The organism is Methylobacterium indicum (assembly GCF_001043895.1).
GTDB classification, from domain to species: domain Bacteria; phylum Pseudomonadota; class Alphaproteobacteria; order Rhizobiales; family Beijerinckiaceae; genus Methylobacterium; species Methylobacterium indicum.
Window position 1 is genome coordinate 1 of the sequence record NZ_JTHF01000046.1, and the last position, 55,750, is coordinate 55,750.

General features: G+C 72.0%; 53 protein-coding genes and 4 tRNA genes. 25 read left to right on the forward strand and 32 right to left on the reverse strand.

Annotation, left to right across the window (positions count from 1 at the left end):
• A partial coding sequence (locus tag QR78_RS05695; protein WP_048426543.1) for a methyl-accepting chemotaxis protein occupies positions 1-483 on the forward strand: 483 nt, incomplete at its 5' end.
• 97 nt (positions 484-580) lie between these two features.
• On the opposite strand, the gene QR78_RS05700 is transcribed toward QR78_RS05695, so the two are convergent.
• The 13 genes from QR78_RS05700 to QR78_RS05765 all read right to left on the reverse strand — a co-directional run bounded on the left by QR78_RS05700 (position 581) and on the right by QR78_RS05765 (position 12,506).
• Entirely contained in the window at positions 581-2,056 is a 1,476-nt protein-coding gene (locus QR78_RS05700) for a carbohydrate porin (protein WP_082171618.1), read from the reverse strand.
• A 7-nt stretch (positions 2,057-2,063) separates the two neighbouring features.
• On the reverse strand, positions 2,064-2,984 hold the full coding sequence (gene ppk2 / locus QR78_RS05705) for a polyphosphate kinase 2 (protein ID WP_048426544.1): 921 nt from the start codon (positions 2,982-2,984) through the stop codon (positions 2,064-2,066).
• Between the two features lie 121 nt (positions 2,985-3,105).
• Positions 3,106-3,190: transfer RNA gene (locus QR78_RS05710), tRNA-Tyr, on the reverse strand.
• A gap of 149 nt (positions 3,191-3,339) precedes the next feature.
• Positions 3,340-3,424, reverse strand: a tRNA-Tyr gene (locus QR78_RS05715).
• Between the two features lie 105 nt (positions 3,425-3,529).
• Positions 3,530-5,323 (reverse strand): single-stranded-DNA-specific exonuclease RecJ, encoded by a 1,794-nt coding sequence (gene recJ, locus QR78_RS05720; protein WP_048426545.1) that lies wholly within the window; start codon positions 5,321-5,323, stop codon positions 3,530-3,532.
• Between the two features lie 359 nt (positions 5,324-5,682).
• The gene (locus tag QR78_RS05725; protein ID WP_048426546.1) at positions 5,683-7,083 is read right to left on the reverse strand and encodes an NAD(P)(+) transhydrogenase (Re/Si-specific) subunit beta; all 1,401 of its coding nucleotides are present in this window, start codon (positions 7,081-7,083) and stop codon (positions 5,683-5,685) included.
• A gap of 4 nt (positions 7,084-7,087) precedes the next feature.
• On the reverse strand, positions 7,088-7,537 hold the full coding sequence (locus QR78_RS05730; protein ID WP_048426547.1) for a proton-translocating transhydrogenase family protein: 450 nt from the start codon (positions 7,535-7,537) through the stop codon (positions 7,088-7,090).
• A gap of 28 nt (positions 7,538-7,565) precedes the next feature.
• Positions 7,566-8,708, reverse strand: coding sequence for a Re/Si-specific NAD(P)(+) transhydrogenase subunit alpha (locus QR78_RS05735; protein ID WP_048426548.1), 1,143 nt, complete (start codon positions 8,706-8,708; stop codon positions 7,566-7,568).
• A gap of 203 nt (positions 8,709-8,911) precedes the next feature.
• Positions 8,912-9,205 carry an aa3-type cytochrome c oxidase subunit IV gene (locus QR78_RS05740; protein ID WP_048426549.1) on the reverse strand — a complete coding sequence of 98 codons (294 nt, stop codon included), beginning with the start codon at positions 9,203-9,205 and terminating at the stop codon, positions 8,912-8,914.
• A gap of 252 nt (positions 9,206-9,457) precedes the next feature.
• Positions 9,458-10,819, reverse strand: coding sequence for an ABC1 kinase family protein (locus tag QR78_RS05745; protein ID WP_048426550.1), 1,362 nt, complete (start codon positions 10,817-10,819; stop codon positions 9,458-9,460).
• A 163-nt stretch (positions 10,820-10,982) separates the two neighbouring features.
• Positions 10,983-11,294: a metal-sensitive transcriptional regulator gene (locus QR78_RS05750; RefSeq protein ID WP_048426551.1), complete on the reverse strand. Its 312-nt coding sequence runs from the start codon at positions 11,292-11,294 to the stop codon at positions 10,983-10,985.
• A gap of 948 nt (positions 11,295-12,242) precedes the next feature.
• Positions 12,243-12,318: transfer RNA gene (locus QR78_RS05760), tRNA-Ala, on the reverse strand.
• A 112-nt stretch (positions 12,319-12,430) separates the two neighbouring features.
• A tRNA-Ala gene (locus QR78_RS05765) sits at positions 12,431-12,506 on the reverse strand.
• Positions 12,507-12,615: 109 nt separating this feature from the next.
• On the opposite strand from QR78_RS05765, the gene QR78_RS05770 reads away from it, so the two are divergent.
• The 4 genes from QR78_RS05770 to QR78_RS36585 all read left to right on the forward strand — a co-directional run bounded on the left by QR78_RS05770 (position 12,616) and on the right by QR78_RS36585 (position 15,986).
• Positions 12,616-12,903, forward strand: a complete 288-nt coding sequence (locus QR78_RS05770) for a YggT family protein (protein WP_048426552.1) — start codon at positions 12,616-12,618, stop codon at positions 12,901-12,903.
• A 21-nt stretch (positions 12,904-12,924) separates the two neighbouring features.
• Positions 12,925-13,251: a DUF167 family protein gene (locus QR78_RS05775; protein ID WP_048426553.1), complete on the forward strand. Its 327-nt coding sequence runs from the start codon at positions 12,925-12,927 to the stop codon at positions 13,249-13,251.
• A gap of 189 nt (positions 13,252-13,440) precedes the next feature.
• Positions 13,441-14,487 (forward strand): MaoC family dehydratase, encoded by a 1,047-nt coding sequence (locus QR78_RS05780; RefSeq protein ID WP_048426554.1) that lies wholly within the window; start codon positions 13,441-13,443, stop codon positions 14,485-14,487.
• Between the two features lie 212 nt (positions 14,488-14,699).
• Positions 14,700-15,986 (forward strand): methyl-accepting chemotaxis protein, encoded by a 1,287-nt coding sequence (locus QR78_RS36585; protein WP_048426555.1) that lies wholly within the window; start codon positions 14,700-14,702, stop codon positions 15,984-15,986.
• 60 nt (positions 15,987-16,046) lie between these two features.
• Here the strand turns inward: QR78_RS36585 and mntR are convergent, their stop codons facing one another.
• Together mntR and QR78_RS05795 are read right to left on the reverse strand one after the other, a co-directional pair.
• Positions 16,047-16,505 (reverse strand): manganese-binding transcriptional regulator MntR, encoded by a 459-nt coding sequence (gene mntR, locus QR78_RS05790; RefSeq protein ID WP_048426556.1) that lies wholly within the window; start codon positions 16,503-16,505, stop codon positions 16,047-16,049.
• A 102-nt stretch (positions 16,506-16,607) separates the two neighbouring features.
• Positions 16,608-17,498 carry a LysR family transcriptional regulator gene (locus QR78_RS05795; protein WP_048426557.1) on the reverse strand — a complete coding sequence of 297 codons (891 nt, stop codon included), beginning with the start codon at positions 17,496-17,498 and terminating at the stop codon, positions 16,608-16,610.
• A gap of 308 nt (positions 17,499-17,806) precedes the next feature.
• Here QR78_RS05795 and sdhC point away from each other — a divergent pair, with 308 nt between their 5' ends.
• The 7 genes from sdhC to QR78_RS05830 all read left to right on the forward strand — a co-directional run bounded on the left by sdhC (position 17,807) and on the right by QR78_RS05830 (position 22,701).
• A complete protein-coding gene (sdhC, locus tag QR78_RS05800; RefSeq protein ID WP_048426558.1) occupies positions 17,807-18,217 on the forward strand; it encodes a succinate dehydrogenase, cytochrome b556 subunit in 411 nt (136 codons plus the stop codon).
• A 16-nt stretch (positions 18,218-18,233) separates the two neighbouring features.
• The gene (sdhD, locus tag QR78_RS05805) at positions 18,234-18,635 is read left to right on the forward strand and encodes a succinate dehydrogenase, hydrophobic membrane anchor protein (protein ID WP_048426559.1); all 402 of its coding nucleotides are present in this window, start codon (positions 18,234-18,236) and stop codon (positions 18,633-18,635) included.
• A gap of 22 nt (positions 18,636-18,657) precedes the next feature.
• Positions 18,658-20,484, forward strand: coding sequence for a succinate dehydrogenase flavoprotein subunit (gene sdhA, locus QR78_RS05810; protein ID WP_048426560.1), 1,827 nt, complete (start codon positions 18,658-18,660; stop codon positions 20,482-20,484).
• 32 nt (positions 20,485-20,516) lie between these two features.
• Positions 20,517-20,750, forward strand: coding sequence for a DUF433 domain-containing protein (locus QR78_RS05815; protein WP_048426561.1), 234 nt, complete (start codon positions 20,517-20,519; stop codon positions 20,748-20,750).
• Complete coding sequence (locus QR78_RS05820; protein WP_048426562.1) at positions 20,747-21,127, forward strand: DUF5615 family PIN-like protein; 381 nt, start codon at positions 20,747-20,749, stop codon at positions 21,125-21,127. The genes QR78_RS05815 and QR78_RS05820 overlap by 4 nt, the downstream gene beginning before the upstream one ends.
• A 4-nt stretch (positions 21,128-21,131) precedes the next feature.
• Complete coding sequence (locus QR78_RS05825) at positions 21,132-21,914, forward strand: succinate dehydrogenase iron-sulfur subunit (RefSeq protein ID WP_048426563.1); 783 nt, start codon at positions 21,132-21,134, stop codon at positions 21,912-21,914.
• A 172-nt stretch (positions 21,915-22,086) separates the two neighbouring features.
• Positions 22,087-22,701, forward strand: coding sequence for an AprI/Inh family metalloprotease inhibitor (locus QR78_RS05830; protein WP_048426590.1), 615 nt, complete (start codon positions 22,087-22,089; stop codon positions 22,699-22,701).
• 1 nt (position 22,702) lies between these two features.
• On the opposite strand, the gene QR78_RS05835 is transcribed toward QR78_RS05830, so the two are convergent.
• The 3 genes from QR78_RS05835 to QR78_RS05845 form a co-directional block, all read right to left on the reverse strand.
• The gene (locus tag QR78_RS05835; RefSeq protein WP_048426564.1) at positions 22,703-24,091 is read right to left on the reverse strand and encodes a TAXI family TRAP transporter solute-binding subunit; all 1,389 of its coding nucleotides are present in this window, start codon (positions 24,089-24,091) and stop codon (positions 22,703-22,705) included.
• Between the two features lie 100 nt (positions 24,092-24,191).
• Complete coding sequence (locus QR78_RS05840; RefSeq protein WP_244276329.1) at positions 24,192-25,778, reverse strand: outer membrane beta-barrel protein; 1,587 nt, start codon at positions 25,776-25,778, stop codon at positions 24,192-24,194.
• Positions 25,779-25,855: 77 nt separating this feature from the next.
• Entirely contained in the window at positions 25,856-26,419 is a 564-nt protein-coding gene (locus QR78_RS05845; RefSeq protein ID WP_048426592.1) for a GNAT family N-acetyltransferase, read from the reverse strand.
• A 74-nt stretch (positions 26,420-26,493) separates the two neighbouring features.
• Between QR78_RS05845 and mutL the strand changes: the two genes are divergently transcribed.
• Complete coding sequence (gene mutL, locus QR78_RS05850) at positions 26,494-28,509, forward strand: DNA mismatch repair endonuclease MutL (RefSeq protein WP_048426565.1); 2,016 nt, start codon at positions 26,494-26,496, stop codon at positions 28,507-28,509.
• A gap of 366 nt (positions 28,510-28,875) precedes the next feature.
• On the opposite strand, the gene QR78_RS05855 is transcribed toward mutL, so the two are convergent.
• Positions 28,876-30,180, reverse strand: a complete 1,305-nt coding sequence (locus QR78_RS05855) for a chloride channel protein (protein WP_048426566.1) — start codon at positions 30,178-30,180, stop codon at positions 28,876-28,878.
• 117 nt (positions 30,181-30,297) lie between these two features.
• Here QR78_RS05855 and panE point away from each other — a divergent pair, with 117 nt between their 5' ends.
• Positions 30,298-31,236 (forward strand): 2-dehydropantoate 2-reductase, encoded by a 939-nt coding sequence (panE, locus tag QR78_RS05860; protein ID WP_048426567.1) that lies wholly within the window; start codon positions 30,298-30,300, stop codon positions 31,234-31,236.
• 90 nt (positions 31,237-31,326) lie between these two features.
• On the opposite strand, the gene QR78_RS34835 is transcribed toward panE, so the two are convergent.
• Together QR78_RS34835 and QR78_RS05870 are read right to left on the reverse strand one after the other, a co-directional pair.
• Positions 31,327-34,044, reverse strand: a complete 2,718-nt coding sequence (locus QR78_RS34835; protein ID WP_053220814.1) for an AbfB domain-containing protein — start codon at positions 34,042-34,044, stop codon at positions 31,327-31,329.
• Positions 34,045-34,089: 45 nt separating this feature from the next.
• On the reverse strand, positions 34,090-34,710 hold the full coding sequence (locus QR78_RS05870) for an SCO family protein (protein WP_053220815.1): 621 nt from the start codon (positions 34,708-34,710) through the stop codon (positions 34,090-34,092).
• Between the two features lie 1,197 nt (positions 34,711-35,907).
• On the opposite strand from QR78_RS05870, the gene QR78_RS05875 reads away from it, so the two are divergent.
• Entirely contained in the window at positions 35,908-36,189 is a 282-nt protein-coding gene (locus QR78_RS05875; protein WP_048426568.1) for a BrnA antitoxin family protein, read from the forward strand.
• 149 nt (positions 36,190-36,338) lie between these two features.
• Here QR78_RS05875 and QR78_RS05880 read toward each other — a convergent pair whose 3' ends face one another.
• The 7 genes from QR78_RS05880 to QR78_RS05910 are packed head-to-tail and all read right to left on the reverse strand — an operon-like array spanning position 36,339 to position 41,714.
• Positions 36,339-37,265 carry a YVTN family beta-propeller repeat protein gene (locus tag QR78_RS05880; RefSeq protein ID WP_048426595.1) on the reverse strand — a complete coding sequence of 309 codons (927 nt, stop codon included), beginning with the start codon at positions 37,263-37,265 and terminating at the stop codon, positions 36,339-36,341.
• A gap of 41 nt (positions 37,266-37,306) precedes the next feature.
• Entirely contained in the window at positions 37,307-37,846 is a 540-nt protein-coding gene (locus QR78_RS05885) for an SRPBCC family protein (protein WP_048426569.1), read from the reverse strand.
• A gap of 25 nt (positions 37,847-37,871) precedes the next feature.
• Positions 37,872-38,465, reverse strand: coding sequence for a DUF447 domain-containing protein (locus tag QR78_RS05890; RefSeq protein ID WP_048426570.1), 594 nt, complete (start codon positions 38,463-38,465; stop codon positions 37,872-37,874).
• 5 nt (positions 38,466-38,470) lie between these two features.
• A complete protein-coding gene (locus QR78_RS05895; protein WP_048426571.1) occupies positions 38,471-39,862 on the reverse strand; it encodes a DUF6513 domain-containing protein in 1,392 nt (463 codons plus the stop codon).
• Complete coding sequence (locus tag QR78_RS05900; RefSeq protein ID WP_048426572.1) at positions 39,859-40,473, reverse strand: amino acid kinase family protein; 615 nt, start codon at positions 40,471-40,473, stop codon at positions 39,859-39,861. Before QR78_RS05900 ends, QR78_RS05895 begins: the two co-directional genes overlap by 4 nt.
• A 4-nt stretch (positions 40,474-40,477) precedes the next feature.
• Entirely contained in the window at positions 40,478-41,170 is a 693-nt protein-coding gene (locus tag QR78_RS05905) for a (5-formylfuran-3-yl)methyl phosphate synthase (protein ID WP_048426573.1), read from the reverse strand.
• 4 nt (positions 41,171-41,174) lie between these two features.
• A complete protein-coding gene (locus QR78_RS05910; RefSeq protein WP_048426574.1) occupies positions 41,175-41,714 on the reverse strand; it encodes a DUF3280 domain-containing protein in 540 nt (179 codons plus the stop codon).
• Between the two features lie 144 nt (positions 41,715-41,858).
• On the opposite strand from QR78_RS05910, the gene QR78_RS05915 reads away from it, so the two are divergent.
• From QR78_RS05915 to QR78_RS05945, 7 genes are all read left to right on the forward strand, one after another.
• The gene (locus QR78_RS05915; protein WP_048426575.1) at positions 41,859-43,145 is read left to right on the forward strand and encodes an ABC transporter substrate-binding protein; all 1,287 of its coding nucleotides are present in this window, start codon (positions 41,859-41,861) and stop codon (positions 43,143-43,145) included.
• Positions 43,146-43,289: 144 nt separating this feature from the next.
• Positions 43,290-44,282 (forward strand): YVTN family beta-propeller repeat protein, encoded by a 993-nt coding sequence (locus QR78_RS05920; RefSeq protein ID WP_048426576.1) that lies wholly within the window; start codon positions 43,290-43,292, stop codon positions 44,280-44,282.
• 62 nt (positions 44,283-44,344) lie between these two features.
• Complete coding sequence (locus QR78_RS05925) at positions 44,345-44,767, forward strand: cupredoxin domain-containing protein (RefSeq protein WP_048426577.1); 423 nt, start codon at positions 44,345-44,347, stop codon at positions 44,765-44,767.
• A gap of 65 nt (positions 44,768-44,832) precedes the next feature.
• The gene (locus QR78_RS05930) at positions 44,833-45,072 is read left to right on the forward strand and encodes a hypothetical protein (RefSeq protein ID WP_048426578.1); all 240 of its coding nucleotides are present in this window, start codon (positions 44,833-44,835) and stop codon (positions 45,070-45,072) included.
• Positions 45,069-45,821, forward strand: coding sequence for an ABC transporter ATP-binding protein (locus QR78_RS05935; protein ID WP_048426579.1), 753 nt, complete (start codon positions 45,069-45,071; stop codon positions 45,819-45,821). Before QR78_RS05930 ends, QR78_RS05935 begins: the two co-directional genes overlap by 4 nt.
• Positions 45,822-45,831: 10 nt before the next feature.
• Positions 45,832-46,689 (forward strand): ABC transporter permease, encoded by an 858-nt coding sequence (locus QR78_RS05940; RefSeq protein WP_048426580.1) that lies wholly within the window; start codon positions 45,832-45,834, stop codon positions 46,687-46,689.
• Between the two features lie 26 nt (positions 46,690-46,715).
• A complete protein-coding gene (locus tag QR78_RS05945) occupies positions 46,716-47,324 on the forward strand; it encodes a hypothetical protein (RefSeq protein ID WP_048426596.1) in 609 nt (202 codons plus the stop codon).
• Between the two features lie 235 nt (positions 47,325-47,559).
• Here QR78_RS05945 and QR78_RS05950 read toward each other — a convergent pair whose 3' ends face one another.
• The 4 genes from QR78_RS05950 to QR78_RS05965 are packed head-to-tail and all read right to left on the reverse strand — an operon-like array spanning position 47,560 to position 52,011.
• A complete protein-coding gene (locus QR78_RS05950) occupies positions 47,560-48,357 on the reverse strand; it encodes a formylmethanofuran dehydrogenase subunit C (protein ID WP_048426581.1) in 798 nt (265 codons plus the stop codon).
• Complete coding sequence (gene fhcD, locus QR78_RS05955) at positions 48,354-49,286, reverse strand: formylmethanofuran--tetrahydromethanopterin N-formyltransferase (RefSeq protein WP_048426582.1); 933 nt, start codon at positions 49,284-49,286, stop codon at positions 48,354-48,356. Before fhcD ends, QR78_RS05950 begins: the two co-directional genes overlap by 4 nt.
• The gene (locus tag QR78_RS05960; protein ID WP_048426583.1) at positions 49,274-50,914 is read right to left on the reverse strand and encodes a formylmethanofuran dehydrogenase subunit A; all 1,641 of its coding nucleotides are present in this window, start codon (positions 50,912-50,914) and stop codon (positions 49,274-49,276) included. Before QR78_RS05960 ends, fhcD begins: the two co-directional genes overlap by 13 nt.
• Complete coding sequence (locus QR78_RS05965; protein WP_048426584.1) at positions 50,908-52,011, reverse strand: molybdopterin-binding domain-containing protein; 1,104 nt, start codon at positions 52,009-52,011, stop codon at positions 50,908-50,910. Before QR78_RS05965 ends, QR78_RS05960 begins: the two co-directional genes overlap by 7 nt.
• 282 nt (positions 52,012-52,293) lie before the next feature.
• Here QR78_RS05965 and QR78_RS05970 point away from each other — a divergent pair, with 282 nt between their 5' ends.
• From QR78_RS05970 to QR78_RS05980, 3 genes are all read left to right on the forward strand, one after another.
• Complete coding sequence (locus tag QR78_RS05970) at positions 52,294-53,262, forward strand: beta-ribofuranosylaminobenzene 5'-phosphate synthase family protein (protein ID WP_048426585.1); 969 nt, start codon at positions 52,294-52,296, stop codon at positions 53,260-53,262.
• Between the two features lie 181 nt (positions 53,263-53,443).
• Positions 53,444-54,352 carry an NAD(P)-dependent methylenetetrahydromethanopterin dehydrogenase gene (locus tag QR78_RS05975; RefSeq protein ID WP_048426586.1) on the forward strand — a complete coding sequence of 303 codons (909 nt, stop codon included), beginning with the start codon at positions 53,444-53,446 and terminating at the stop codon, positions 54,350-54,352.
• Between the two features lie 40 nt (positions 54,353-54,392).
• A complete protein-coding gene (locus tag QR78_RS05980; RefSeq protein ID WP_082171614.1) occupies positions 54,393-55,607 on the forward strand; it encodes an ATP-grasp domain-containing protein in 1,215 nt (404 codons plus the stop codon).
• The last annotated feature ends 143 nt before the right edge of the window (positions 55,608-55,750 follow it).

Sequence of the window (55,750 nt, forward strand, 5' to 3'; positions counted from 1 at the left end):
TCGATCGCCGCGCAGACCAACTTGCTGGCGCTCAATGCCACGATCGAGGCGGCCCGGGCCGGCGAGGCGGGGAGGGGCTTCGCGGTGGTGGCGGCCGAGGTCAAGGAACTGGCTGGACAGACCGCCAAGGCGACCGAGGAGATCGGCGGCCAGATCACGGCGATCCAGGCCGCGACCGGGCGTGCCGGCGAGGCGATCCTGCAGATCGGTCGGACGATCGCGTCGATCAACGAGATCTCGGGGATGATCGCCGCCACCGTGGTGCAGCAGACGGAGGCGACGACGGAGATTTCGCGCAACGCCGCGGAAGCGGCGCACGGCACCCAGGACGTGTCGGCCAACGTGGCGCGGGTGCTGACCTCGGCCGGCGAGACCGGCAGCGCGGCGACGCAGGTGCTGGGGGCGGCGGCCGAGCTGGCGACGCAATCGCTCAGCGTGAAGCAGGAGGTCGACACCTTCCTGCGCGACATCCAGGCCGCCTGACCGGAGCGGGGGGGAAGAATTCGGGGCGATCGTCCGGGTGCTGACGGTGTCCTGAGCGGACCGGAGATCCGTGCGCGGCGGCCGTTCGGCCTGAGCGTCAATAGTTGATCGTCGCCCGCAGGCCCATCACGGTGGCGTTCTTCAGGCGACGGCCATCCTCGCCGGCGAGCCCGCCGCCGGGCCGCATCACGAGCTGCAAGTCGGGCTGCACCGTGAAACCGGGCACCACTTCGGCCTGGTAGGTCGCTTCGATCACCACCTCGCTCGACCGGATCGGTCCTGTGCCCTGGCCGAACAGGATCGTGTCCCGGTCGAAGGCCCGGGCCGCCGGGCCGATGCGGGAATAGATCACCCCGAGCGCCACGGTGTCGTTGGGGCGGCCCGGCAGCAGGCCTTTGTAGGCGAGGCCGCCATCGAGATAGAAATCGATCAGGTTGCGGTCGCCCGGAACCTTCGACAGTCGCAGGAAGGCGCTGGCGCCCTCGTCCTCGGTGCCGGGCTCGCGGTAGAGCGTCTGGTCGATGATGCCGTAGACGCCGCGGTCGCCACGGAAGCGCCGGGCGACGCCGCTCGCTTCCGGGTCGGCGAGCAGCCGGCCGGACACGCTGTCGAGGCGCGGGCTGTCGAACCCCCCGAAATGCTGCCATCCGCCGAGCGTCGCGGTGCCGTGCAGGGCCTCGCCCCAGAGATCGAGCGTGTAGGCGTACGCGACCTCGCCGATCAGCAGGGGCGGGTCGCTGGTTCGGAAGCTGGTCCCGCTGCGGTCGATGCGCTGCGGGTCGGTGTCGTCGCCCCGGCGCAGGCCCGCGGGATCGCCGTTGAACAGCGCCGCCTGGATCGACAGGTGCGGGTCGGGGACGTACTTGACCCGTATGGCCGGGGTGGCGAGCGGATAGATCGGCCCGCCGCTCGGCAGTACCACGGCGCCGATATTCGGCCAGCCGAATCCGGCATTGAAGAACACCACCGCCGACTGGGCGATGGCGAACTCGGTATCGGCCGAGACCTGGCCGACCTTGATCGAGAGCGTGTCGTCGAACAGGCTCTGCTCGAGCCACACTTCGAACAGCCGGGTTGCCGGCAGCGCCTCGATGCCGCTCACCGTCGTCAGGTTGTTGACGTAGGAGCGGGACATCCCGTGGCCGTGGATCTGGAAGAAGTCGGTGTGGAACTTCGCTCCGGTCCATCCGGCGAGCCTGTCGAGATCGACGTCGAGGGAGGTGTCGAGGCGCCCGCCATAGGTGACGCCGCGCCGCAAGCCCCCGCGCAGGTTGGCCAGCCCCTCGCCGATATAGGTGATGGTGGTGGTGATGCCGCGCTCGGCGAGGAAGGCGCGGGTGCCGAACGGGTCGCCATAGGGGCCCAGCGACGACTGGATCGAGCCGCCGATCGTCAGCGACACCTGATCGGAGGTGCGCGCCTGGGCGATGGCGGTCTGCGGGTCGCCGCCGGCGCCCGTGAGGGGAAAGCGGGCGAGGATCGGCAGGACCGGGGCCGGCGCGGCCTGCTGGGCTGCGGCCTCGCCCGCGGCGAGACCGACGAGACCCAGAATCGCCGCGCGCCAGTCCGCCATGCCGCGCTCAGTACCGCGCCGGCACGTACATTTCGGCCGGAACCGGGCCGCGGACGTAATCGGGGTTGCGCACCCGCTCGGGCAGGTGGACGGGCGCCCGCTCGACGGTGCCGTAGGGCACCTGCTCCAGCAGGTGGCTGATGCAGTTGAGGCGGGCGCGCTGCTTGTCGACGGCGTCGACCACCCACCAGGGCGCCTCGGGGATGTGGGTGCGGGCCAGCATGTCCTCCTTGGCCCGGGTGTAGCTCTCCCAGCGCCGGCGCGATTCGACGTCCATCGGGCTGAGCTTCCACTGCTTGAGCGGATCCTGGATCCGCATCTCGAAGCGGTGGGCCTGCTCGGCATCGGTGATCGAGAACCAGTACTTCACCAGGACGATGCCGGAGCGCACCAGCATGCGCTCGAACTCGGGCACCGAGCGGAAGAACTCCTCCACGTCGGCCTCGGAGCAGAAGCCCATCACCCGCTCGACGCCGGCCCGGTTGTACCAGGAGCGGTCGAACAGCACCATCTCGCCGCCGGTCGGCAGGTGGCTGACGTAGCGCTGGAAGTACCACTGGCCGCGCTCGCGCTCGCTCGGGGCGGGGAGGGCGGCGACACGGCAGACCCGGGGGTTCAGGCGCTGGGTGATGCGCTTGATGACGCCGCCCTTGCCGGCGGAGTCCCGCCCCTCGAACAGCACCACGACCTTGAGCTTGTGGGTCTGGACCCAGTCCTGGAGCCGCACCAGCTCGTGCTGGAGCCGCAGCAGCTCGCGGAAGTAGAAGCGCCGGTCGAGCTCCGGCCCGGTGCCCTCGCGCGGCGGCACGAGGCCGGCGAGGCGCTCCTCCTCCATCTCGAGTTCCAGCTCCTCGTCGTAGGCCTCGGCGATCTCGCGCCGGAGCGCCGCGATGAGGGTCGCCTGCGACGTGCCGTCCAACTCGCTCATGGTGGTGTGTCCCGCTCCCGTTCGTCCGACCGGAAGCCTTACCCGCCGTCCCGTGACACTATCGAGAAGCCGGCCGCCGGGACCGCAACGGCCGGGCTCGCTGACGATGGGGAAAGGAAAGTGGTGGGGGAAGTAGGACTCGAACCTACGAAGGCATAGCCAGCGGATTTACAGTCCGCCCCCTTTGCCGCTCGGGACATTCCCCCACGCTGCCGTCGCCGGCAGGGGCCGCCGCGCGAGCAGCGGGTCCGTATGATGGAGCGATCCGCGTCCCGCAAGACGCCGGAAGCCGCCCCGACCCGTGCCGTCGATGCGGATCGGCATCGCTCAACGACGGGTTGACCTGAAAACTGAATGGTGGGGGAAGTAGGACTCGAACCTACGAAGGCATAGCCAGCGGATTTACAGTCCGCCCCCTTTGCCGCTCGGGACATTCCCCCACGCTGCCGTTACCGGCAGGGGCCGCCTCTCGGCGACGGGGCCCTTATGGTGGGGCGCTCCGGGGGTGTCAAGCCGGGATCCGTGGCCGGCTCACCGGAGCCGTGTCAGCCCGCCTCCGCCACGTCGCAGAGGCGCAACTCGACCCGGTCGGCACCGCGCCAGCGGTCGCGCGAGAGGGTGCCGGCGGCATGGATGTCCCGGCCGATATGCGAGAGCAGGAGCCGCCCGACCGGCGATTCCGCGGCCCGGAACGCGATGGCGCCGACCGCGACGCCGTCCCGGCCGCGCAGCTGCGCCTTGACGTGGCCGGTGCCGACGACGCGCGCATCGGCGACGCGGTGGCGGGCGAGGGCGAAGACCGGCTCCGGCGCGCCCTGGCCGAAGGGCCCGGCCCGCTCGACGGCGTCCGCGAGCTCGGGTTGCACCCCGCCGGCCGAGACGAGGCCGTCGACCAGCAGCGCCTCGCCGAGGCGCGCCTCCGCCACCGAGGCGGCGAGGTCGCCCGACAGCGCCTCGCGGAAGCGGTCGAGGTCGAGGGCGGCGAGCGTCACGCCCGCCGCCATGGCGTGGCCGCCGCCCTTGGCGGCAAGCCCGGCCTCGACGCAGGCCCGGACCGCCCGGCCGAGATCGGCCCCCGGGATCGAGCGGCCCGAGCCGGTGGCGGTGCCGTCCTGGCGCAGCGCGAAGGCGAAGGCCGGGCGGCCGAACCGCTCCTTGAGGCGGGCCGCGATCAGCCCGACGACGCCCGGATGCCAGTCCGGGCTGCCGGCGACGAGGACCGGCTGGTCGGGATCGCGTTCCAGGCGCATCCCCATCTCGGCTTCGGCCTCCGCCACGGCGGCGGCCTCGATCGCCTGGCGCTCGCGGTTGAGCGCGTCGAGCTGGGCGGCGATGCCGGCGGCCTCGATCGGATCCTCGCAGAGCAGCAGCCGGGCGCCCAGCGTCGAATCGCCAATGCGGCCGCCGGCATTGATCCGGGGGCCGAGCAGGAAGCCGAGATGCCAGGCCTGCGGCGCTTCCCCGAGACCGGCGGCGTCGAGGAGGGCGGCGAGCCCCCGCCGGCCGCGGCCGCGCATCACCGCCAGCCCCTGGCGCACGAAGGCCCGGTTGAGGCCGTGCAGCGGCACGACGTCGGCGATGGTGGCTAGCGCCACGAGGTCGAGCCCCGCCATCAGGTCGGGAATGGCGAGCCCGTCGCGGCGCAGGCGTCGGTTGAGCGCCACCAGCGTCAGGAAGACCACCCCGGCGGCGCAGAGATGGCCGAGGCCCGAGAGGTCGTCGAGGCGGTTCGGGTTGACGAGGGCGTGCACCGGCGGGAGCACCTCGGGCGCGCCGTGATGGTCGAGCACCACCACGTCCATGCCGAGGCGCCCGGCCTCGGCCAGGGGCTCGTGCCCGGCGGTGCCGCAATCGACGGTGACGAGGAGGGTCGCGCCCTCCTCGGCGAGCATCCGCACCGCCGCGACGTTGGGGCCGTAGCCTTCCGTGATGCGGTCGGGGATGTGGAGCCGGTAGGGCACGCCGAGGTCGCGCAGCGCGCTCGCCAGCAGGGCGGCACTCGCCGCCCCGTCGACGTCGTAATCGCCGAAGATCGCGACCTTCTCGCGCTTCTGGATCGCGACGGCGAGCCGGTCGGCCGCGGCCTCCATGTCGACCAGCACGGCGGGATCGGGCAGGAGGTCGCGCAGGCGCGGCTCGAGGAAGCCCGGCACGGCATGGAGGTCGACCCCGCGGCCGGCCAGCACCCGGGCCAGCACCTCCGGCAGGCCGTGGCCCTGCGCGATGGCGACCGCGAGGCTCTGCGCCGGCGCCGAGGCGCAGCGCTCGTGCCAGGGCCGCCCGAGCGCGGAGCGGTGGACGTCGAGGAGGGGGCGGGGCAGGTCGAGGATCGTGGACACCGGGGGAGTGTAGCGGGATTCGCGGGAGCGCGCTGCCGCAGCCGGGCGACAGTGGGGGGCGTTCACGCTTGAGGCGCGCCGCGTGAACCCTCCCCCCTCTGCGGGGGAGGGTGCCCGGCGGAGCCGGGCGGGAGAGGGGAACCACGCTTCCGGAAATGACTGAACCGTTCTGACGGGCGCCAAGCTCTGAACCGTCGCGCTGCCCCTCTCCCGGCCTGCGCCGCAGGCCACCCTCCCCCGCAGAGGGGGGAGGGTTCAGCCGCGCGGGTCCCTTCAAACGCGAAAAGCGGGGCACGAGGCCCCGCTTTCCCGGTCCGGAGCAAAGTGCTCCGGCAGACCGTGCCCTGACGGGTCGACCGTCAGAAGTTCTTGACGATCTCGTCGACCACCTTCTTGGCGTCGCCGAACAGCATCATGGTGTTGTCGCGGAAGAACACCTCGTTCTCGACGCCGGCATAACCCGAGCCCATGCCGCGCTTGATGAACAGCACGGTCTTGGCCCGCTCCACGTCGAGGATCGGCATGCCGTAGATCGGCGATTGCGGATCGGTCTTGGCGGCCGGGTTGGTGACGTCGTTGGCGCCGATCACGAAGGCCACGTCGGCCTGCGGGAACTCGCCGTTGATGTCCTCCAGCTCGTGCACCTCGTCGTAGGGCACGTTGGCCTCGGCGAGGAGCACGTTCATGTGGCCCGGCATGCGGCCCGCCACCGGATGGATGGCATACTTCACGTCGACGCCGGCCTTCTTGAGCTGGTCGGCCATCTCGCGGAGCGAGTGCTGGGCCTGTGCCACCGCCATGCCGTAGCCCGGCACGATGATGACCTTCTCGGCATTCTTCATGATGAAGGCCGCATCGTCCGCCGAGCCCTGCTTGACCGGCCGGGTCTCGACCTGGCCGCCGCCCGAGGCCGCCGCGGCGTCGCCGCCGAAGCCGCCCAGGATCACCGAGATGAACGAGCGGTTCATCGCGTGGCACATGATGTAGGACAGGATCGCGCCGGACGAGCCCACCAGCGCGCCGGTGATGATCAGCGCGAGGTTGCCCAGCGTGAAGCCGATGCCGGCCGCCGCCCAACCCGAATAGGAGTTGAGCATCGAGACCACGACCGGCATGTCCGCGCCGCCGATCGGGATGATCAGCAGGCCGCCGAGCACGAAGGACAGGATCACGATCAGCCAGAACAGCACCTTGCTGCCGCCGCCGATGAAGCCGGCCAGCAGCGCCACCAGCACCACCGCCAGGACGATGTTGATGAGGTGGCGCTGCGGCAGCATGATCGGCTTGCCCGACATGCGGCCGTCGAGCTTGAGGAACGCGATCACCGAGCCGGTGAAGGTGATGGCGCCGATGGCGACGCCCAGGCCCATCTCGAACAGCGACTGCTTGTGGATGGCGCCGTTCTCGATGATGCCGAAGGCCTGCGGCGCGTAGAGGGCGCCGGCCGCCACCGCGACGGCCGCGAGGCCGACGAGGGAGTGGAAGGCCGCGACGAGCTGCGGCATCGCGGTCATCGGCACGCGCTTGGCGATCACCGCGCCGGCGCCGCCGCCGATGCCGATGCCGAGCAGCACCAGGAACCACGCCCCGACGCCGGCCGGCGGATGGCCGATCAGCGTCGTCAGGATGGCGATGCCCATGCCGATCATGCCGTACAGGTTGCCCTGCCGGGAGGTGGTCGGGTGGGACAGGCCCCGCAGCGCCAGGATGAACAGGACGCCGGAGACGAGGTAGAGGAGCGAGGAGACGTTCTCCGACATCGCCTCAGGCCTTCTTCTTGTACATGCTAAGCATGCGCTGGGTGACGAGGAAGCCGCCGAAGATGTTCACGCTGGCGAAGACCAGGCCGATGAACCCGAAGAAGCGGGCCCAGCCGGTGCCCTTCTCGATGTACGGAACGCCGACGGCCAGAAGCGCGCCGACCACGATCACCGAGGAGATCGCGTTGGTGACCGACATCAGCGGGGTGTGGAGGGCCGGGGTCACCGACCAGACCACGTAGTAGCCGACGAAGATCGCCAGCACGAAGATCGCCAGACGGAAGACGGTCGGGTCGATGGCGCCGTGGGTCGCGGCGGCGACGCCGTGGCCGACGCTGTCGGCGATGATCGCCGCCTGGTCGGCGGCGCGGGCGGCGATGTCGGCCGCGTTGCGGGCGGCGGCGGCGGCGGCACGCGCCTGCTCGGCCGCCTGGTCGGGGGGAAGGGTAGCCATGAGGTCTCCTCCGATTGCAGGCGAGGCCTTAGGCCGCCTTGGGCTGGAAGTTCGGGTGGACGACGGCGCCGTCGCGGGTCAGGCAGGTCGCCTTGACGAGCTCGTCGTCCCACTTCACCGCCAGCGTCTTCGCCGCCTTGTCGACCAGGGTCTCGACGAAGGCGTAGAGGTTGCGGGCGTAGAGGCTCGACGAGGTGGCGGCCAGCCGCCCCGGGACGTTGGCGTAGCCGACGATCTTCACGCCGTTCTGCGTCTCCACGACCTCGTCGGCCTTGACGCCCTCGACGTTGCCGCCGCGCTCGACCGCGAGGTCGACGAGGACCGAGCCCGGCCGCATCGCCGCCACCATGTCGGCGGTGACGAGCTTGGGCGCCGGCCGGCCGGGGATCAGCGCGGTGGTGACCACGATGTCCTGCTTGGCGATGTGGCTCGCCACCAGCTCGGCCTGCTTCTTCTTGTACTCGGCCGACATCTCCTTGGCGTAGCCGCCGGCGGTCTCGGCCTGCTTGAACTCGTCGTCCTCGACGGCGACGAACTTGGCGCCGAGCGACTCGACCTGCTCCTTGGCGGCGGGCCGCACGTCGGTGGCGGTCACGACCGCGCCCATGCGGCGGGCGGTGGCGATGGCCTGCAGCCCGGCGACGCCGGCGCCCATCACGAAGATGCGGGCCGCCGGCACGGTGCCGGCCGCGGTCATCATCATCGGCAGCGCCCGGCCGTAGACGGCGGCGCCGTCCACCACCGCGCGGTAGCCCGCGAGGTTGGCCTGGCTCGAGAGCACGTCCATCACCTGGGCGCGGGTGATGCGGGGCATCAGCTCCATGGCGATCGCCGAGACGCCGGCATCGGCCATCGCCTTGACCTCGGCCTCGTGGCCGTAGGGATCCATGATGGCGATCACGATCGCGCCGCGCTTGAGCGCGGGAAGCTCGTCGGCGCCGGGGCGGCGCACCCGCAGCACGATGTCGGCGCCCTCGGCGGCGGCCTTGGCGTCGGCGGCGATCGAGGCGCCCGCGGCCTCGTACTCGGCATCCGGCACGCCGGCCTTGAGGCCCGCACCGGACTGCACCGTCACGTCGGCCCCGAGAGCCTTGTACTTCTTCACCGTTTCCGGGACTGCCGCGACCCGCGGCTCCGCCGGATCGGTCTCGGATAGGACCGCGATCCGCATTCAGATTTCCCTTTGGTCGATACACGGCGCGGAGCGCCGATCCCCCCTTGCGGGCGGTGTGTACAAGGCCACGCCTGCCCCACAACTGTAAAGCCGTCCCCTCGGCAGAAGGGACGGCTCTGGTTACAAATCTTTAACGATTGAGTCACGCGCAATCTGTCGGGCGCGTGAGACGGAGAGGGGCGGACGGGCCGCCCGCCGCCTCAGTAGAAGGCGAGCATGAGGGCGAGCAGCACCGCCACCACGGCCGGGGCGCGCCAGCCGATTCCCGGGGAGAGGGCGCCGATGGCCCCGCCGATGCCGCCGAGCACGACGCCGATGATGGCGGTGATCCAGGCCTCGCGCACACCGCCGACGGCGAGGGAGAGCACCCAGCAGATCACCACGGTGGTGGCGATCTCGACGAAGCGGACGAAGCCCCGGTAGGTGGCCTCGTGGGTCGGTCCGTCCATCTCCGGGCTGTAGGCGGAGTCGGTGGCGTGATTGATGTCGGCCATGATGCGGTAGACCCCGTCTTGTGCTCGTTGGCCGGGCTTTAGCGCATGCTCAAGGTCCCGGCAATCAGCCGATAGATGATCCGCGCGCGCGGACGCGGCTTGCTCGACCCACCGGCAAGCCGTTGCAGGAGCGAGATTTTCGGGCGTGTGGACCGGCCCGCCGGCGGGCCGGCCGCGGGCGTGGATCGACGGCCGAAGGTGCGGATCCGCACCTTTTTCCAAATCCAGGCTCCGCCCGGCCGCGCCTCCGCCTCAGACGGGATGGGGCAGGCCCGCCTTCTCCAGGGCCGCGTGCTGGCGGGCGGCGAGGTCGTCGAGGGAGAACCGGTCGATCTGGGCCTCGAACAGGCGGTGGTAGTTCAGCTCCGAGCGAAGGTGCAGGAACACCGCGCCCAGGCCCACCGCCGCCCGGTCCATGAAGACGAATTCCCGCGGCACCGTGACGGGACCGCGCTCCTTGAGGGCGCGATGGACCTCGAAGGCCTGGCGGCGGCCGTACTCGCTCGGCTTCACGCCGTCCGCCACCGTGCGGACCCGGTCCTCGAGGAGCGGCCCGTAGATGAAGCGGGCCCAGATGTTGAGGGTCTCGACGAGGTCGCGGGTGAGGTTGCGGAATCCCCAGCTCTCATAGGCGTGGACGACGCGGGCCTCGTCGTCGTGCAGGAGGCCCTTGTAGAGGTCGACCACGCCGCCGACGAAGCGGGGGTGGAAGATGCGCACGCAGCCGTAATCGAGCAGGTTGATGCCCTGCGGCTCGTCGCCCTCGGAGAAGACCGTGTAGTTGCCGAGATGAGGATCGCCGTGGATCACCGCGGCGCGGCTGAAGGGGTGCCACCAGGCCTGGAACATGGCGTGCGCGAGGCGGTTGCGCAGCTCCAGCGGCCCGCCGGTGAAATTCAGGATCTTCTCGCCCTGCAGCCAGCCCTGGGTGAGGAGCCGCTTGGTCGACAGGTCCGGGTAGACGACCGGGACCCGCACGGTCTCGACGCCCTTGAGCACGTCGGCGTAGAGCGCGGCGTGCTTGGCCTCGCGGGTGTAGTCCAGTTCTTCGCGCACCCGGTCGCCGATCTCCTTGGCGATCTCGCGGGTGTCGATCACCGCGCTGATGCGCCGGTGCAGGGCGAAGGCGAGTTCGAGCTGCTTGAGGTCCGCCTCGACGGCGGATTGCATGTCCGGGTATTGCAGCTTGCAGGCCAGCGGCGTGCCGTCGAGCGCCTCGGCCCGGTGGACCTGGCCGAGGGAGGCGGCGGCGGCCGGCCGCAGGTCGAACGCGCCGAAGCGGTCCTTCCATTGCGGCCCGAGTTCGGCGGCCATGCGGCGCTTGACGAAGGCGGCCCCCATCGGCGGCGCCTCGGATTGCAGCTTCTGCAGCTCGGCGGCGTATTCGGGCGGCAGCAGGTCCGGCACGGTGGCGAGCAGCTGCGCCACCTTCATGATCGGTCCCTTGAGGCCGCCCAGGGCCTGGGCGAGGGCGGCGGCGCTCGACACGTCCTCGCCCTTGCGCCCGAGGAGCCGCGCGCCGGCCATCCGGGCGGCGACGCCGCCGACATTGGCACCGACCTTCGCGTAGCGGGCGGCGCGGGCGGAGAAGCGATTGGCTTCGCTGTCGGACATGCGGGACGTGGCTCGTGCGAGGATGCGCGCGGACGGGTGCCGCGCGCCGGACTTGGAGCCTAGATAAGCCCGCGCTCCCGCACCGCCAGGGCGACCGGACAGCGCGGGCGCCGTCCGTCGGGCAGGGCGACCGGACAGCGCGGGGCGCGCCGCCCTTGGGACGTCAGGATTGCCGCAAGGCCGCGCGCAGGACCCGCACCATCTCCTCGATGGCCCCGTCGCGATCCTCGGACTTGGCCGCGTAATCGACCGAGGCGTCGAGATGCGAGCTGATGAGCTGGAGCACCGCCTCGCGCACCGCGGCCGTGATGGCGTTCATCTGCTGGACCTCGTCGAGGCAGTAGCGATCCTCCTGCACCATCGCCTGGAGGCCACGCACCTGACCCTCGATGCGCTTGAGGCGCTGGAGGATGGGCTTCTTCTCCTCGTCGGTGCGGCGCACCTGGAGCCGGCCGTCGACGTATTGGTAATCCATGGTGTGCCTTCCCCGACCGGGGGTCCGCTCGTCCGGGAGGGCGCGGGCGGCCCGGGCGATGTCGGGTCTGGTGGATGAACGCCGCCCTATCCCTGAGGAACGGCAACCGTTCTTGCACGACAGCCGGGCAGGTCAAGCTCAATCTTGGCCGTCCGGCCGCGCGCCCCACCGTTCCTTTGGGCTAGGTCTTGCTGCCGGGCCTCGACGGCTCGGCCATCCGCTCGCGCCGGACGCCAGAATTCGGGCGGGCCGGGCCGAGACACGGCTCCTCGCGGAGGGGCTGGAACGCCTCGAAACGGAACTGTCCCGTCCCATCGATCGACGGGCCCTCGCAGCATGACCCCGGATCGACTTGGGTTCCGTTACGTTCGATCCCCATGAACACGCGACCGACGGTCCGTGCCTTCTTCGACCGGCCGAGGGAATCGGGTGCCGGGAGCGCGTCCGTCAGCCCGCCGGTGTCCTCGATGATCGCCAGCCATGGGTGCCGGTGCATCGTATCGCGGACGATGCGGACGCCGAGCCCGTCCTGATGCCTCTGTCGCAAGTGGCCTGTCGCAAGTGGCGTTGGAGAGCCGCACCGCCGGGATGCGCCCCGTCGCCTCCGCCGCCACGCCGGCGGACATCGCGCCCGCCAGGTTGCCGCCGGCTCGACATGCGAGCCGTCGAGGGCGAGGCCGTCGCAATCGGCGGGCAGGGCCGCGACGCCGGTGGACAGCGGGTCACGCCGGAGCATCCCCTCGACGACGCGGCGCGGAAAAAAGGGCCGTCGCGCGGGCTGCCCCTCATTCACGGGGCGGGCAGCGCGACGCCGACGGCCGGAAGGGCGCCGCCCTCGCTGCACGACCACGCCACCGCCGAACATGAAAAAACCGGGCCTCGGCCTGCGCCGATCCCGGTTCATCTCATCTCGAACACAGTCGACGATGAGTTCCACCAAAGACGATTTGGTGGAGCTGAGGGGATTCGAACCCCTGACCTCCGCAGTGCGATTGCGGCGCTCTCCCATCTGAGCTACAGCCCCGCCGTGAGCGGGCATATGTCATATCGCCGAAGCGATGTCACCTACCCGGTGGCGCTAAAACCACCAACCTCTTCACCGGACCCAACCCAGCGTTAACCACGCGAGGCAGGCCTGGTGGAGCTGAGGGGATTCGAACCCCTGACCTCCGCAGTGCGATTGCGGCGCTCTCCCATCTGAGCTACAGCCCCGTCCGAGGCGGGTGCCTTGTAGGCCGGCCCTTCTCAGCCTGTCAATTCCCCTGGAGGCCCCGCCGCGTCGCGACTGCGCGCGGGCGCCCCGGGCTCGCACGGACCACGCATGCGCTCGATCCTCTGGCTCATCGACAACATCATCACGCTCTACGTGTACCTCCTGATCGCCAGCGCCGTGCTGAGCTGGCTGGTGACCTTCAACGTGGTCAACGTGCGCAACCCGATCGTGTCGCAGATCGGGGAGTTCCTGTTCCGGGTGACCGAGCCGGCCCTGCGGCCGATCCGGCGCATCCTGCCCAACCTCGGCGGCATCGACATCTCGCCGATCATCCTGGTGCTGGGCCTGTTCTTCCTGCGCAACCTGATGTTCGAGCTCTTCGCCGGCATGGCGTAGGGCGGACGGGGCGGACCCGCGATGAGCGCCCGGCCCTGGCGGACGACCCCGGAGGGGATCGAGGTCCGGGTCCGGGCCACCCCGCGGGGCGGGCGCGACGCCCTCGACGGCGTCGAGACCCGGGACGACGGCCTGCCCGTGATGAAGGTGCGGGTGCGGGCGGCTCCGGAGGACGGGGCCGCCAATGCCGCCATCCGGGACGTCCTGCGGCGCGCCCTCGGCCTCCCGGCCTCCGCGGTGACGCTCTCGTCCGGCGCCACCGCGCGGATCAAGCTCTTTCGCATCGCCGGCGACGGGGCGGCCCTGTCCCGGCTTTTCGAGGCCTTGGCCGAACCGCAGGCCCGGTGAGGCCGGAGGCCGGTCGATGACCGGTCTCGTGTAGGGCTTGACCGTGGGGCGGCGCTGCCCCTCAAATCGCCGCCGGCATCCTCGGCCGGACCCGTCCCGGCCGTATCGGACACTTCCCGGAGCCTGCCGGGCGCCTCGGCGCGCCCGGCAGGCTCTTGCATGACAGGCTCTCGCACGAGAGGGGCGACGATGAAGACCAACCCGGGCCGCTTCTTCGAGGATTTCCGCCTCGGGGAGACCATCCGCCACGCCACGCCGCGCACCGTGACCACCGGCGACGTCTCGCTCTACACCGCGCTCTACGGCCCGCGCTTCGCGGTGCAATCCTCCGACGCCTTCGCGGCGGCCTTCGGCTACGCTCGGGCCCCCCTCGACGACCTGCTGGTCTTCCACGTCGTGTTCGGCAAGACGGTGCCGGACATCTCCCTCAACGCGGTCGCCAATCTCGGCTACGCGGAGGGGCGCTTCCTGCGGCCGGTCTATCCGGGCGAGACCCTGAACACCGTCTCGGAGGTCATCGGCCTCAAGGAGAGCTCCAACCGCCAGACCGGCGTGGTCTATGTCCGCTCCACCGGCACCAACGCCGCCGGCGAGGCGGTGCTGAGCTATTGCCGCTGGGTGCTGGTGCGCAAGCGCGACCCCGAGGCCACCATCGCCGCCGAGGCGGTGCCGAGCCTCGCCAAGGCGGTGGCGCCCGAGGAGCTGGCCGCCGCCCTGCCGCCCCTGAACGCCGGCGCCTACGATCTCGGTCTTGCCGGCAGCCCGCACCGCGTCGGCGACTACGCGGTCGGCGAGCGCATCGATCACGTCGACGGGATGACCGTCGAGGAGGCCGAGCACCAGATCGCCACCCGGCTTTTTCAGAACACCGCCAAGGTCCATTTCGACGGCTTTGCCGCCAAGGATACCCGCTTCGGCAAGCGGCTGATCTATGGCGGCCACGTCATCTCGCTCGCCCGGGCCTTGAGCTTCAACGGGCTCGGCAACGCGTTCTCGATCGCCGGCATCAATGCCGGGCGCCACGTCGCGCCGCTGTTTGCCGGCGATACGGTCTATGCCTGGAGCGAGGTTCTGGCGGTCGCCGAGCTTCCCGGGCGCAACGATGTCGGGGCGTTGCGCCTGCGCACGATCGCGACCAAGAACCAGCCCTGCGCCGCCCATCCGGACAAGGTCGGGGACGCCACCGACCCGGCGGTCATCCTCGACCTCGATTACTGGGCATTGATGCCGCGCTGAGCGCGTCGCGGGGGCCTCGTCCGGCGACGTCGAAGGCCTTGCCGGGCGACCGGCATTGGCTTTGCCCATACGCCAGGACGCCGCGTGGCCCCCGCGACCACTCGCACGGGCGGAACGCCCGGACAAGACGGTAAGTATCTCTCAAGCCTAACGTAACGTCTTCTTCATCGTTGAGCCGTAAGGTTTGCCCAGGGACGACCGGACGACGACTGATGCTGAAGCGCTTCTCACCGAAAAACGAGTTTTTGGAGCTGCTCGCGACGCGGGCCGGCGTGGGTCTGTGGGAGGTCGTGCCGCACCAGGGCGATCTCACCCATCCGAAGACCACGGTGACCTGGACGCCGGAAATGCGGCGCATCCTCGGCTACAAGACGATCGAGGAGTTTCCGAACACGCTGGAGGCGTGGTCGAGCCGGATCTATCCCGCCGATCTTGATCACATCATGTCCGCGTTCGCCGCCGCGATCAAAGACGCGAAGAACCAGGGCGCCTACGACGTCAAGTACCGGATCGTGATGCCGGACGGCAAGCCGCGCTGGTTCCGGGCCACCGGCGGTGCCAATTACGATGCGAACGGCATCCCGACGCGGATCTGCGGCTCGCTCGTCGACATCGACGAGGAGATGAACATCAAGCTCCGCGACGAGGAACGGGCGAAGCGGCTGGAGGAGCTGTTGACCGGCTTCACCCGGGACTCCGCGGCCCTGTTCGCCACCCTCTCGAATGCCGCCACGGAGATGAACGCCGCCGCCGCCTCGATGGCCGGGACGGCGAGCCAGACCAGCGCCCGCTCGACGGAAGTCGCGGGATCCGCCCAGCAGACGTCGAGCAATATCGGCACCGTCGCGGCGGCTTCCGAGCAGCTCGGCAGCTCGGTCAACGAGATCGGACGCCAGGTCCAGGGCTCGGCGAGCCTTGCCGAGGCGGCGGTGGTCGAGGCGGATTCGACCGCGCGCCTGGTGCAGGAACTGAGCGGCGCGGTGAGCAAGATCGGCGACGTCGTCAGCTTGATCTCCTCGATCGCCGGGCAGACCAACCTGCTCGCGCTCAACGCCACCATCGAGGCGGCCCGGGCCGGCGAGGCGGGCCGCGGCTTCGCGGTCGTCGCGGCGGAAGTGAAGGAACTCGCCAACCAGACCGCCAAGGCGACCGACGAGATCTCGGCGCAGATCACGCGCATCCAGGATTCGACCGCGCAGGCGGTCTCGGCGATCAGCGGCTTCGGCACGCGGATCCGCGAGATCAGCAGCGTGACGACGACCATCGCCGCCGCGGTCGAGGAGCAGAACGCCGCGACCCAGGAGATCGTCCGCAACGTCGCCCAGGCGGCCACGGGTGCGGGCGACGTGATGACGGGGACCGCCGGCGTCTCGGCCTCCGCCGCCGAGACCGGCGAGACCGCGGCACGGGTGATGACCGCCTCGTCGCAGGTCTCGGAGCGCTCGCGCGAGCTGAACGTCCAAACCGACGCGTTCCTGCACGCGATGCGGGCGGCCTGACGGGGCCGTCCTCCAGAACGCATCGTCGACCTCCGATGCCTGGATCAGGCGTCGGAGGTGTCAGGCATCGGTCCTGGCGGCGGTGAAGCGGCGGAACGCCTCCAGGGTCTCCCGGCTGACATGGTGCTCGATGCCTTCCGCGTCGCAGCGCGCCACGTCGGGGCTGACGCCCAGCGCCAGCAGGAACGACTCGACGATGCGGTGGCGCTCCCGCGCCTCCGCGGCCAGCGTCCGGCCGGCCTCGGTGAGGAAGACCCCGCGATAGGGCCGCTGCTGCACCAGGCCGTCCTCGGCCAGGCGCTTGAGCATCTTGGCCACCGTCGGCTGGGCGACGCCCAGCCGGGCCGCGATGTCGACCTGGCGCGCCTCGCCGCCGTCGCCGATCAGGTCGGCGATCAGCTCGACGTAATCCTCGACCAGCTCGAGCCGGCGCGCCTCGCGCACCTGCCGGAAGCCGGCGGAATGCGCCTCGGCATCGACCAGGGCGGCGGGCTCGTGCGGGCGGTCGGTGTCCTGCATGGGGTGGGGTCGTCCGCCTCGTTCGTCGGTTCGGGGTGACGCAGTCTTACCCGAGGACGGGCCGGGTGTGCAGGGCCCTGCCGTTCGCGATCCCCGGCGGCCTCATCCCTCGGGCAGACGCAGGTCGGCGACGAAATCCTGCGCGAACGGGGGGAGTGCGGCGAGGTCCCGCACGCAGATCGTCAGGTCGCGCACCGCCCAGGGGTCGTCGAGCGCCACCGGCGTGATCGCCATGGTGCGGGCGGCCCGGCGCGCGGTCGTTTCGGGCACGATGCCGAGGCCGACCCCGCACTCGACCAGGCGGCAGACCGCATCGAAGCCGCGCAGCTGCACCCGCAGCCGCAGGGGCTGGCCGCTGCGGCCGGCCTTGGCGGCGAGGAAGCGGGTGAGCGCGCTCGCCCGGTCGAGCCCGACGAGATCGTGGCCGAGCACCTCGGCGAAGGGCACGGAGGGCCGCGCGGCCAGCGGATGGCCCTGGGCCACCACCAGCACGAAGCGGTCGCGGCGGAACGGGTAGGTCTCGAGGCTGCCGGTCTCGACCGTGCCGGCGACGAGGCCGAGATCCGCCGCGCCCTCGGCCACGAGGCCGACGATCTCGTCGGAGAGCCGCTCCTCGATGTCGACGCTCACCCCCGGATGCCGGGCGAGGTAGGCCGACAGCACCTCGGGCAGGAACTCGGTCAGCGCGTTGGTGTTCGACAGGACCCGGATCTGGCCCGCCGCCCCGCCCGCGAAGGCGGCGAGGTCGCCCTGCAGCCGCTCGACGTTGCCGAGGATCTGGCGGGCATGGGCCAGCAGCGTGCGCCCGGCCGGGGTCGGGGTGACGCCGAGACGGGCCCGGACGAGCAGGGAGGCGCCGAGCGAGGCCTCCATGCTGCGGATGCGGTGGCTCGCCGCGGCGAGCGCGAGGTTCGCCCGGTTCGCCCCGTGGGTGATCGACCCCGCCTCGACGACGTGGCGAAACAGGCTGAGATCGACGAGATCGAAATGCATGGCCGCACCTCCCCGGGGTATCCGACGTCCGCCGGTCCCGACCGATCGTTTCGCCGACCACGAAGGTAGAGCGCCCGGGCCCACGATGACCAGAGGCCCTTCCAGCCTTCGCGGCTCGCGAAGGCTGGGTCAACGAGAACCGCATTGCGAACTGGACGCATTCCAGAGAGACAGGTTGCGGCTTGTGTCACGCGTGTGGACCGACGGCCACGTTGCGCTCGCGCGGCGGAGCCGATAGGTGACCCAGTTTAGAGCCGGTACAGACCAGGAATCTTTCGAGGATCACGATGGCGGACACCGCAAGGCCCATGAACCCCTCCGGCAACCCCGCCGGCAGACCGGTCGTGCGACCGCTCTCGCCCCATCTCCAGATCTATCGCTGGACCTGGACCATGGCGATGTCGGTGGCCCACCGCATCACCGGCGTCGCGCTCTACGGCGGCACGGCGTTGCTGGCCCTCTGGCTGGTCGCGCTGGCCGCGGGTCCCGGCGCCTACGGCCCGGTGGCGTGGTTCTTCGGCTCGATCCTCGGGCGGCTGATCCTGTTCGTCTACACCTGGATCCTGATGCACCACATGCTCGGCGGCATCCGCCACCTGGTCTGGGATTTCGGCCACGGCATGGAGCCCGGCACCCGCATCGCGATGGCCCGCTTCACCCTGATCGGCTCGACCGCCCTGACGGTGCTGATCTGGTTCGTCGCCCTCCTGGCCCGCTGAGAAGGACGCCCCCGAGATGGCCGACACCCGTCCCTCGATCCGTACCGCCCGCGCCCGCATCAGCGGCTTGGGCGCCGCCCATCACGGCACCCGCGAGTGGTGGATGCACCGCGTCACCGCGGTCTCGAACGTGCCCCTCGTCCTCGCCTTCGTGGTGATCGTCGCCCTGATGGCCGGCCGGCCCTACCCGGCGGCGGTCGCCCTGGTGTCGCACCCGCTGGTGGCGATCCTGCTCATCCTTGGCGTGCTCTCGGTCACGAACCACATGCGGATGGGCCTGCAGATCGTCATCGAGGACTACGTCCACGACAAGGGCCTGCGCATCGCCGCGGTCATCGCCAACAACTTCTACTGCGTCGTCGTCGCGGTCGCCTGCCTCTACGCCATCGTGCGCGTGAGCCTGCGGGCCTTCGCGTAACGCCAGAACGGGAACCTCGCCCATGGCCTCCACCGCTTCCGCCGCGCCGGCCCAGAACGGCAAGGCGTACACCATCATCGACCACAGCTTCGACGTCGTGATCGTCGGCGCCGGCGGCGCGGGCCTGCGCGCCACCGTCGGCTGCTCGCAGGCGGGCCTGCGCACCGCCTGCATCACCAAGGTCTTCCCGACCCGCTCGCACACCGTGGCGGCCCAGGGCGGCATCTCGGCCTCGCTCGGCAACATGGGCCCGGACGACTGGCGCTGGCACATGTACGACACCGTGAAGGGGTCGGACTGGCTCGGCGACCAGGACGCCATCGAGTACCTGGTGCGCAACGCCCCGGCCGCGGTCTACGAGCTCGAGCACTGGGGCGTGCCGTTCTCGCGCACCGCCGAAGGCAAGATCTACCAGCGCCCGTTCGGCGGCATGACCACCGATTACGGCAAGGGCACCGCCCAGCGCACCTGCGCGGCGGCCGACCGTACCGGCCACGCCATGCTGCACACCCTCTACGGCCAGGCCGTGAAGGCGCAGACCAACTTCTTCATCGAGTATTTCGCCCTCGACCTGATCATGGACGAGGAGGGCCGCTGCCGCGGCGTCATCGCCATCGACCAGGCGACCGGCGAGATCCACCGCTTCCGCGCCGCCACGACGATCCTGGCAACCGGCGGCTACGGCCGGGCCTACTTCTCGGCGACCTCGGCCCATACCTGCACCGGCGACGGCAACGCCATGGTGCTGCGGGCGGGCCTGGCGCTCGAGGACATGGAGTTCGTCCAGTTCCACCCGACCGGCATCTACGGCGCCGGCTGCCTCATCACGGAAGGCTCGCGCGGCGAGGGCGGCTATCTCACCAATTCCGAGGGTGAGCGCTTCATGGAGCGCTACGCCCCCTCGGCCAAGGACCTCGCGTCCCGCGACGTGGTCTCCCGCTCCATGACCATGGAGATCCGCGCCGGCCGCGGCGTGGGCAAGAACAAGGACCACATCTTCCTGCACCTCGACCACCTCGACCCGAAGATCCTGCACGAGCGCCTGCCCGGCATCTCGGAGAGCGCGAAGATCTTCGCGGGCGTCGACGTGACCAAGGAGCCGATCCCGGTCATCCCGACCGTCCACTACAACATGGGCGGCATCCCGACGAACTTCCACGGCGAGGTGCTGACCCTGAAGGACGGCAACCCCGACCACGTCGTGCCGGGCCTGATGGCGATCGGCGAGGCGGCCTGCGTGTCGGTCCACGGCGCCAACCGGCTGGGCTCGAACTCGCTCATCGACCTCGTGGTGTTCGGCCGCGCCGCGGGCCTGCGCTGCGCCGACACGGTGGAGAAGGGCGGCCGCCTGCCGGAACTGCCCAAGGACTCCGCCGACAAGGCGCTCTCGCGCCTCGACCGCTTCCGCTACGCCAATGGCGGCACGCCGACGGCGGAGCTGCGCCTCGAGATGCAGAAGACGATGCAGAACAACTGCGCCGTGTTCCGCACCGGCGAGGTGCTGGAAGAGGGCAGGGGCCTGATCAACAAGGTCTGGGCCGGCACCGACGACGTGAAGATCACCGACCGCTCGCTGGTGTGGAACACCGACCTCTTGGAGACCCTGGAATACGACAACCTGATCGGCCAGGCCGTCGTCACCATGGAATCGGCCGCCAACCGGACCGAGTCGCGCGGGGCCCACGCCCGCGAGGACTTCCCGGACCGCGACGACAAGCAGTGGATGAAGCACACGCTCGCCTGGCTCGATCCCGACGCCCGCAAGGTCGCGATCGATTACCGGCCGGTCCATACCTACACGATGTCGAACGACATCGCGTATATCGAGCCGAAGGCCCGCGTGTACTAAAGGCCGACGCGACGGCCGGCTTGGAGGGATCGATGACCGAGTTCCCCCGGATCACCCGCGACCCGGCCGTCATGGCCGGGAAAGCCTGCATCCGCGGCAAGCGGGTGACGGTCGCAATGATCCTGGGGAATCTCGGCGAGGGCGTCGGCATCGACGAGTTGCTGGCGGCCTATCCCTATCTCGAGCGCGAGGATGTCCTCGAGGCTCTTCGCTACGCATCCTGGATGGCGCAGGAGCGTGAGATCGCTCTCGAGCCGGCGGCGTGAGGATCCTGGTCGACATGAACCTCGCGCCCGCCTGGATCCCGTATCTCGCGAGCCTCGGGCACGACGCGGTCCACTGGTCGGAGGTCGGTGCGGAGGATGCGCCCGATACCGACATCATCGATTGGGCGCGGAGTCACCACCGCGCCGTCATGACGGCCGATCTCGATTTCGGGATCGCCCTGGCACGGTCGGACGCGACCGCACCGAGCGTCATCCAGCTCCGCACGGGAACCACGCTGCCCGGGCGCGTCGGCCCCCTCGTCGCCCGCGCGATCGACGGGGCGCGGGCGGACCTGCTCACCGGAGCCCTCCTCACCATCGAGACCGGACGGGTGCGATTGCGTCCCCTCGGGCTCGACCGCACCGATCAGGCATAGACAGATGGCCCAGTTCAACCTCCCCAAAGGCTCCCAGTACACCGAAGGCAAGACCTGGCCGAAGCCGGCCGGGGCCAAGAACGTTCAGGAGTTCCGGATCTACCGCTGGAACGAGGACGACGGCGCCAATCCGCGGATCGACACCTACTACGTCGATCGCGACGATTGCGGCCCGATGGTCCTCGACGCGCTCTTGTGGATCAAGAACAAGATCGACCCGACCCTGACCTTCCGGCGCTCGTGCCGCGAGGGCATCTGCGGCTCCTGCGCCATGAACATCATGGGGCAGAACACGCTGGCCTGCACGCTCGGCATCGACGACTGCAAGTCCAGTCAGGTCAAGATCTATCCGCTGCCGCACATGCCGGTGCTGAAGGACCTGGTTCCCGACCTGACCTCGTTCTTCGCCCAGCACGCGGCGATCGAGCCGTGGCTGCAGACCGAGACGCCCTCGCCCGAGAAGGAGTGGCGCCAGACTCCCGAGGACCGCGCGCGGCTCGACGGGCTCTACGAGTGCATCCTGTGCGCCTGCTGCACCACCTCGTGCCCGAGCTACTGGTGGAACGGCGACCGCTTCCTCGGCCCGGCGGCCCTGCTCCAGGCCTATCGCTGGCTGATCGACAGCCGCGACGAGAATACCGGCGAGCGCCTCGACGGGCTGCACGACCCGTTCCGGCTCTACCGCTGCCACACTATCATGAACTGCGCCAACACCTGCCCGAAGGGCCTGAACCCGGCGAAGGCCATCGCCGAGATCAAGAAGATGATGGTGGCCCGCGAGGTCTGATCCTCCCGCGCGACACGCCTGGGTGTGGCCGACTGGGTCCTGTCGGCCACACCCCCTCGAAAAGGCGCCTTCGGGCGCCTTTGTCGTTGGGGAAAGACCTGTGCCCGCCTTCGCGGGATCGTATTTGCCGGGGACCAACGACCTCGAAATCAGGCCCCTGCAGGACCCCTCGATGCCGCGTCAGATCCTCTGCACCGTCGCCGCCCTGGCGCTCGCCGCCAGCGCCGGCGCCTGCTCCTCGTCGCGCTTCGACACCGCGGCCTTGAGCGCCCCGGCCCGGCCGGCCCCGCGGGTCGCCCGGCCGCTGCCGCCCGAGGAGCCGGATCTCGGCCCCGGCCTGTCCTCCGGCCCGGTCACCTCGGCGCCGCTCGCCCCGCCGCCGGGCGCCGCCGGCGCTCCCGTCGTCGCCAACCCGTCCGGCCCGATCATGGCCGAGCCGAGCCCCCCGCCGCCGGTGCAGCAGCAGGCCGCGATCGCGCCGCCGCCGCCCCCGGTGGTCTCGACCGGCGGCCGCTCGGCGGTGGTCGGCGGCTGGACCGCCAAGGACGCCACCGGCGCGAGCTGCAAGGTGAACCTCGCCAGCACCCCGGCGCTGGACCTCTACAAGGCCTCGTCCACGGGCTGCGCCAACAAGGACCTCGCCAAGGTCACCGCCTGGGACTACCGCGACGGCGAGGTCTACCTGTATCAGCCCGGCGGCACCGTCGCGGCGCGCCTGCGCCCGGCGGGCGGGGCGATGGACGGGGCCCTGTCGAAGTCCGGCGCGCCGCTGGCGATGGTGCGGTAGGCTACTCGGCCGCGCTGAGCCGGAAGGCCTGACGGCGGGGCTCCGCGTCGCCCCCCGTCGCGCCGATCATCCGCCGGCAATCGGCGATGGTCGAGCGCGCCGTCTCGATGGCGATCATCACGGCCGCCATGGTGCGGGTGTCGGTCTCGCGCTCGCGGGTGTAGCGCACCACGTCGGCGGCAAGCGCATCGACCTCGCCCGTCAGGGCGTCGAGGCCGGCGGCCTCCGCCCCCCTCGCCTCGGCCAGGATCTCGAGCAGGCGGTCCATCACCACGTCGATGCGCTCGCGCCGCAGGCGCCTGAGGCGCTGGCGCAGCCAGGCCAAGGCCGAGCCGAAGCCGCCGCCGAGCACCGCCAGCAGGTAGACCCAGTCGCCGTAGCGCTCGATGAAGCCCTGCTGCTCGCGCTCGTAATAGTCGATCGCGCCCGGATGGATCGGCAGCCGGGCGCTCGTCGCCTCCGCGGTGGTCTCGTAGGCGGGCGCCGCCACGTAATCGGCCGCGGGCGTCGCGTCGGAGAGGCGCGAGCGCAGCTCGAACAGGTGCTGGGTCACGTCCGCCGCCACGGTGCGGCTCATCGAGGCCTTGGCCATCAGCCGGTAGGACGCGCCGACGGTTTTCACCTCCTCCTCGGGCACCTTCGGGCTGCCGCCGAACAGGCCGGCCGGCACCGTCACCGCCTGGAGCCGAGGCAGGCGCTCGATGATCGCCGGCCCGTCCTCGACGCCGACGAAGTCGACCTTGCGGGTCCGGCTCGCCGCCTGGACCGTGCCGACGAGGCGCAACGCCATCGGGGCGGCCGGGGCGATCACCGCCACCACCGCGTCGATGCGCTTCTGCGCGAAGGCACCGGCGAGGTCTTCTTCCGCCATCGGCACCAGTCGCACCTGCCCGGCGGGAATAGGCCCCGTCCCGCCCTCCTGCAGGGAGAGGCCGTAATAGCCCATCAGGTTCTTGAGCAGCCACAGATCGGCGTCGCGGTGGGCGACGATGCCGAGGCGCTTGCGGGCGAGACCCGGGAAGGTCGTGATGCCGGACGGCGCCGGCGAGGCGATCAGCATCGCCTGGTCGCGCAGGATCGCCAGCGTCAGGCCGTTCGACGGCAGGTCGACGTCGGGCCGCACCACCGCGAGGTCGGCTTGGCCCGCCTCCAGCGCCTTGGCGCTCTCGCGCACGTCGTCGAAGGGCAGGATCTTGAGGCGCACGCCCTTGTGGGCGGTCTTCAGCGCCTCCGCATAGGCGCGGATCAGGGCGGGCTCGGTGCCGTCGCGCGGCGCCACCGCGATGGTGAGCGTCGTCGCCTGCAGCAGATACAGCGCGACCGCCGCGGCCACGGTCAGCACCAGGCTGGTGACCAGGAAGATCCGCTCGGGCCGGAACGCCGTCGTCATCGCGCGGATACGCCCTCCTCGGACCGGTTGCACCGATCCGATGAAACAGGGGGAGGGTGCTCCGGGTTGCGCGGCGCCCGTGTCGCAGGGTGAGACGGGCCTAAGGGTTGACCCGCACGCCCACCAGATACGTGTCCGAGTGGTAGCTCGACCCCACCGCCGTGCTCTTCAGCAATTCGCGGGCGTAGCTCGCCCGGAAGCCGAGCCAGCGGTTGAGGCGATAGTCGAGCTTCACGCCGGCACTGTAGCCCTGCTCGCGGATGCTGGTGCCCTGGTAGTCGTTATTGATCACGGTGCCGGTGAGGGTCAGGCGCAGGTTGCGGCGCAGGTCGTGGGTGATCTCGGCGACGGCGGTGCGGGTGAAGATGCCGCTGGCCCCCGGCACGATGGTCTCGCTGACGCTGGTCGAGGCGCCGAGGCGCAGGGCGGTGAGGGCGGTGGCCGCCCAGGTCATCGTGCCGTCGATCACCGGACCGGTGACGTCGCGCAGGCGGCTGTCGGCGTAGTGGCGCGACAGGTAGCCGCCCGAGACCTCGCCGGTGAGGAGCCGGCTGATCTCGAAGCTGGAGCCGCCCCGCACCGTCACGCCGTCGGAATCGCGGCGCAGCCCCGACTGGTCGACGGCGAAATCGTGGATGCGGGTGTCGACCAGGGCGTCGACGAAGGGGGTGAAGCCGGGGGTGATCTCGTAGCCGGTGCGCAGGCGCAGGCCGTACTGGTTGGCGTTGCGGTCGTCCTGGCGCAGCAGCGTGCCGTCGGTGAGCTGGGCGTTCTCGAAGGTCTGCCGGTCGACGAGGCCCGCCACCGTGACCTGCAGCCGGTTGAAGGCCTGCGTCACCCCGACGGTGCCGCCATAGGCCGCGACGAGGGGCCGGTCGCGGACCTGGGCGGCGAGGTCCGGGCTGCCGGCGCGCTGGGTCGAGATGGCGTAGCGGCCCTCGAGATCGACCTTGGTGTCGCGGGCGACGTCGAGGCGCAGGCGCATCGCGCCGTCGCCGTCCGGCCGGTTGGCGTTGCGGTTGTCCGGGTACAGGAAATAGCCGAAGCGCATCGCCCCGGTGAGCTCGTGGGACGACCAGTCGCTCGCGACGCGCAACTCGCCCTGGGTGAGCAGGGCCATCGAGCTGCGGCGATAGATCGAGCGGTCGGGGTTGCTGTCGTAGCCGACGCTCTGCTGCAGGGCCGGAAAGAGGGTGAGGCCGCCGAACCGGATGCCGAGCGGCCCGTAGGGGTCGAGGGGATCGATGGTGCGGCGGCGCAGGAGCGGCGCCGCGGTGGCGAGATCGGGCAGGCCCGAGACCGGCACCTGCACGGTCGGGCGCAGGCGCAGGTCGTCGGCGACCCCCTGCTGGGTGGCCTGGCGGGTGATCGCCGTCGTGGGCGGGCGGCTGCGCCGCTGCGGCGGCGTGCGCGGCCGGGCGCCGAAGCGCGACGCGCCCGGGCGCGCAGGGGTCCGCGACAGCCCCTGCGGCGCCGGACCGGTCCGCAGCGCGAAGGTGGCGGGATCCTGCCCGCCCGGGAGCGGGCCGGGGAGCGACGGATCGGTCGCCGGGGTGGTGGCGGTCTGGGCCGCGGCCGGGGCCGACAGGATCGCGGCCGATGGAAGCGCCGCCGACAGGGAGGCGGCCAGCGCCAGGGCCGGGAGGCCGGGGCCGGCCTGTCCGCGTGTTCGCCGCTCGTCCGCCACGGGCCTGCCGCTCCGCTCCGCCGGGGCCCGCCGGGGCCGCCGGACCATCATGGTTAAGAGCGGTACAACGAACAGGGTTAAGCCCCGGTAACCGGCCCCCTGCCTCGGGCATCCGGCGGCGCCCCGTCGCCGGAGCCGAGGGCACGCTGCATCAGAACGGTGTCGAGCCAGGTGCCGTGCTTCCAGCCGACCGAGGTCAGTACCCCGACATGCCGGAAGCCGAGGGCGGCGTGGAGGCCGATCGAGGCGGCGTTGGCCGAATCCCCGATCACCGCCACCATCTGGCGAAAGCCGGCTTCCGTCGCCTCGGCGATCAGACGCTCCATCAGCCGCCGGCCGAGGCCGCGCCCGGCCTGGTCGGGCCGGACGTAGACCGAGTTCTCGAGCGTGCCGCGATAGGCCGGCCGGGCCCGGTAGGGACCCGCATACGCGTAGGCGACCACACTCCCCGCCCGCTCGGCGACGAGGTAGGGGTAGCCGTTCTCGACCAGGGCCGCCCGGCGCCGGGCCATCTCGGCCTCGTCCGGCGGGTCGATCTCGAACGAGGCCCGGCCGGTCGCGACCGCCTGGGCGTAGATCGCCGTGATCGCCGCGACGTCGTCCTCCCGGCAAGGCCGCAGGACCGTCTCGCTCTCCTCCATCGCCCGCACTCCCTCCGGTGGACCGCGCCGGCCGGCACCTTCTGGCGCGGCCCTCGACCCCTTATATTCCGGTCATGAGCGCTTCACCTCCCGGACGCCCGCAGGTCCGCCGCCTCGACCCGGTGCTCGTCGACCGCATCGCCGCCGGCGAGGTGGTCGAGCGGCCGGCCTCGGCGGTCAAGGAACTGGTCGAGAACGCGATCGATGCCGGCGCCGCCAGCATCGCGGTGACGATCGCCGCGGGAGGCCGGCGGCTGATCCGGGTCGTCGACGACGGCGGCGGCATGGGCCCGGGCGACCTGGCGCTCGCGGTCGAGCGCCACGCCACCTCGAAACTGCCCGACGGCGACCTCGAACGCATCGAGACCCTCGGGTTTCGCGGCGAGGCGCTGCCGTCGATCGGCGCGGTGGCGCGGCTCGCCATCACCTCGCGGGTGCCCGGCGCGGAGAGCGGCCACTCGATCGTGGTCGATGCCGGCGAGCGCGGGCCGGTGCGCCCGGCCGCCGGCCAGCCCGGGACGCGGATCGAGGTGACGGATCTCTTCGCCGCCACCCCGGCCCGGCTGAAGTTCCTGAAATCCGACCGGGCCGAGGCCACGGCGGTGGGGGAGATCCTGCGCCGCCTCGCGGTCGCCCACCCGCAGATCCGCTTCACCCTCAGCAGCGAGGGCTCGACGACGGCCGGCCTCGTGCTCCCGGCCGAATCCGGGCCCGGCTCGTGGCTGCGCCGGCTCGTCGCGGTGCTCGGCCCCGAATTCGGCGCGAACTCGGCGCCGCTCAGCCTCGAGCGCGAGGCCTTCGCCCTCGACGGCCATGTCGGCCTGCCGACCTTCCACCGGGCGGCCGCCACCCATGTCCACTTCGTCGTCAACGGCCGGCCGGTGCGAGACCGGCTGCTGCTCTCGGCGGTGCGCGGCGCCTATGCGGACGTCATGGCCTCCGACCGTCATCCGGTCCTGGCGCTGGCGCTCACCTGCGATCCGGCCCTCGTCGACGTCAACGTCCACCCGGCCAAGACCGAGGTGCGCTTCCGCGATCCCGGCCTGGTGCGCGGGCTGATCGTCAGCGCGATCCACGAGGCCCTGCGCCGGGAGGGCGGGCGCAGCTCCGGCACGGTCGCGGCCCGCACCCTGGAGAGCCTGCGGCCGGCGCACACGCCGCTGCCGGCGCAGGGGCGGGTGGCGGCAGGAGCGCCGGCCTCCTCGGCGGCCCGCGCGCCCGCGAGCCTGTTCGCGCGGCGCGACGAGACCGCGCCGTCGCGGCCGGAGGGCTCGGGCCGGATCGAGGCCTTCGAGCGGGATTTTGGCGCCGCGCCCAACGAAACGCCATGGGAGGCGCGATGGGAGGCGCCATGGGAGGCGCGCGAGCCCGATCAGGCCGCCTACGAGGGACCGCCCGAGGCGGGCGGCGGCTTTGGCGAGGCGGCCCAGGCGCAGTTCTCCGGCGACCTCGCCGCCCCGAGCGCAGACCTGCGGGCGCCCGCCGCGGCCCCCGCGCCGGCCGCGGAGACCGCCCACCCCTTGGGTGCGGCGCGGGCGCAGCTGCACGAGACCTACATCGTCGCCCAGACCCGGGACGGGATCGTCATCGTCGACCAGCACGCCGCCCACGAGCGGCTGGTCTACGAGCGGCTGAAGCGCGAGCGGGCGGGCGGCGGCATCGCCCGCCAGATCCTGCTGATCCCCGACGTGGTCGAGCTCGACCCGGCCGACGCCGACCGCCTCGCCGACGCGGCCGACGCCCTGCAGGATCTCGGCCTCGTCCTCGAGCCCTTCGGCCACGGCGCGGTGCTGGTGCGGGAGGTGCCGGCCGCCCTTGCCGGCGGGTCGCTGCGGGCGCTCCTCACCGACGTGGTCGACGCGCTCATCGAGGGCGGGGCCGACCCGCTCGCCCGCCGCCTCGACGCGGTCCTGTCGCGGATGAGCTGCCACGGCTCGATCCGGGCCGGCCGGCGCCTGCGGCCGGAGGAGATGAACGCGCTGCTGCGCGAGATGGAGGCGACGCCGTTCTCCGGCCAGTGCAACCACGGCCGGCCGACCTATGTCGAGCTGAAGCTGTCGGACGTGGAGCGGCTGTTCGGCCGACGCTGACGGGCGTGGCGTGCGATCATGCAGGATGACGCATGACCCGGCGCCTCATGCATGCGACGGAGGCGTTTTGGCGAAATAGCGCGCGTTGCGTGCGATTCTCGCATATCGCAGTTGCGAGATCATCGTTTGTTGCAGCGCAACATCGGGGGCATGGTCGGGACAGGAACCGAAGAGTTCCGCGTCCCCTCCTACTTCGGAGCCGAGCCCATGGCCTCCCCGTCGACCGCCGCGACCCGTCCCGCCACCACCGGCTTCCTCGCCGGCATGCGGCGCCTGTGGCGCGAGCACAGCCGCCGCGTCGCCGAGTTCGGCATTCTGCCGCTCTGACCGCGACCGCGCACGGGGTCCGTGCGCGGCGTCCCGCCCTCACGCCGGGCCGTCGACGCGCGGCGCGTGGGCCGGGCGCCCGGTGAGGCGCTCGACCATCGGTTCGGCGAGCGCGTGGTAGAGCCCCTCGCGGCAGACGAGCTTCGAGGTCGCGTCGGCGATCAGCGCCGCGACCATCAGGGGGATCACCAGGGCGTGGTTCTCCGTCATCTCCGAGACGATGACGAACGAGGTGATCGGCGCCTGGAGCACGCCGGTGAGGTAGGCGACCATGCCGACCAGCACCACGGCGCCGACCGGCACGCCCTGGAACAGGCCGGCGACCTCGGCGCCGAGGCCCGCCCCGACCGCCAGCGAGGGGGCGAACAGCCCGCCCGGGATGCCGCTGATCGACGACAGCGTGGTGGCGACGAACTTCACCGGGCCGAACCAGGCATGGGTCTCGGCGGTGTCGTGCAGGAGCGCCTTCGCCTGCTCGTAGCCGGTGCCGTAGATGTGCCCGTCGGTGAGGAGCCCGCAGAGCGCGACGCCCAGCCCGCACAGCGCCGCGAAGATCACCGGCCGGCCCGAGACGAACCGCCCGGCCGGGCCCGGCAACCCGCGGGAGACCGCGATGACGATGCGGCTGAACAGCCCGCCGAACAGGCCGCCGAGCACGCCGCAGACCGGCACCACCGCCCAGGCCCGCCCGAGCGGCAGCGTATCGCCGGTGGTGCCGAAATAGGTGTAGTTGCCCACGAGCGCGAGCGAGGTCAGGCCCGCCGCGATGATCGCCCCGAGGATCAGGCTCGAGGTCTTGGCCTCGTAGGAGCGGCTGAGCTCCTCGATGCCGAACACGATGCCGGCGAGCGGCGTGTTGAAGGCCGCCGCCACCCCGGCGGCGCCCCCGGCCAGCAGCAGGCCGCGCTGGCGCTCCGGGGCGAACCGCCCGGCCGCCGCCATCAAGGCCGCGCCGACCTGCACCGTCGGCCCCTCGCGCCCGGTCGAGGCGCCGCAGAACAGCCCGAGGGTCATCACCACGATCTTGCCGGCGGCGACCCGCAGGGAGATCAGGCGATGGCGCAGGGACGGGTCCTCGATGTCGCGCGCGGCGATCACCTGCGGGATGCCGCTGCCTTGCGAGTTCGGGAAGACCGTGCGGGCGAGGAGCGCCGCGAGCCCGAAGCCGAACGGCGTGAGGACGAGGGCGATCAGGGGCGAGATCCCCAGCACCGCCCGGAACCCCGCCTGCGCGGCATCCGCGAGCGAGGCCATCAGCACCGCCGCACCGCCGACCGCGATGCCGCCGACCACGAACAGGCCGCGCCGGACCCACACACCGGCGAGATCCCGCGCCCCGGGCATCCGCCCCCTCAAACCCCGCACCGCCGTGTCCCTCATCACCTTGACCGATGGGCACCTTGGACGAAGCCGCCGGGAATGCGAAGCTCTTCGCCGACAGAACAGGCAGGAGGGAGCCGCATGCGGGTGCTGGTGGTGGGAGCCGGGGCGACCGGCGGGTATTTCGGCGCCCGGCTCGCCGCTTCGGGACGCGACGTGACCTTCCTGGTCCGCCCGGCCCGGGCGGCGCGGCTGGCGGAAGCCGGCCTCTCGGTGCGGAGCCCGCTCGGGGATGTCCGGATCGAGGCGCCGACGACCGTGACCGCGGCGGCGATCCCGGGGCCGTTCGATCTCGTGCTCCTGAGCTGCAAGGCCTACGACCTCGCGGGCGCCCTCGACGACGTCGCCCCGGCGGTCGGGCCAGACACGATGGTGCTGCCGATCCTCAACGGGATGGCGCATCTCGACGCCCTCGACGCCCGGTTCGGGCGCGATCGGGTGCTCGGCGGCTCCTGCGCCATCGCGGCGACGCTCTCGCCCGAGGGCGCGATCGTCCAGATGACCGAGCTGCACGCCCTCACCTTCGGCGAGCGGGACGGCACGCGCTCCGAGCGCGTCGCCCGGGTCGCGGCCGTGATGGAGGGCGCGGGCTTCACGGCGCGGCTGAGCGAGACGATCCTGCTCGAGATGTGGGAGAAGTGGGTCTTCCTCGCGACGCTCGCCGCCGGCACCTGCCTGATGCGCGCCCCCATCGGCGACATCGTCGCCGCCCCGGGCGGGCGCGAGGCGATGCTCGGCCTCCTGGAGGAGTGCCTGTCCATCGCGAAGGCGGCGGGCGAGGCGCCGCGGGAGAAGTTCGTCGAGACGAGCCGCGGCACACTGACGGCGGCGGGCTCCGGCTTCACCGCCTCGATGCTGCGCGACATCGAGAAGGGCGCCCGGATCGAGGCCGACCACATCGTCGGCGACCTCCTCGCCCGCGGCCGCGCGGCGGATCCGGACGGGGCGTGGCCCTCCCTCGCGACCGCCTACACCCACCTCAAGGCCTACGAGAGCCGGCGGGGGCGCGAGCGGGGTTGAGCGGACCGGGAAAACCGGTCTCGCGCCGCGACCGACGGGGACGATCCGCCCGGTCGGGGGAGGGCGGTTCGTCCTCCCCCCTGGGCGTCCCTACTGGAGCGCGGGGGCCGGGCAGAACGAGGCGTCCTGCTTGAACAGGTCGCCGCCGTCCGGCTGCGCGATGTAGAAGTTGAAGTTCTGGTGGCGCAGGTAATAGCCCGGCCAGTCGATCGACTCGTAGGACGTGCAGGTTCCGGTGGTGCAGCCGCAGGTGCCGGCGAGCCCCGCCCGCGGCGTGAAGGTCGCGCCGCGCTTGAAGATGTCGCCGCCGTCGCTGGCCTGCTGGTAGATCTGGAAGTTCTGGTGGCGCAGGTACTGGCCGGCCGCCGTGCTCGACTGGAACGACACGCCCTGGCCGGCGAGCCCCGGCACCTGCCGGAACGTCGCCTGCTGGCGGTCGGAGGCGGTGGCCGGCGTCATCAGGCGGGCGGTGCCGCCGACATTGGTCAGGTAGCTCGTCGTGTAGTTGCTCGCCTGCAGGCTCACCGGCGTCGAGGCGGCGGAGCCGTCGGCCGGCGGCGCCGGGCAGAACGAGGCGTCCTGCTTGAACAGGTCGCCGCCGTCCGGCTGCGCGATGTAGAAGTTGAAGTTCTGGTGGCGCAGATAATAGCCCGGCCAGTCGATCGACTCGTAGGACGTGCAGGTTCCGGTGGTGCAGCCGCAGGTGCCGGCGAGCCCCGCCCGCGGCGTGAAGGTCGCGCCGCGCTTGAAGATGTCGCCGCCGTCGTTGGCCTGCTGGTAGATCTGGAAGTTCTGGTGGCGCAGGTACTGGCCGGCCGCCGTGCTCGACTGGAACGACACGCCCTGGCCGGCGAGCCCCGGCACCTGCCGGAACGTCGCCTGCTGGCGGTCGGAGGCGGTGGCCGGCGTCATCAGGCGGGCGGTGCCGCCGACATTGGTCAGGTAGCTCGTCGTGTAGTTGCTCGCCTGCAGGCTCACCGCCGCGCCGCTGGCGACGCTCGTGCCGGTACCGCCGCCGGCGCCGGTGCCGCCACCTCCCGTGCCGCCGCCGGTGCCGCTACCGCCGCCGCCGGCCTGGCTGCCGGTCCCGGTGCCCGTCGCCGCGACCGCCGGGGCCGCCACCTGGCTCGGCGCCGCGACGCCGGCGCCGAGCGCCACGATCACGCCCGGCGAGGGCACGCCCTTCTGGTCGATCGCGACGAGCTGGTAGTAGCCCGGAGGCGCGACGTTCGCCGAGGCCGGGGGCTGCAGGGTCACGGCCGTGCCGGCCTGGGTGAAGGCGGCGGGGATGCGGCGCTGGGTCGAGTTGAAGCTGTGCGTCGTCGCGCTCAGGCCGACCAGCACCACCTGGGCGAGGCCGTTCTGCGAGGTCAGCTCGAACTGCATCGCCTGGCCGTGCTGCAGCTGCGCGGTCGAGAGGCTGACGATCTGCGGGCGGGGCGCGAGCGCCGTCTTCCCGTCCACGGTGGTGAACAGGTAGGGCGGGTAGAACACCTCGACGTTCTGGTTCGCCACCGGACCCGGCGCGCCGCCGCCGGCGAGCAGCACGGCGCCGTTCTGCATCAGGATCGCGCTCGAATGGTAGCCGCGATAGACCCCGCCGGAGGCACCCGCCGTCCAGGTCCCGGTCCGCGGGTCCCAGATCTCGGATTGCAGCACGGTGTCGCCGTCGGCCCGGTCGTTCCACTTGCTGCCGCCGGTCACGGCGATCTGGCCGGTCGGCAGCACCGTGGCGTTGGCCCAGGCGCGCCCGACGCTCATCGGGGCGGTGTCGGTCACCACCGGGTTGCCGCCGTTGATGTCGATCACCGTGGCGCGGCTGCTCGACAGGAAGCCGTTGCCGTTGTCGTAGCTGTTGCCGCCGACCTGCAGGATGCGGCCGGTGTCGAACATCGCCGCCGTCGAGACCGGGCCGACATTCGGCGCGTCGAGGGCCGAGGCGGCGTCGCGCTGCGGCTCCTTGAAGGTCGTCACCGTCACGGCGCCGTTGCCGCTCGGATCGAGGAACCACATCTTCTCCGACGTGATGCCGAAGACCTTGCCGTTGGGGGCGACCCAGGCGCGCGGGTACCACCACCTGTTGTTGTCCGGCCCGAACGCGTCGCGACTCTTGGCGCCGAACAGGCTCGTCCACCGGGTGCCGTCGAAGAGCTCCGGGGTCATCCCGGTCATGTAGCCCTTGTCGATGCTGCCCTGCGGGTCGGCCCAGCCGCCCTGGTAGGGGTAGGAGCCGCCCATGATCAGCTGCCGACCGTTGGGCAGGGTCAGCATGGTCGAGTAGTAGCGGTCGTTGGCGAGCTTGGCGGCAACGGCGGTCACGGCGGTGGCGGTCCCGTTCAGGGTCAGGCTGCCCTTGTCGTTGCCGTTGTCGAAGATGCCGCCGGCGATCATCAGCGAGCCGTCGGGCCGGAAGGCCTGGGCGGCGCAGAAGCTGTTGATGCCGCCGACGCCCGCGAGGGTGATGTGCCCGGCTCCGAAGCCCTGGGTCGGATCCCAGCTGTCGAAGGTGCGGCCGTCCTGGGTTCCCGGATTGCCCGCCGGTGTGCCGAAGGACAGGATCTTGCCGCTCGGCAGCAGGCTCAGGGTGATGGCATTCATCGGCCAGCCCTGCACCCCAGAGAAGACGCCCGTCACCGGCGCGCCGTCGGGAAGGGCGAGACCCGCCATCGTCGGGTCGGCGACCGGATTGACCACCACCTTGAACTGCGCGGCCTCGGCCGGGGCGAGGAGGCCGGTCGCCAGCACCGTGGCAGAGAGCAGGGCGGCATCCCGCAGACGTTGGGCGGCGCCGCGTATCGGTACGGTCATGGTCGGGTCTTCCGGAGGCGAGAGGGAACGGAGCGGGACGCGGCCTCAGCGGGCGGCGTCGAGGCCCTGCGCGAAGGTGTCGAGGACGGCGATGTCACTGGCGAGCCGCGGACCATCGACCGGGTCGCCGCCGTAATTCGACGCGACCGCGCCGCGCCGGTCGAAGAGCAGGATCTGCGGCGGCGGCTCCGGCAGCGAGGCCGCCGGGTAGCGCAGCATCGCGGCGAGCGCGTCGCTCCAGGCCGGGGGGCCGGTCAGGAAGCGCAGCCGCGTCCCCGCCCCGACGGTGCCGTCCACGAAAGCCCGCAGGCGCGTGGGCGAGGCGTCGAACGAGACGGCGAGAAAGACCGCGCGGTCGCGCAGACCGTCCGGCAGGGAGCGGGCGGCCCGCTCGAGATCGAGGGTGCGGGCGACGCACACGATGGCGCAGTCCGGCGCCACGAAGGACACGACCACGATCCGGTCGCGCAGGTCGTCGGGGCTCAGGGTTGCACCACCCTGGTCGATCCGGCGTCCCGCCGCGCCCGCGGGCCAGAGCAGACCGTCGAGGTCGCTGGTCGCCGGCCCGGCCGCCGCAATCCGCGGCTCGACGGAAGCGGTGCCGGTGCTCCCCCCCAACGTCAGGCCGAGGGCGAGCCCCGCGATGCACGTCATGATCGGCCGCATGGCTCGAGTCCGCCAATCCATCGCTGAGGAATTTCGCGATGGAGACCATGCCGGAGCGGACGTTGATATCCGGTAATCGGGCTCGGATAACGAATCATGACCTCGCTTCCCCTGCGATCACGGGAGGTCTTCGCGACTACAACTTGCAGTGTATTCCCCGTCGATCGCCCGCATGATGAACGAGGTCTATCCACGTCCGGAGAAAGGTCCGGAGATCGTTCGGCGATCGAGCAGCGGCGGGTGAAACAGGAGACCGAGACAGGTCGACCCGCCATGGTCGGCTCGCGACGACCGGCGGCACCCGGCCCGAAGCCGTCACACTGGCCCGCGGGTGCGCCACGCGGTCCGCCGGATGGCGCCGCGGCACTGCGCCGAGCGGAACGGCGGGGCAGCCGGAGGGGCCCGTGCTCCCGCGGGCCCCTCCCACAGTCGGCTACGAATCCCCCTTGACCATCCCCCCGAGGAGGGGCAGCATAGTTTTCATCGAGTCGAACTCGAGGAGGTAGCCATGAATTCTCAAGGTTGCAGCCCTCACGCGACACATACCGATGCCGGTGACCAGGAAACTCCACCGGACTACTTGCGACAGGGGTAGTGGTTCCAGGGCGGGCTGAATGCGGCACGGGGCCGAGACGGCCATCACCAGCGTGCCGCGCGAGAGCCACCCGTACCCTGGAACGTGGACCCTGCCTTTTAAGGCTCGTCGGTGCGCCGGCGAGCCTTCGTTGTTTTGGGACTTTTGCGATTTGGTTCGTGCCCGGCAGGCCGGAGACGCCTGGACGCAGAGGCAGAAGAGAATATTCTTAACCTGTCGTTAAGTTCCCCACCCCTCGCAAAGATCGCGCGCAGCCGGCTACGAAATCCTCTTGACGACCCTCCGGCAGAGGAGCAGCATAGTCCTCGTCGAGAAGAACTCGAGGAGGCCACCATGAATTCTCAAGGTTGCAGCCCTCACGCGACACAAACCGATGCCGGTGACCAGGAAACTCCACCGGACACCTTGCGACAGGGGTAGTGGTTCCAGGGCGGGCTGAATGCGGCACGGGGCCGAGACGGCCATCACCAGCGTGCCGCGCGAGAGCCACCCGTACCCTGGAACGTGGACCCTGCCTTTTAAGGCTCGTCGGTGCGCCGGCGGGCCTTCGTTATTTTGGGGTCCGGGCGGGGCATGCTACGGCGGTGGCAGGAGGACCCCCGATGTCATTCGATCGTTCCCGCCGCGGCAGCGACCCCCGGCAGGCCGCCGAGGCCGCGTTCCGGGCCGTGACCCGCAAGCCCGTGGAGGGCGCAGCGCCCCAGGACGGCAAGGACGCCGCAGCCAAGGGCGTGGTGAAACCCGCCGTCCGGGCGGCCGTGCCGGGCGTGCGCGAGACCGTGTCCCTGCGCCTCGACCGCGACGTGCTCGAGCATTTCCAGGAAGAGGGGCCGGGCTGGCAGGACCGCATCAACGCGGCGCTCCGCAAGGTCGCCGGCCTGTGAGGACGAGTCGTCTCTGATGCGGCTGCGGCTCGCGGCCCTCCTCCTGCTGCTCGCCGTGCCCGCGCGGGCCGAGGGCGGGCTGGTGACCAACCCGTTCGCGTCGAATTACCGGTCCGTGCCGATCGACGCGCGATCCGCCCCGCCGGGGTTCAGCGCAGGAACTGCCCGAAGGCCCGCGGCCCGTCCGAGGTCTTCACGGTCCCGGTCACCTGCAGGGTCGCCGTATCGATCGCCGTGACGGTGTTCGATTCCCAGTTGGCGACATAGACCGTCTTGCCGTCCGGGCTCGCCTGGATGCCCTCCGGGTACTCTCCGACATCGAGGCGGGGCCCCGGTTCCAGGGTGGCGGTGTCGAAGGTGCTCACCGTACCACCATACTGGTCGGTCACGAAGGCGCGGCCCTGGGCGAGCGCCACCGCGTAGGGCCGCTCGCCGACCTTGACCCGGCCGACCTCGCGGCGCGTCGCGATGTCGACGACCGAGACGTCGTTCGAGCCGACATTGGCGCTGTAGGCCCGCTTGCCCGCGGCATCGATCGTGACCCCGAAGGGCCGGGTGCCGACCGGAATCACCGCGACCCGCTGGCGCGTCGCGGTATCGACGAGGGAGAGCGCGTCGTCGTCCCGGTCCGCCGCCAGGAGGAACCGGCCGTCCGGCGTCACCGCGATGCCCGACGGCGAGGTGCCGACCGGGATCTCGCCCGCGACCGTCAACGATGTCGGGTCGACCTGCCACAACCGCTTGGCGTACCAGTCGGCGACGTAGACCGCGCCGCTCACCGGGTTGACCCCGACCCCGAGGGGACCGCCCCCGAGGGCGACCGTCTGCACGACCCGGCGCGTGGCGGCGTCGATCACCACCAGGGCCTTGCCCTCCGGCGCCGTGACGTAGACCCGGGCCCGATCGGGCGAGAGCGCGATGCCGGCCGGGGCGCCGGGCACGGGAATCGTCGCCACCCGCTTCAGCCCGTCGAGCTCGACCACGTCGACCGCGTCGGCGTTCTGGGCGGTGACGAACGCCTCCGTCGCCCCCGACGGCCCCGCCCGGGAGGGGACCGGCACGAGGCCGATCCCCAGGAGGAGGCAGAGCCCGGCGAGGGACCGGGCGCGCCCGCGGCTCACGAACCGCTCTTCTCGAGCTTCGCCTTCAGGTTGTCGAGGCCGGCGCGGTACAGGGCCGACACCGCCTTGATCGCCGCCTCGTCGCTCAGCTCGGGCGGCGGATCGTTGTTCATGTAGCCGCGGTAGAACGCGCCGTCCCACACCACCTCGGACGCCTTGCCGCCGTCCGCCGGCTCGACCTTGATCGTCGAGGAGTAGTTGTTGACCGGCAGGACCTTCACGTCGACTTTGTTGATACGGTACGACAGGCTCTTCTGCTCGGCCGAGTACTTGTAGAGCTCTTCCTCGACCGTGGCGCCACCCTTCAGGGTGAGGGTGCGGGTGGCCTTGACCTCGTTGCCGCCCTTGCCCTCGGTCTTCTCGACCGGCGGCAGCCAGCTCATGTCCTGGAAGTTGCCGACCACCGCCCAGACCTTGTCCGGCGAGGCGTTGATCGTGACCTTCTCCTCGACCTTCTTGCGGGTCGGGCCGTGGGCCTGGGCGGCGGGGGCCGCCGCGAAGGCGGCGACCAGGGCCGCCGCGATGATGCGCTTCATCGGATCTCTCCTGTTCACGCGTGTCTCACGCGTCATCGACCGCGAGGGAACCTCCGGCCGCCTGGGGCAGGGCGGCCGCGACCTTCGCGGCGATCCAGTTCCAGGCCTCGCGCTCGGCGGGCCCGGCCGTCTTCTCGACGGCGATGCGGTGGTGGTGCAGCTCGGCCAGCACCGTCGCGGGCTCCAGCATGTGCAGGCGCGTCGATAGGATCGCCGCCTCCAGCACCGCGCTCTGCGCCCGGTTGTAACCCAGGAAGGGGCGGTGCGCCTCGGCGCGCACCACCCGGCCGCGGAAGCGCGGCCGGACGGGATCGTCGCGCACCTCCGCGACCTGCAATTCCATGTGGCCGTAGGCCGCCTCCAGGCGCGGTACCGGAATGTCGCGGCACGGCACGGTCGCCCAGTCGCGCCGGCCGGTGACGCAGCCGGCGATCACCCGCATGTCGGAGGGCGCGGCGGCGGCGAAGAACGGCACCGCCTCCAGGTTGGCGATGGTCGGCGAGGGCCGGAACGGCGCCACCCAAAAATCGTCGCCGTCCCGGATCAGCCCGAACGGCACGAGGTGCAGGGCGCCGTCGGGGTCGGCCGTCGTCACGATGGTCTCGAGGATCAGCGGCACGGCGCTCAGGGCTTTCCGCTCTGGCGGGTATGGCCCGGAGCCTTGAAGCGGGTGGTGTCCTCGGCGTCGGCGTCCATCGCACAGCCCCAGTCCAGCGGCTCGTCCTGCACGTAGCGCTTGCCGAGGCGCCAGGCCAGTTCCGCCTTGGTCAATTCCCCGCCGAGATAGAAGGCATGGCCGCCATCCGCCTCGACGCCGAGCTTGGGAAAGAACGCCATCGCGTCGCGCCCGACCTCGTGGATGTCGCGGTTGTAGATGTGGACCCCGTCCTCCGCGATCGCGACGCGGTAGTTCGGATCGCGCACGTCCGCGGCGAGCGCCGCGATCTCGTCCGCATTCTGGGTATAGGGCCGCTTGTCGTGCAGGGCGAGGAGGGCGCGGCCATAACCTTTGGGCAGGGCGGCGTCGGCCTTGGCCGCGTACATCACCCGGCGGGCGGCGTCGTGCTCCTCGACCGTGCGGCGGGTGTGGTTGGAGACCTGCACGATCAGCACGTTGCCGATCGACAGTTCGGAGCACACGCCCATCAGCAGCGCCGTCACCCCGAGGCTGTCGGCCTCGGTGAGCTCGGTCAGGTTGCCGGTCCCCATCATCATGGCGATGTCGGGGTGGCGCCGCCGGGTCTCGTGGTAGCGCACGAGCGACGCCGCGAAGCCGAAATGGATCGGTTCGAGGATCGGGTCGGCGATGAAGGGTTTTCCCGCCCGCTGCATCCGCTCGATCGCCCGATCGAGGGAGGGCAGATCCTCGGGCCGCGTCGGCACCAGGATCGGCACCGCCTCGGTCTCGAAGGCGAGGTCGAGGGTCTCCTCGTTGAGGCTGAGCAGGAAGTCGGCCCCGGCGGCCGCGCCGCGCCGCAGCTCGTCGGCCGAGAACGAATCGATGCTGACGCGCAGCCCCTCGGCCTTGAGGAGCCGCACCGTCTCGTCGAGATGCGGAAAGGCCGTGTCCGGCAGGCCGCCGAGATCGATCACGTCGGCGCCGCGGCGGGCGAGGTCCCGGGCACGGACGAGAATCTGCTCCGGCGTCATCCGCGAGGCGTCGACGATCTCGGAGAAGATCCGCACGTCGTGGCGCGTCAGGTCGACCTTGCGCCCGGCCAGCCCGAGGAAGACCGGCAGGTCGACGATCTCGTCGGGCCCGCGCTCCACCGGCACGCCGAAATGCGCCGCCAGCACGGCCGGGTCCGCCCGGCAGCGCCCGGGCAGGATGACCCGCGTCGCCTCCGCGGGGATCGTCACCCGGCGGCGGATGATCTCCTCGGTCATCAGCGCGGCGACCTTCACGCCGGCATCCGCGATGGTCCAGGCGAACCGCTCCGGCGGCAGGGTCGCGGCGATCTTCTCCAGCCGCGCCTTGGCGAGCCGTCCGGTGATGAAGACGAGGTGCTCCCTCACGCGGCGCGCTCCGACAGGGATTCGCGGCAGGTCCGGTCGCCGCCGGGGCCCCGTAGCACGATCGCGCCGGCGAAGAGAGTCGCAAAGGACGGGAAAGCGGCGTCGACCAGCCCGGCCCGCGCCAGATCCGCCAGGGCGCCCCCGGGCGCCGGATCGACGGACTTGACCAGCAGGCAGCGCGCGGCCCCGAGGCCGGCGGCGAGCCACAGAGCCAGGCTGTCCGAGGTCACCTCCCAGCTCTCCGGGATGTCGGGATGGCCGGCGCCGAGGGGGGAGGGATCCCAGACCGGCACGGCGCCGGCGGCGAGGCACGCCCCCGGCTCCGGCGTCACGACGAGACGCGGCTCCAGGGCGGCGAAGATCCGGGCCATGCCCGCCATCGCGTCGAGGGCGAGGCGATGGGCGAGGGGATCGGAGAATCCGAGGGCGCCTTGCGTCGTACGCACCGCCTCGGCGAGCGCGCCGCCGCCCGGCACGATCGCCACCGGCCCGTCCTCCCCGTCGGCGAGGGACGCGAGAACACGACGCAGCCGGTCGCGATCGGCCACGAGGCTGCCGCCGACCTTCACGACGGTGAGCCCCCCCGCAAAGCCTGCTTGCTGTCTCGGCACGGGGTCAGGCCGCGGCGACGCGGGGCGCCGCCAGCCGCCGGGCCGCCTCGGCGATCCGCGCCGGATCGAGCCGCCCGGTCCGGTCCGCCGCCGCGCAGAGGCCGCCGCGGAAGCCGAGATAGCCGGGCCGCAAGGTCGCGAGATCCGGGATGTCGTCGAGCCGGAGCGAGCCGGCGAGGCCCGAGAGCAGCCCGTGCGCCCGGCACGCCGCCGTGAAGCCGGCGAGGCGCGGCAGGGCCAGGTGGTCGGTGAGGCGCCGGCCGTCCTTGCCCCGCGTGTCGATCATCGCGCCGGAGAAGCCGGCGGCAGCGAGCCCCGGGACATCCGCCCCGTCCGGCCCGTCCTCGGCGAAGAGCACCGCGATCACCGGCCTGCCGGCGGGCAGAAGCAGGCCGGTCGCGTCCCGCCCCGGCGCCCAGGCGATCTTGAGGTAGCCGACCCCCGTGCCGGCGAGCGCCGCGAGGCAGCCGGACGCCTCCGCGGCGTCCCGCGGCTCGCCCGCCACCGCGCTGGTGAGCCGGTCGCCGGAGACCGCCACGATCGCCCGCACGGTCTCGGCCGGGAGCGCCCCGAGGGCGCCGCGCTCCGGGTCCTTGCCGTCGATCAGGTCGGCGCCGCCATCGCGGGCGAGCGCCGCCTCAGCGGCGTCGCGGACACTGACGAGGAGGCGGACGCGGGAAGAAGAGGGATCGGGCACGGGATCAGGACCGGTTCGGCAGCGGCTCGGCGAAGAGGCGGTTCTTGACCAGCGAGCGGACGCCGTGGAGCCAGGTCTCGTCGGTGTCGCCCTGGATCACCACCTGGCCGCCGCGCAGCACCTTGCCGCTCGCCACGTCCGTGATGGTGATGTTGAGGTTGAGCACCTGCGGCGCGCTGCGCTGGACGTAGCCGTAGACGACCAGAGCCGCCCCGGCCGCCTGGGCGATCTTTTCCGCGCAGCCCTCGCACTTGTAGAGCGGGGCGTCGCGCCGGATCGCTGCGGCCTGGGGCGTCAGGTCCACGGGGTCGAGCCCGCGCCCGGCAACCTCGCGCCGCAGGGCGTCGGTGGCCAGCGCCAGGCGCCGCGCCTCGTCGGGCTTCAGCGGCCGCGGCCCGATCACCCCGGGCTCGGCGAGCTCGATCGCGAATACCGCCGCGGGGCTCGACGCCGCCAAGACGGGCGAGATGACGGGCGGGCCGACGAGCAGGGCCGCCAGGGCGGGCAGGATCGCCGGGACGGAGAGGGCGCGCGGAACCAGCATCGGGCGACCCTCGCATGACGGCGCGGGCGGGCGCAACGCGGTCTCGCGCCACCGGCCTTCGGACTTTGGGCGAAGAAATTCTCAGAAATTCCTCATCGAACAGGCGTTGAGGGTGCGCGACGATCCGGGCTAGCCTGCCCCGGCATGGCCTCCTTCCGTAAGCGCGCCCTCGCCCCCCTCGGCCTCCTCGCCGCCCTGACGGCGGCGCCCGGGCCGTGGCTCCCCGAAGCCCAGGCTCAAGCGCCCGATGCAGGAGCGCCCGCGCCGCCGGCGGCCCAGCCCGCGGCCCCGAAGGCGGCGGAGATCCGCATCGGCCTGATCTACCGGCCGGCCCCGGCGCCGTCCTCCTACGACGCGCAGGCCGCACCCGAGGACGAGGGGCTGGCGGGCGCCAACCTCGCCATCCGCGACAACACCACGACCGGCCGCTTCGTCGGCCAGAGCTACGCCCTCGACGCGGTGGCGCTCGGCACCGCCGCCCCCGGCGCGCCGCCGCCGCAGAGCCCGGTGGACGCCGCCCGCGAACTCGCCGCCAAGGGCCTGCGCTTCATCGTGCTGGCTTTGCCCGCCGACGAGCTGCTGGCGGTGGCCGATGCGCTGAAAGGGTCGGGCGTCGTCCTGTTCAACGCCAGTGCCCCGGACGACCGCCTGCGCGGCACCGATTGCCGGGCCGACATCTTCCACGTCGCCCCGAGCCGGGCGATGCAGACCGACGCGCTGGCGCAGTTCCTGGCCTTCATGCGCTGGCGCAAGCTCTTCCTGATCACCGGCCCGCAGGACGGCGACAAGCTCTGGGCCGAGGCGCTGAAGCGCTCGGCCAAGAAGTTCGGGCTCCAGATCACGGCGGAACGCCCCTGGACCTTCGGGCCCCTGGCGCGGGCGCGGGGCGACACCCCGACCCGGGCCGAGGCCCTCGTCTTCACCCGCGGGCTCGACTACGACGTCGCCGTGGTGGCGGACGAGGCGGGCGATTTCGGCGATTACGTGCCGTTCCACACCGTCGACCCGCGGCCCGTCGTCGGCACGCAAGGGCTCGTCCCCACCACCTGGCACCCGACGCTGGAGGTCTGGGGCGCCGCCCAGGCCCAGAACCGCTTCCGCCGCCTCGCCGGCCGGCTGATGCGCCCCCTCGACTACCAGGTCTGGGCGTCGGTGCGCGCGGTAGGCGAGGCCGCCTTCCAGAAGAAGACCACCGACCCGGCGGCGCTCACGGCCGCGATCGCCGACCCGGCCTTCACCCTGCCGGGCTACAAGGGCGTGGCCTTGAGCTTCCGCCCCTGGGACCACCAGCTGCGCCAGCCGATGCTCCTGGTGCAGCCCCAGGCGCTCGTGGCGGTGGCGCCGGAGCAGGGCTACCTGCACCAGCGCACGCCGCTCGACACGCTGGGCATCGACCTGCCGGAGACGCAGTGCAAGCTGCCGAAATCGTGACTGCGACAATGGCGGACCGGCTTCCGCCATAAGTCGGCCTCGCCCGCGGCGTCGCGGCAGGCCAGGTAAGATCCGACGAGCAAGACCCGACGACCAAGAGACAGGCGGACCGCGTGCCACCAGCGCGGCCGGAAGGGAGGACGAATGAGCCGTCACCGGATCGGACCGGCGCGCCCCGCGGCGCTCGCGGCGGCGTTGTCCGCCGCTCTCCTCGCCGCGCCCGCCCAGGCCACCACGGTCTATGTCAGCAACGAGAAGGGCAACTCGGTCAGCGTCATCGACGTCGAGACCCTGAAGGTCACGGCGACCTGGCCGGTGGGGCGCCGGCCGCGGGGAATCACGGTGGGGAAGGACGGGAGCCTGCTCTACGTCTGCGCCAGCGACGACGACCGCATCGACGTGCTCGACACCAAGACCGGCAAGATCGTGCGCTCGCTGCGCTCCGGGCCCGACCCGGAGCAGTTCATCGCGCACCCCTCGGGCAACCCGCTCTACGTCGCCAACGAGGACGACAGCCAGGTCACGGTGCTCGACATCGAGAAGAACAAGGTGGTGGCCGAGGTGCCGGTCGGCGTCGAGCCGGAGGGGATGGGGTTGAGCCCGGACGGGTCGATCCTGGTCAACACCTCCGAGACCACCAACATGGCCCACTTCATCGACACCAAGACCTTCCAGGTGATCGACAACGTGCTGGTCGACGCGCGCCCGCGCTTCGCCGAGTTCAGCCGCGACGGCAAGTGGCTCTGGGTCTCGGCGGAGGTCGGCGGCACCGTCTCGGTCATCGACGTCGAGACCCGCAAGGTGGTGAAGAAGATCACCTTCAAGATCCCGGGCGTCACCGACGAGCAGATCCAGCCGGTCGGCGTGCGCCTGACCGGCGACGGCACCAAGGCCTTCATCGCGCTCGGGCCCGCCAACCGGGTCGCGGTGGTCGATGCCAAGACCTACGAGGTCCAGAAGTACCTGCCGGTCGGCCAGCGGGTGTGGCAGCTCGCCTTCACGCCGGACCAGAAATTGCTGTTCACCACCAACGGCACCTCGAACGACGTCTCGGTGATCGACGTCGAGGCCATGAAGGTGACGAAGAGCATCCCGGTCGGGCTCCTGCCCTGGGGCGTGGCGGTCTCGCCGCAATAGTTTCGTACTTCCCCTCCCCCTTGTGGGGAGGGGAGGCGATCGACCTCCCAACCGGACAGATCATGCGCGCCCTTCTCACCGCCGCCCTGGCCTTCGGCCTCCTCGCCACCCACGCCTCCGCGGGCGACCTCACCAAGGGCCGCACCGACCTGCCCGAGCTGTTCCTCGGCGCCGAGGACAACGACTACGCGGTCCCCGTGAAGGACATCGAGATGGAGGCGGGCAAGTCCTACCGCCTGCGCATCACCGCCAAGGGGCAGAAGGAGTACAAGTTCTTCGCCAGCGAGTTCTTCCGCGGCGTGTGGATGAACCAGATCGTCATCAACCACCTCGAGGTGCACATGGCAGGCCCGCCGCACCACCTCGAATTCGACGACCAGGGCACGATCGCGGTCGAGTTCGTCACCGTGCGGGCCGGCGAGTTCCCGTGGTCGGTCCAGGGGCTGGAGAGCCGGGGCATGACCGGGCGCTTCATCGTGAAATGATCCGGGGTAGGCGGGTCGCCGCCGCTAGCCTACATCGACCGCACCACCAAGGAGGACACCCCCGGATGCGCGCGTTCCTCGCCGCCCTGCTCCTGCTGACGGCCTTGCCCGCCCGCGCCGACGATGCCGCGTCGTGCCGGGAGGGCATCGCGATGATCAAGGCCGAGCTGGCGAAGGCCCCGGCCGAGGCGGTCGCCAAGACCCTGAAGAAGGAATTGCGCGTCGCCGAGCGGGAGCTGGGCGAGAAGGAATACGACGAGTGCCTGGATGCGGTGCGCGACGCCCGCAAGGCGCTCGGCCGATGAGCGGGCCGGCGCTGGCGGTCGAGGGCGTCAGCCACCGCTTCGGCGCCCGCACCGCCCTCGACGCCGTGTCGTTCGAGGTGCCGCGGGCCGCCTTCGTGGCGTTGCTCGGGCCGAACGGCGCCGGCAAGACCACGTTGTTCTCGGTGGTCACCCGGCTCTATGCCAGCCAGGCCGGCCGGGTCGCGCTGCTGGGGCACGACCTGAACCGCGAGCCGTCGCAGGCGCTCGCCCGCCTCGGCGTGGTCTTCCAGGCCCGCACCCTCGACACCGACCTGACGGTGCGCCAGAACCTGCTCTACCACGCCGCACTCCACGGCATTCCCCGCAAGGCGGCGCTCGCCCGGATCGAGACGCTGCTCGCCCGCATCGGCCTGGTCGAGCGGCGCGACGACAAGATCCGCACCCTGTCGGGCGGCCAGTCGCGGCGGATCGAGATCGCCCGGGCGCTGATCCATTCGCCAGACCTGCTGCTCCTCGACGAGCCGACCGTCGGCCTCGACCTCGAATCCCGCGCCGACATCGTCGCCATCGTTCGCGCCCTGGTGCGCGAGGAGGGGCTGTCGGTGCTCTGGGCCACCCACATCTTCGACGAGATCGAGGGCGACGACCGGGTGGTGGTGCTGCATCGCGGCCGGATCATCGCCCGGGGTCTCGCCGGGGCGCTCAGCGAACCGACCGGCTCCCTCGAGACCGCCTTCCGCCAGATGACCGCCGAGCGCGGCCCCGACACCACGAAGAGGGTCGCATGAGGACGATGGCATGAGCGCGGGCGCGAGCCTCACTCCGGTCCGCGGCCGGCTCGATGCCGGCGGCTACCTCATCGCGTTGACGGGCATCGTCCGTCGGGAGCTGCTGCGCTTCTTCAACCAGAAGGAGCGGTTCTTCTCGGCGCTGGTGCGGCCGCTGGTCTGGCTGTTCATCTTCGCCGCCGGCTTCCGCAACACCCTCGGCCTGTCGATCACGCCGCCCTACGAAACGTATGTCCTCTACGAGGTCTACGTCGTGCCGGGGCTCGCGGTGATGATCCAGTTGTTCAACGGCATGCAATCCTCGCTGTCGATGGTCTACGACCGCGAGGTCGGCTCGATGCGGGTGCTGCTCACCAGCCCCTATCCGCGCTGGAGCCTGCTGCTGGCCAAGCTGATCGCCGGGGTGATCGTCTCGCTGATCCAGGCCTACGTCTTCCTGGCGGTGGCGAGCTTCTTCGAGACCGACATCCCCTGGAGCGGCTACCTCCTGGCCCTGCCGGCCTTCCTCGCTTCGGGCCTGATGCTCGGCGCCATCGGGCTGTTCCTGTCCTCGCTGGTGCGCCAGCTCGAGAACTTCGCCAGCGTGATGAACTTCGTGATCTTCCCGATGTTCTTCGCCTCCTCGGCGCTCTACCCGCTGTGGCGGATCAACGAATCGAGCGCGACGCTCTACTGGATCTGCCAGATCAACCCGTTCACCCACGCGGTCGAACTCGTACGCTTCGCCCTCTACGGCGCCTTCAACCCGGTCTCCTGCGCGGTCGTCGTCGGGACCGGCCTCGCGTTCTTCGTCATGGCGGTGGCCGCCTACGATCCCGGCCGCGGGCTGCTCGCCCGGCGCGGCGGCCCGGCCGGGGAGGCGGGCTGACCGCCCATCATCGAGAGATGCCCATGATGCTCCGTTCCACCCTCGCCACGCTCCTGGTCCTGGCCGCCGTCCCGGCGCTCGCCCAGCCGAAGCCCGATCCCGACTGGCCCTGCGCCCAGCGCAAGGTCTCGACGCTGGGTCCCGGCGCGGTCTGGACCGGGCCCGACCCGACCCAGGCTCTGGCCGAGTGGGGCAACGACACCGACGCGGCCCTGCTGGCGCAAAAAATCGCGTCGCGTCGGCTGCCGCTGGACGAGGTCGACGGCCTCCTCGACGCGTTCACGGCCAAGCTCGACAAGGCCGAGAAGGATGCCCGCCTGACCCGCGTCTTCGCCGGCGTGTTCGAGGTGCTGAACGGCGAGCGCGACAAGGTGGTGGCCGGCATCGGCCGCTACGCCCGCGGCCAGAAGGTGATGGCCGAGCGCATCCGCGACGAGGCCGGGCGGATCAGCGAGGTCAAGACCGCGCCGGACGTCCCCGACACGAAGGAACTCGCCGAAATCGAATCCCGCTTCAATTGGGACAAGCGCATCTTCCAGGAGCGCAGCCAGTCGCTGACCTATGTCTGCGAGGTGCCGACCCTGCTGGAGCAGCGGCTGGGCGCGATCGCGAAGAAGATCCAGGCAAGGCTGTGACGGAGCCTGCCTCCCCACGACGAGCCTGAATCCCCTCCGCGTCATCCCGGGGCCGCGCAGCGGAGCCCGGGATCCGGACGCTCAGGTCTTGCAGGACGAGGCGGGACGCGTCCCGACTTCCATGGAACCATCTGCGGTTCCGGATCCCGGGCTCTCGCCTGCGGCGAGCCCCGGGATGCCCCTGCCAGGTGGACGCGTGTTCGCGGGCACACCCCCGCACCAGCGATGACCGCTCTCACCCCGCCGGGGTGAACAACTCCCCCTTGCCCAGGGTCGCGAGGTCGCCGCCGTAGCGGCGCATCGATCCGCGCAGCAGGGCCGCCGCCTCGGGGGAATGCGCCGCGATCGACTTCGCCAGCAAGCGCAGCACCACGAGATCCTGTCTCCCGGTCTCGGCGAAGGTCGGCAGCAGGGCGCCGTGGCGGGCGGCCACCAGGGTGCCGCGGCGCATGCCGTAGCCCGGATGGTCGCCGACGACTTCGGCCACGATCGTACCGGCGATCATGCGCGAGCCCGCATGGTCCCCGGCCTGCTTCACCACGATCAAGCCGGCGCGCATCCGGTCGCCGAGGCGGTCGCCGGCGCGACCGCCGATCAGCAGCGTCGCGCCGTCGAGCCCAGCGGGGGCGCCGTGGATCGCGCCGCCGGCGCTCTCGGCGGCGTCGCCGTCTATGCGGATCGTACCGCCCTTGGCCGCCGTGCCGGCGAAGGGGCCGGCGGAGCCCGAGACCGTGATCGTGCCGCCCGTCATGCCGGCGCCGAGGCGCTGGCCGACATCGCCCTCGATCACGATCCGGCCGGCTTCGAGGCCGGCGCCGATCCGGTCGAGGCGGTCGGTGGCACCGACGATCCGCAACTCGTCGGCCCCGTCGAGGGCGACCGCAAAGCAATCGCCGAGGGTGAGGCCGTGGCGGCTGGTGCCGACCGGCAGCCGGGCGGCCTCGCCCTCGGACAGGCCGGCCAGCGCCGCGGGGGTGATCCCGGCGAGATCCAGGCGTTCGGGAGGCGCGGCGCGTAGGGTCAGGGTGGTCATGCGGCCTCTCCGAGCAGGTCCCGGAGGTGGAAGTGGTGGCGCCCGAGATTGCCGCCGTAATTGCCCGCCGTGACCGCGACGAGGCCGAGATCGGCCCCGGCCTTCGTCGAGGCGTGGAGCGCCGCCCGCATCGCCGCCGAGACGGTGCCGGCCGAGAGCCCGTCGATGACGATCTCCAGCACCACGTCGACCTCCGGCGGCAGGAGCGAGCCGGCGCGGCCCTTCAGGGTCGGGCAATAGGCGTCGTTGGTCGAGGCCATCATGCCCTTGGTGCGTGCGCCGACCTTGGAGCCGGAGCGGACGACGCCGCCCGGGAAGGGCAGGATCGCGTCCGGGATCGCGCGGGCCGCCGCCACCGCGATCTCGGCCACCCGCAGGGTGTCGGGGAAGCGCCGGCCGAGGAACAGCAGGTTGCCGCCGCCGACCGCGCCCTGGATCGTCGGCACGGAATGCTCGCAGACGAACTCGCCGTCCATCACCGGGGTGCGCCAGTAGCGACGCCCGTCGACGCGCTTGGCCGTGGCGAAGCCGTCGCCGAAATAGCGGATCGCCCCGCCGAGCTTGATCGCCTTGGCGGCGTTGGGGTCGTCCCAGGCGATGCCGGCATAGACCGCGCTGCCCGGCGAGGTCAGCACGCATTGGCCGACCCGGCGCAGGAGTTGGTCCTTGAGGCCGCCGGCATCGAAGCCGAACAGGAGGACGCGCACCCCGGGGCGCCCGTCCGGGGTGTCGTCGGGCGAGAGCACGGTGTCGATGCCCGCTTCCGCCCCGCAGCCGATCACCGAGGTGGCGAAGCCGGTCATGGTGACGGCGGCGATCATCGCCCATTCGGCGGTGTCGGCGGTGAGCACCAGGGCGGTGCCCGCCATGTCGAAGGCCTCCGCGAAGGTATCCTCGACCCGGATGCCGTTGAGGATCAGGTCCGGCATGCCACCGCCTCGAAAACCGGCTCGTCCGCCCGGCGGCCCGGGAAGGCCGCGTCGGGAACGGTGAAGCTCGACAGGCCGGCACCGAAGCGGCCCTGGAGATAGGACTCCGTCCGCCGCGCCATGCCGGCATCGGCCTCGACGGAGAGCTGGAGCGTGCGGCCGCGGGTCCAGGCGACGACCTCGCCGTCCTCGACGATCACCGTGCCGTCCTTGATCACCCGGTGGGCGCGGGCGAACATCGCGGTCCGGTCCGCCTGGTCGCGGTAGACCGCGATATCGGCCCGTGCCCCGGGGCGCAGGTGGCCGCGGTCGGTGAGGCCCAAGAGCTTCGCCGGCCCCGAGCGGGTGAGCTGCGCCACCTCGGTGAGGGTGTATTCGCGCTCGATTCCCGCGAGGCCCGAGCGCTCGGCGGCGACCTTGGGATGGGCAGCGACCTCGCGGTCCCGCGCCTCCTTGTCCATCAGGAGGTGAAGGATGCGCGGATAGGCGGTGAACGGCCCGCCATTCGGATGGTCGGTGGTCAGGATGGTGCGCTCCGGGTCGGGCGAGAGCAGCATCAGCTCGAGCCCGATGGCGAATTGCAGCGACGAGGTCGGGCCGCGGTCGCGGTAGCGGAACGGCACGATGCCGCCGCCCTCGGCGTCGCCGGCATTGACGATCCACTTCTTCGGGCTCGCCCCCTTGCGGCCGGCGAACTGGCGCAGGACGTCGAGGGAGATGGTCGCGGTCTGGCCGAACACCACCTGGCCGACATCGAGGGTAGCGTTGGGATGGCGCGCCAGCGCCTCGGCGATCCGCGGCGCGGCCGACTTGAAGCCGCCGGTCAGCGGGTTGTCCTTGTCCAGGGCCGCGTAGGCGTAGAACTGGGCGTGGGCGAAGTGGATCCGCCGGCCCTCCGCCGCCTCGAGGGTCTCGATCAGGCTGTCGTCGGCCCCGGGCAGGCCGAGATTGCTGCAATGGACGTGAAGCGGGTGGGGTACCTTGAGTGCCTCGACCGCGTCGAGGAGCCCGTCGAGGATTTGTCGGGAGGTCAGCCCGTAGGCCGGCACCTCGTCGTCGAGGGAGAAGCGCACCGCTCCGTCCTTGAAGGCGTCGGCGCCGCCGGCATTGATCACCTTGACGCCGAGCGCCCGGGAGGTCGCGACGTTGAGCGCCACGAGGTCGCGCACCGCATCCGCGCTCTCGCGGTCGCGCAGGAGCTGGAGCAGCTGGTCGTCGTTGCCCATCACGCACAGGCCGCCCCGGTCGAGGAGCGGGATCTCGGCGAGTTCGAGCTGGGTGGCGAGCGCGTTGACCGGCGGCATCGCCGGCTCGACGGCGGTGGTGTAGCCCATCCGGGCGTAGAGCAGGCCGACGTCGCGGCCCGACCCGTGCGGGTTCGGCGCGTCGGGCTCGGACACGCCGAGCTCCGGCAGCAGCAGGCGCGCCAGCACGACGTTGCCGCCGGCGATATGCGAATGGACCTCGACGCCGCCCGCCATGACGATGCAGCCGGCGGCATCGATGGTGCGGTCGGGCCCGCGATCCGGGGTGGCGACGATGCGGCCGTCCTCGATCCAGACGTCACTGACGGAGTCGCGCCCGGCGGTCGGATCGACCACCCGGCCGCCGGCGATGCGGGTCAGCATGAGGCGGAAAGCTCCGTAGGGGCCGCAGGCGCACGCATCGGTGCGGCGGCGAGGCGGTCGTGGAGGTCGGCGAGGATGGCGGCGGCGTCCGGAGCCGCGGCCGCGGCGGGCGCCCCGGCCTCGTGCCAGGCGATCGCGGCCCGGCCGGGATGCCAGAGGGCGGCGCCGGCCGTTTCGCCCGGCACGGCTACTGCGATCACGATCCGTGCCTCGCTGCCGGTCGGCGTCCCGAGGAGCGCCACGCTCGGCACGGTGCGGGTCCAGGCGGGCAGGGGAGCCGGCAGGGCGGCGAGCCACAGGGCCGCGTCGACCTCGCCGGCGGCGACCTGCCGTCCGGAATCGAAGCGCCAGGGATCGTGCTCGGGGCGCCCGCGGCCGAAGCCGACGCGCGGCCCCTGGCCGGTGCTCCAGGCCGCGACCTGCATGGCGGTGCGGCCCTGATGGGCATCGCCGAGGGCGAGCGCGAAGCAGCGGGTGGTCTCGTTGAGGTCCTTGACGAGACCGGTCAGCATCTCGGCCCCGAGGGCGCCGATCTCGGCCGGGTCGTAGACGATCACGCCGTAGAGGGCGTCGCGCAGGCGCGCCGCGAGGTCGGCCAGCGGATGGGGACCGGCGACGCGGCCGGCGACGAGCCCGCGCAGCAGCCCGATCGCCGCCGGGATCCCGGCCTCGCCCGCCGGGTAGGCGACGTGCCGAACGGCGCCGTCGCCGGTGCCGCCGAGGGTCGCGAGCGTGCGCGGACGACCCGAGGCCCGGCCCCGCACGGGATCGCCCGCCGCGAGATCGGGCACGAGACCGGCGGTCCAGGGCGCCTGCCCGACGACCAGCACGAGGTCGGCCCGGCCCCGCGCCTCGGCCGGGGTCGTCGCCATGGCACCGACTGACGCGAGCGCGCCGAGATCGGCGTAGACCGCCGCGCCCGCCGCGGGATCGACGGAGGCGCCGACGGTCCGGGCGAGGTCGAAGGCCGCCTGCACGGCGGCCGCGTCGGCGCAGAGGCCGGCGACGAGGGGGCTGCGCGCCCCCGCCAGCAGCTCCGCCGCCGCCGCGACCGCCGCGTCGCGTTCCACCGCTTGCCCGTCGATCCAGGCCGTCATCCGCCCTCGCTCACGTCTTCGCGGTCCCGTGGATCGCCCGACCCGGACCCCGCTTCGATTCCGCGCCGGACGGTCGCATCCGGGAGGGCGGCGAGGCAAGTCCCCCGAAAGTCCGGCTCGCCGCACCGGGCGCCAGAAAATATCCGCCCCGCACCGTTGCGCCGAGAGTTGCCCAGGCGACCGACGGTGTGGGACAGTCCCGCGGCGGGACGGCCCGGCGCGGCCGCCCGGGCGGCAGGGTCGGGCAGCAGGGCAGGAAGCGAGGCCGGTTTGGCGCACGGGATGGGGACGGCGCGGGCTGAGGTGCGGGTGCGCGCCCCGGCGCGGCTGCATTTCGGCTTCCTCGACCTGCATGGCGGGCTCGGCCGGCGCTTCGGCAGCATCGGGCTCGGGCTCGACGCGCCCGGCATCGACCTCACCGCCGCGCGGGCCGACACCCTCCGGGTCACCGGGGCCGACGGGCCCGGCATCGCCGCCGAATGCGCGCGGGTGCGCGGCTACGCGGCGCTCGCGGCCCGCCATCTCGGGGTGCCGGAGACGGGGGCCTTCCACCTCGCGGAGGCGATCCCCGCCCATGCGGGCTTCGGCTCGGGCACGCAGCTCGCCCTCTCGGTCGCCGCGGCCCTCGCGGCGCTCCACGGCGCCCCCTTCGCGCCCGCCGCCTTCGCGGACGTCCTCGACCGCGGCAACCGCTCGGGCGTGGGCCTCGCCGCCTTCGTCACCGGCGGCCTCATCGTCGATGGCGGGCGCGACGAGACCGACGCGCCGCCGCCCGTGATCGCCCGGCTCGCCTTCCCGGAGGCCTGGCGGGTGGTGCTGATGCTCGATGCGGGCCGCACCGGCGTCCACGGTTCCGAGGAGCGCCGGGCCTTCCGCGAGCTGCCCCGGTTCCCCGCCGCGGAGGCGGCCGAGATCTGCCGCACGGTGCTGATGCAGGTGCTGCCCGCGGCCGTGACCGAGGATCTGCCGCGCTTCGGCTCCGGCATCACCGGGATCCAGCGCCGGATCGGCGACTACTTCGCCCCGCACCAGGGCGGGCGCTACGCCAGCGACGCGGTGGCGGCGGCGCTCGCCACCGTGGAGGCGGAGGGTATCGCGGGCTTCGGCCAGAGTTCCTGGGGGCCGACCGGCTTCGCCCTCGTCGCCGGTGCGGCGGAGGCCGAGGCGCTGGTCGCGACCCTGCGCGCCCGCCACCCGGACCTGGGCTACCGCATCGCGCGCGGGCGCAACCGGGGCGCCGAGATCGGCTGAGAGAGAATTCGGAAGCCATCTTCCGAGAATCCGCCGGGCCGGACCGACTCGAACTGGCGCAACAGCACTATCGTACAAGACACAGGCGGGACCGCCCGGCTTAGAAGGCGGGACGGCACCCGTCACGGCACGGGCTGCCGGTGCGGTCGCCCGGCTGCGCCGCTCCCGACAGGAGGTTCGAATGGCCCGCTCGATCCTGCACATGCTGACGCCGCTCAAGCACATGAGTCCGTTCGACGTGAACATGGCGGTGGATGCGGGCTTCGAGGTCGTCTCGACCTACACCGCCGTGGAGCCGGGCGAGGTGGTGCCGCTGGTCCAGGACTCGATCTTCTCCCGCGCGCCTCAGGACGGCACCCGCACGGCGATCTTCATCGGCGGCAAGAACGCCGAGGCCTCCCTCGACATGGTGGACGCGGCGACGAGCGCCTTCGTGCCGCCCTTCGCCAACCACGTCTTCGCCGACCCGGCCGGCTCCTTCACCACCGGGGCCGCGATGGTGGCCTGCGTGCGCAAGGCGCTGCACGACAGGTTCGGCGAGGGGCTCGCGGGCAAGCGCGTCGCGATCTACGGCGGCACCGGCGTCGTCGCCTATTGCGCCGCGGTCATCGCCGCCCAGGAGGGCGCCCACCCGGTCCTCGTCGGCTATAACGGCCGCGAGCGGGTGGCGGCGATCGCCGAGAGCATCCGCACCCGGTTCGGCGTCGCGGTCGAGGCCGCCGACGGCTCGGACCAGGCCGGCCGGCTCGCGGCGGCCCGGGACGCCGAGGTGATCCTGTCGGCGGCGGCCGCCGGCGTGCAGGTGCTGAGCGCCGAGGACCTGACCCAGGCCGGCCGCCTGCTCGTCGCCGCCGACGTCAACGCCGTGCCGCCCGCCGGCATCGCGGGGATCGACGTCAACGCCGATGCGGTCCCGCTGCCGAGCGGACGGGGCGTGGGCATCGGCGCGCTCGCCATCGGCAACGTCAAGTACGGTACTCAGGCCGGGCTCTTCCGCCGCCTGCTCCAGGCCGACCAGCCCCTGGTCCTCGATTTCCGCGACGCCTATCGGCTCGCCGTCGAGCTGACCGGCCAAGCCGGACCCGCGTGACCCGACGGGACGAGACCGGACGGGCGGGGACCTCGCGGCGATGACCGGCGAGGCGGTGCTGATCGCCGCGCAATCCGGGCGGGCGCTCGCCGCCGCGGCGCGCCGGGCCGGCTACCGGCCCTTCGTGGCCGACCTGTTCGGCGACGACGACACCCGGTCCCTCGCCGCCGGCTACCGGCGCGTGCCGGGCCGCCTCGGCGCCGGCCCGGGGGCCCGCGGCGTGGAGGCGGCCCTCGCCGCCCTGGCGGCGGAAGCCGGCCCCGCGGTCGGCCTCGTCCTCGGCTCCGGCTTCGAGGGATCGCCCGGCCTGATGCGACGCCTCGCGGAGCGGTATCCCCTGCTCGGCGCCTCGCCCGACGCGGTGGCGGCGCTGAAGGACCCGGACTCTTTCGCGGCGTCGTGCGCCCGCCTCGGCATTCCACACCCCGAGATCGCCCTGGCGCCGGTGGCGGCCCCCGATTCCTGGCTCGTGAAGCGGCGCGGCGCCTCGGGCGGCGGCCACGTTCGGGCGGCCCGGACGGGACGGCTGCCGAGGAACGCCTATCTCCAGCGCCGCGTGCCGGGCCGGCCGCACGCCCTCGCGGCGCTCGCCGACGGGCGCGGGATCGCCGTGCTGGCCGCGAGCGAGCAATGGACCGCGCCGGGCGCGGACCGGCCCTTCCGCTATGCCGGCGCCGTCGGTCCGGTCGCCCTGCCGGACGGCGTGCGGGCTGCGGTCGTGGAGGCACTCGCCGGCCTCGTCGCCGCGACGGGCCTGCGCGGCCTCGTCAGCGCCGATGTCCTGGTCGAGGGCGAGGCGTGGTGGCTCCTCGAGGTCAATCCGCGGCCCGGCGCCACCCTCGACCTCCTCGATCGCGGGCCCGTGCCGCTCTTCGCGGCCCATCTCGCCGCGAGCCGGGGCCGGCTGCCGCGGGCCCTGCCGGTGCCTGGGGATGCGGCGGCGACCGAGATCCTCTATGCCGACGCGGCGATTCCCGCGGTTCCGGCCCTCGACTGGCCCGACTGGGCGATGGACCGCCCCGCCGCCGGCAGCCGGATCGAGGCCGGCGCCCCGATCTGCACGGTGATGGCCGAGGGAGCGGACGCGGTCGCGGCCCGCCGCGCCCTCGAAACCCGGGCGGCCGCGCTGCGGGCGCAGTTGACGAAAAGGCCAGGAGACGCCGCGTTGGCTTTCGCGCGCCGCAGCGTCATGCTCGGGGGCGAGGCGCGCGATCCCCTCTTTCGTGCGGGAGGGGGGATCACGCGCCCCGACTAGACCGCGCCCGATCGCGTCGCGATCGGGCGCTGCTCTAGGTCTTTGATCTTGCCGCATTTTCTACGACGAACCGGTATTCGCTCCGTCGGAAGATGCTCTCGCGTCCCAAGGGGCCTCGAAGACCCCGATCGATTCGACCGGCC

Coding starts and splice junctions, on each gene's coding strand:
- QR78_RS05700 (WP_082171618.1), bottom strand. CDS start 2,056: ATGGCGGACTGGCGCGCGGCGATTCTGGGTCTCGTCGGTCTCGCCGCG.
- ppk2 (WP_048426544.1), bottom strand. CDS start 2,984: ATGAGCGAGTTGGACGGCACGTCGCAGGCGACCCTCATCGCGGCGCTC.
- QR78_RS05725 (WP_048426546.1), bottom strand. CDS start 7,083: ATGTCGGAGAACGTCTCCTCGCTCCTCTACCTCGTCTCCGGCGTCCTG.
- QR78_RS05730 (WP_048426547.1), bottom strand. CDS start 7,537: ATGGCTACCCTTCCCCCCGACCAGGCGGCCGAGCAGGCGCGTGCCGCC.
- QR78_RS05735 (WP_048426548.1), bottom strand. CDS start 8,708: ATGCGGATCGCGGTCCTATCCGAGACCGATCCGGCGGAGCCGCGGGTC.
- QR78_RS05740 (WP_048426549.1), bottom strand. CDS start 9,205: ATGGCCGACATCAATCACGCCACCGACTCCGCCTACAGCCCGGAGATG.
- QR78_RS05745 (WP_048426550.1), bottom strand. CDS start 10,819: ATGTCCGACAGCGAAGCCAATCGCTTCTCCGCCCGCGCCGCCCGCTAC.
- QR78_RS05750 (WP_048426551.1), bottom strand. CDS start 11,294: ATGGATTACCAATACGTCGACGGCCGGCTCCAGGTGCGCCGCACCGAC.
- QR78_RS05770 (WP_048426552.1), top strand. CDS start 12,616: ATGCGCTCGATCCTCTGGCTCATCGACAACATCATCACGCTCTACGTG.
- QR78_RS05775 (WP_048426553.1), top strand. CDS start 12,925: ATGAGCGCCCGGCCCTGGCGGACGACCCCGGAGGGGATCGAGGTCCGG.
- QR78_RS05780 (WP_048426554.1), top strand. CDS start 13,441: ATGAAGACCAACCCGGGCCGCTTCTTCGAGGATTTCCGCCTCGGGGAG.
- QR78_RS36585 (WP_048426555.1), top strand. CDS start 14,700: ATGCTGAAGCGCTTCTCACCGAAAAACGAGTTTTTGGAGCTGCTCGCG.
- mntR (WP_048426556.1), bottom strand. CDS start 16,505: ATGCAGGACACCGACCGCCCGCACGAGCCCGCCGCCCTGGTCGATGCC.
- QR78_RS05795 (WP_048426557.1), bottom strand. CDS start 17,498: ATGCATTTCGATCTCGTCGATCTCAGCCTGTTTCGCCACGTCGTCGAG.
- sdhC (WP_048426558.1), top strand. CDS start 17,807: ATGAACCCCTCCGGCAACCCCGCCGGCAGACCGGTCGTGCGACCGCTC.
- sdhD (WP_048426559.1), top strand. CDS start 18,234: ATGGCCGACACCCGTCCCTCGATCCGTACCGCCCGCGCCCGCATCAGC.
- sdhA (WP_048426560.1), top strand. CDS start 18,658: ATGGCCTCCACCGCTTCCGCCGCGCCGGCCCAGAACGGCAAGGCGTAC.
- QR78_RS05815 (WP_048426561.1), top strand. CDS start 20,517: ATGACCGAGTTCCCCCGGATCACCCGCGACCCGGCCGTCATGGCCGGG.
- QR78_RS05825 (WP_048426563.1), top strand. CDS start 21,132: ATGGCCCAGTTCAACCTCCCCAAAGGCTCCCAGTACACCGAAGGCAAG.
- QR78_RS05830 (WP_048426590.1), top strand. CDS start 22,087: ATGCCGCGTCAGATCCTCTGCACCGTCGCCGCCCTGGCGCTCGCCGCC.
- QR78_RS05835 (WP_048426564.1), bottom strand. CDS start 24,091: ATGACGACGGCGTTCCGGCCCGAGCGGATCTTCCTGGTCACCAGCCTG.
- QR78_RS05845 (WP_048426592.1), bottom strand. CDS start 26,419: ATGGAGGAGAGCGAGACGGTCCTGCGGCCTTGCCGGGAGGACGACGTC.
- mutL (WP_048426565.1), top strand. CDS start 26,494: ATGAGCGCTTCACCTCCCGGACGCCCGCAGGTCCGCCGCCTCGACCCG.
- QR78_RS05855 (WP_048426566.1), bottom strand. CDS start 30,180: ATGCCCGGGGCGCGGGATCTCGCCGGTGTGTGGGTCCGGCGCGGCCTG.
- panE (WP_048426567.1), top strand. CDS start 30,298: ATGCGGGTGCTGGTGGTGGGAGCCGGGGCGACCGGCGGGTATTTCGGC.
- QR78_RS34835 (WP_053220814.1), bottom strand. CDS start 34,044: ATGACCGTACCGATACGCGGCGCCGCCCAACGTCTGCGGGATGCCGCC.
- QR78_RS05870 (WP_053220815.1), bottom strand. CDS start 34,710: ATGCGGCCGATCATGACGTGCATCGCGGGGCTCGCCCTCGGCCTGACG.
- QR78_RS05875 (WP_048426568.1), top strand. CDS start 35,908: ATGTCATTCGATCGTTCCCGCCGCGGCAGCGACCCCCGGCAGGCCGCC.
- QR78_RS05885 (WP_048426569.1), bottom strand. CDS start 37,846: ATGAAGCGCATCATCGCGGCGGCCCTGGTCGCCGCCTTCGCGGCGGCC.
- QR78_RS05910 (WP_048426574.1), bottom strand. CDS start 41,714: ATGCTGGTTCCGCGCGCCCTCTCCGTCCCGGCGATCCTGCCCGCCCTG.
- QR78_RS05915 (WP_048426575.1), top strand. CDS start 41,859: ATGGCCTCCTTCCGTAAGCGCGCCCTCGCCCCCCTCGGCCTCCTCGCC.
- QR78_RS05920 (WP_048426576.1), top strand. CDS start 43,290: ATGAGCCGTCACCGGATCGGACCGGCGCGCCCCGCGGCGCTCGCGGCG.
- QR78_RS05925 (WP_048426577.1), top strand. CDS start 44,345: ATGCGCGCCCTTCTCACCGCCGCCCTGGCCTTCGGCCTCCTCGCCACC.
- QR78_RS05930 (WP_048426578.1), top strand. CDS start 44,833: ATGCGCGCGTTCCTCGCCGCCCTGCTCCTGCTGACGGCCTTGCCCGCC.
- QR78_RS05935 (WP_048426579.1), top strand. CDS start 45,069: ATGAGCGGGCCGGCGCTGGCGGTCGAGGGCGTCAGCCACCGCTTCGGC.
- QR78_RS05940 (WP_048426580.1), top strand. CDS start 45,832: ATGAGCGCGGGCGCGAGCCTCACTCCGGTCCGCGGCCGGCTCGATGCC.
- QR78_RS05945 (WP_048426596.1), top strand. CDS start 46,716: ATGCTCCGTTCCACCCTCGCCACGCTCCTGGTCCTGGCCGCCGTCCCG.
- QR78_RS05950 (WP_048426581.1), bottom strand. CDS start 48,357: ATGACCACCCTGACCCTACGCGCCGCGCCTCCCGAACGCCTGGATCTC.
- fhcD (WP_048426582.1), bottom strand. CDS start 49,286: ATGCCGGACCTGATCCTCAACGGCATCCGGGTCGAGGATACCTTCGCG.
- QR78_RS05960 (WP_048426583.1), bottom strand. CDS start 50,914: ATGCTGACCCGCATCGCCGGCGGCCGGGTGGTCGATCCGACCGCCGGG.
- QR78_RS05965 (WP_048426584.1), bottom strand. CDS start 52,011: ATGACGGCCTGGATCGACGGGCAAGCGGTGGAACGCGACGCGGCGGTC.
- QR78_RS05970 (WP_048426585.1), top strand. CDS start 52,294: ATGGGGACGGCGCGGGCTGAGGTGCGGGTGCGCGCCCCGGCGCGGCTG.
- QR78_RS05975 (WP_048426586.1), top strand. CDS start 53,444: ATGGCCCGCTCGATCCTGCACATGCTGACGCCGCTCAAGCACATGAGT.
- QR78_RS05980 (WP_082171614.1), top strand. CDS start 54,393: ATGACCGGCGAGGCGGTGCTGATCGCCGCGCAATCCGGGCGGGCGCTC.